The following is a 57,671-nucleotide window of genomic DNA, read 5'->3' as shown; positions in this document are numbered from 1 at the left end:
TGGGCCCAGCGTCCGTCCCGGAGGGCGGCCCCGCCGGCGTCCTCGAGGGCGGCCCAGAGGTTGGCCGCGTCGCGCAGCCGGCGAGGTCGCAGCTCGAGACCGACGAGACCGGCGAAGGTCCGCTCGGCCGCTCCGCCGACGCGACGGCGCCGGATCGTCTCGGCCAGGGCCGCCGACTGCGGCAGGTGCCGGGCCGTCGCCCGCTCCGTCACATGGTCGACCCAGCCCTCCGCGAGCGCGAGGAACGTCTCGAGCCGGCCGAGCGCGACCTGCTGCGCCGGCGTCGGCGAGGGCGTGAAGAGGTTGCCCTGCAGCGCCGCCCGGAGGGCCTCGGGGTCGCTCGGGTCGACGCTCGTCAGGGCGGACTCGATGGCGTCCGTGTCGATCGTGATGTTGCGGGCGTAGTCGGAAACAGCGGCCAGCAGCTGGGGGCCGAGCCACGGCACCTCGGAGAAGAGCCGGACCCGGGCCGCCTCGCGCACGGCGAGATAGAGCCGCACCTGGGGCTCGTCGATCTCGAGCGACTCCGACATCTCGTGGACGTTGCCCGGCAGGAGCGCGACGATCCCCGGCTCCGTGATCGGCAGCCCGACCTCGGTGCCCGTCACGACCTCGGCGGCGAGCGTGCCGACCGCCTGGCCGAGCTGGGCCGCGAACATCTGGCGGCTGAGGTTGCCGAGCATCGGCGCCCACTGCTCGAGCATCTGCGCGGGGTCGAAGCCCGGGGGGAGGCCGGGAGGTGCGGCGTCGCCGAAGGCGCCCGGGCCGAGCTCGCCCATCTGCTTGCGCAGGGCTGCCGAGGTCGCGGCGGTGACACCCTCGGACACCGGCTCGACGAGGTCGAACCACCGCGGCATGGTCGCCTCGACCCACTCCGCCCGGCTCAGCCCGACGGCCCGCCACGACGGGGCGGACAGCGTCGTCTGTTCGTCGAGCCACAGCGTCGCGACCTGCACGGCATCGGCGATGGCGCGGTCGGCGCCGGCGTCGTGGACGTCGTTGCCCTCGGTCGTCATCACGTGCCGGCGGGCGGTCTCGACGGCCAGCTCCTGGGCCCCGGTGGGGGACTGCTGGGCCTGCATGAAGGTCCGCAGCTGCGCCTGCATGGCGGCTTTGGTGTTGGGGTCGTCCGGATCGACGCCCATCGAGCGCATCAGGTCGGCCAGCTCGGGGTTCCTGGCCGTCTCACCGAGCACGTGCTCGAGCATGGCGCCGAGGTCGCTCGGGTCGAACCCGGGCGGAAAGCGGAAGGGCTCGTCGTTGTCGTCGTCGCCGGCGTCCCACGGGGCGGGGTCGCGGTCGTCTGCCATGGTGCTCCTCGGTGGATTCGGTCCTGCTCCAAGACAACCACGGATCCGCGCGCAGAGTTCCCTCGGGAGGGCCGCCGCAGCGAGGAAGGATCCCCGCGCGCGGCGAGCGCGGTCAGCGGGGCGCGAGCACGCCGCATACGATGGCTTCTGTGAGCGTCGCCCTGGCCGAGATCCGCGAGACGGAGTTGTCCGTCGACGAGGTGCTCCGTAGCGTTTCGGACCCACGGGCGGGCGGCATCTGCCTGTTCGTCGGCACGGTGCGTGACGCCGACGGTGGCAAGGGCGTCGAGCGGCTCGACTACTCCGCCCACCCTCAGGCCGCGCAGCTGACGAGGGCGCTCGCCGAGCGCCTCGACGGCGCCGGGCAGACCGTGCGGATCGCCGTCGTGCACCGCGTCGGCCGCCTCGAGATCGGTGATCTGGCGGTTGTCGTCGGGGTGAGCGCCGAGCACCGCGCCGAGGCCTTCGAGGTGTGCCGTGCCCTCATCGACGAGCTCAAGGCGACGGTGCCGATCTGGAAGCACCAGCGCTTCAGCGACGGCGTCGACGAGTGGGTCGGCCTGCCGTGACGACACCCGCCGGGCCCCCTGACGCAGAGGGGCCGGGGGCGCAGGACGAGTCCTCCGGGCCGCCGACGCGAACCGCTCGCCGGGCGCGCCTCAGCGGCTGGAACATCGCCGTCCTCGTCACCTTCTTCGTCGTGCTCATCGCGGTCGTGGCCGGCTCCCTCATCCGGCTGCCCTACGCCATCGTGAGCCCGGGACCCACGTTCAACGCCTTGGGCACGGAGAGCCTCGGCGGCACCGACAAGCCGGTTATCGTCGTCGATGGCCTGCCGACCTATCCCACCGAGGGGAGCTTGCGCTTCCTCACCGTCGTCATCAAGGGCGGCCCGGGCCACCCCGTCGACGCCTGGGACCTGCTCGGCGCCTGGCTCGACCCGGCCCGCGCCATCTACCCGGTGGACCAGATGTTCGACCCGAATGCCAGCGAGCAGCAGGTCGCCGAGGAAAGCGCCATCCAGATGGAGGGCTCCCAGGAGGAGGCGAAGGCGGTCGCCTTGCGGGCCATCGGTGAGAAGGTGCCCACGCACGTCGTCGTCGCGCAGGTGCTCGACACGTCCAAGGCGAAGGGGCTGCTCAAGGCGGGCGACCGGTTCGTCAGCGTGGACGGCGAGGCGGCGAGTGACCCGGATGCCATCCGCGCGGCCGTGCAACGGGTCAAGCCCGGGGAACCGGTGTCGATGGTGGTCACCCGCTCCGGCAAGAACGAGACGGTTGCCGTCCCGACGATCAGCGGTGCAGGCGGGCGGACGGCGATCGGCGTGCTGCTCGGGGTCGAGCACGACTTCCCCGTCAAGGTCACGATCAACGCCGGCGACGTCGGCGGGCCCTCAGCGGGGCTGATGTTCGCGCTCGCCATCTACGACAAGCTGACGCCGGGCTCGCTGACCGGCAACCACGCCATCGCGGGCACCGGCACCATCGACGACCAGGAGAACGTCGGCCCCATCGGCGGGATCCGGCAGAAGCTCGAGGGCGCCCGGAGCGCCGGGTCGAACTACTTCCTTGCTCCGGCCGCGAACTGTCCGGAGGTCGTCGGGCACGTGCCGGACGGGCTGCAGGTGGTCAAGGTCAGCACCTTCGATGGCGCCCTCTCCGCCGTGGAGGCCATTGCCCAAGGACAGGCGAGCGGTCTGCCCCGCTGCTGAGGCAGCGATCGGGCCGTGCGGTTCAGGGCTCGAGGGTCGCCTTGAGGGCGGCGACGAGGCCGGGCGCGATGTCCGGGCCGGTTGCCACCGCGTCGTCGGAGTCGTGGGCGCGCTGCCGGAGCAGGCAGATCGACCGCCCGTCGCGCAGCACCGCCGCGACGAGGCGGACGTCCTGCCGGTCGGGATGGGCGGCGAGGGCGTCGACCGCGTCCTCGGCTCGCGCGGGCAGGTCCCGCTCCGCGTCCGGCGGGACCACCATCCGCTCGATGGCGAAGGCACACCCGTCGACCTCGTCCGGCCAGGCGATCCGGCCGATGAGGGTCTCGATCGAGTTCGTCGTGGGCAGGCCCTCCTGCTCGATCGCCGTGAAGGCGCCCGGCACGAGGTCCGGCTCCCGCATCTGCTCGCGAAGGTGCGGCTCCCTGGCGAGCAGGTCATCGGTGCGGACCAGCGCGAAGAGCCGCGCCGGCTGGTCCCAGCCCCGAGCCGCGACGTGGCGCTCCGTGTCGAGGGCGACGAGGGCGAGGGGATCGGTCACGGGTGTCGACTGCACTCGCCCATCGTGCCCCATGGCATCGAGCCAGCGGCAACCGCTCGTCGGCACGGCTCTCGGAGCCGCCCGGTCGTGCGCAGCCGGGCGGTCGGGCCCGGTGAGGGTCGGGTTATCGTTGCCGCGTACCGTCAGCGCGAACCCTAGGCAGCCACCGTGAGTGACAGCGACTTCAGCCCCGGTCGGGGTTCCTTCGGCGACGGCGGATCGGCGGGTCCGCCGCCTGCTGCGACGGCTCGCCGGCCCTCGCGCAGCCCCCTCGTCACGGCGCTCGTCGTCGCGGCGGCGCTCATCATCCTGCTGACGATTGTCGCGCAGTTCTGGACCGAGGTGCTCTGGTACCAGTCGGTCGACTTCGTCGGGGTCTTCCGGACCCAGATCGTGACCCGTCTGCTGCTCGGCCTCGCCGGCGGCCTCGTCATGGCCGCTGTCGCCTGGTCGAGCATCCACTTCGCCTACCGGGGCCGGCCGATCTACGCGCCGTCCCCGGAAACCCAGGCGATGGAGCACTACCGCCAGCTCGTCGAGCCGATGCGACGCACCGCGACGATCGCAGCGCCGCTCGCCCTCGGCCTCTTCGCCGGGCTCTCGGCCGCGACCCAGTGGGACACGTTCCAGCTGTGGATCAACGGGCAGCCGTTCGGCACGACGGATCCCGAGTTCGGGCTCGACATCGGCTTCTTCGTCTTCACGCTGCCATGGATCAACTTCGTCATCGCGTTCCTGACGATGGTCCTCATCGTGGGCATCATCGCGGCCGCCTTCACGCACTACCTCTACGGCGGCATCGTGATCGGCAGCCACACCCGGACCACCCAGGCCGCTCGGGTGCACCTGTCGATCCTGCTCGCCGTGCTCGTGCTCGTGCGGGCGGTGGCCTTCTGGATCGACCGCTACAACCTCGCGACGGCGCAGTCCACCCGGATGACCGGTATCCAGTACACCGAGGCGCATGCGGTGATCCCGACCAAGGCGATCCTGGCGGTGGCGGCGGTGATGTGCGCGATCCTCTTCGTCAGCACGATCTGGACCCGGTCGTGGCGGCTGCCGATCGTGGGCGTTGCCGTTCTCGTCGTCTGTGTCGTCGCGGTCGGCGGGATCTACCCGGCGCTCGTCCAGTCGCTCAAGGTCAAGCCCTCCGAGAAGTCCCTCGAGGTGCCCTACATCGATCGCAACATCAAGGCGACCCGAGCCGCATACGGCTTCAACGACATCAAGGTCGAGTCCTACAACACCAAGACGGTCGCCGCGCCCGGGCAGCTGCGCGGTGACGCCGCGACCGTGCCCGGCATCCGGCTCATCGACCCCAACATCGTCAGCCCGACCTTCAAGCAGCTCGAGGCCAGCAAGGGCTACTACCAGTTCCCCGACGTCCTCGACGTCGACCGCTACATGGTCGACGGGAAGCTGACCGACACGGTCATCGCTGCACGCGAGCTGGACCTGAACGGAATCCCGGACGGGCAGCGCAACTGGCTCAATGACCACACGGTCTACACCCATGGGTACGGCGTCGTCGCCGCGAAGGGAAACACCCGTGACGCCGACGGGCGCCCCACGTTCTTCGAGTCGCAGATCGGGCAGAAGGGTTCGCTCGACCCCTACGAGCCGCGGATCTACTTCGGCGAGAACTCGACGGAGTACTCCATCGTGGGCGGGGGGAAGAAGGAGTTCGACTACCCGGACCCGAACGGCACCGGCCAGATCACGAACACGTATGCCGGCAAGGGCGGAGTCTCGCTCGCCGGGATGAACCGGCTCGCCTACGCGCTCAAGTACAAGGAGATGAACTTCATCCTGTCTGACGCGGTGACGGGCGACTCGAAGATCCTCGACTACCGCACGCCGCGCGAGCGCGTCCAGCGCGTCGCGCCGTGGCTCACCCTCGACGGCAACGCCTACCCGGCCGTCGTCGACGGCCGGGTGCTGTGGATCCTCGACGGTTACACGACCTCGGCGTCCTACCCGTACTCGCAGATGACGACCCTCAACGTCGTCACCCAGGACTCGGTCACCCGCACGAAGGACTCGGTCCGGGCCGTCCAGGCCGGCCAGGTCAACTACGTGCGGAACTCGGTCAAGGCCACTGTCGACGCCTACGACGGGACCGTGACGCTCTACCAGTGGGACGAGCAGGATCCGGTTCTCAAGGCCTGGATGCAGATCTTCCCCGGCACGGTGAAGCCTCTGTCGGACATCAAGGGCTCGCTCATGGCGCACCTGCGCTACCCGGAGGACCTCTTCAAGGTCCAGCGCGAGCTGTTGTCGAAGTACCACGACCAGGACCCGAACACCTTCTACACCGGCCAGAACTTCTGGAAGGTGCCGAACGACCCGGCCCAGGCGGCGGAGGGCCAGGAACTGCTCCAGCCGCCTTACTACCTGTCCCTGGCGATGCCCGGGCAGGACCAGCCGGCCTTCTCGCTCACATCCACGTTCATGCCGACCGGGGACCGGCAGGTGCTCTCCGGCTTCCTCGCGGCTGACGGTGACGCCGGCACCGAGACGGGCAAGAAGTCGCCGCAGTACGGGACGTTGCGCCTGCTCGAGACGACCGGTGGCACGGTGAACGGACCCGGACAGGTCTACAACGAGATGCGGACCTCGCCCGTGAACTCGAAGGATCCCCAACTGTCGCTCACCCTGGCGCAGTTCATCACGACGACGCAGCAGCAGGGTGCCGCCACGGTGACCTTCGGCAACCAGCTGACCCTGCCGGTCGGCGGTGGCCTGCTCTACGTCCAGCCGATCTACGTCCAGGCCAAGGCGAGCGGCTCCTACCCGCGCCTCTCCGCGGTCGCGGTCGCGTTCGGCGACAAGATCGCGTGGGCAGGCTCGCTCGATGACGCGCTCAACGACCTCTTCGGCGGTGAGTCGGGCGCCAAGGCCGGCGACACCGGCACGTCGACGCCGGTGACACCGACCCCCGGTACGACGCCCACGCCGCCGTCGAGCACGCCCACGCCGAGCGAGTCCTCGTCGCCGCCGGCTCCGTCCACGACGGCGCAGCCCTCGCAGCCGAACGAGGCGGCCCTAGCGCAGGCCCTCAAGGACGCCGAGGCGGCCTATGCCGAGGGCGAGGCGGCCCTCAAGGCGGGCAACTTCGCGGCCTACGGCCAGGCCCAGGATCGGCTGAAGGAGGCGCTGAAGCGGGCGGTCGAGGCGTCGCCGCAGGGGACCGGCACGCCCTCGCCGTGAGGCCGTATGCCGCTGAGTGCCCAACCGATTTGGTCGCTCGCCGCCGCTCGGGATAAGGTGGTGTCACCGACGCGGGGTGGAGCAGCTCGGTAGCTCGCCGGGCTCATAACCCGGAGGTCGCAGGTTCAAATCCTGCCCCCGCTACCAATCGCGTCGCAGCGCCACGTGGCCCCCACACTGAGTGTGGGGGCCACGTGCGTTTCCGAGCACATCTGGGGGCACCGGCGGGGCCAAGGCGCCCACCTAGCTGCGCGAGTACATCGCGAAGCGCGGGGCCTACTCCCTGGACCCGGGGCCGCCCCTCGGGGTCGGCGCCCACCAGAGCCCCATCGGGCACCCGATGTTCGGCGTGCTCGGGGACGGCGCCCGGGACCGGTGGGGCCGAACTCTCGTCATGCGGCGCCTGGCAACTGCGAGCCAGGTGACGCTCACCGCTCAGCCCTCGGGGAACCCGGAGTCAATGCAGAGAATATTGCCTTCGCTGTCCTTGAACCAGGCCGCCTTGCCTATCGGACCCAGGTCGGCGATGCCGTCCTCCCACTCCACTCCTGGCATGTCGTACGTCTCGAGAGCGACGCCCTTGGCTTGCAGGGCGCGGGCCTCGGCCACGACGTCGTCGACGTGGAACTGGGCGATCGTGTGGCCGGCCTGTCCGGCGTACTCGGTCTGGTAGACGCTGAACTCCGTCCCGCCCTTGGTGCGGTAGATCAGCATGTCGGCGCCGCCCACCTCGGTGGCCGGGTTCAGGCCAAGCATGTCGGCATAGAACGATCGGGCCCGCGCGAGATCGGCGGCGGGGATGTTGGCGGTGACGGACGCACTCGTAAGCATCAGGTCCTCCCTGGTGAGTGTCGAACGGGATGTTGCGTGAGGCCGGAGGCGTGCTGCCGGCGCGGAGGGCCGGATCTGCGGCACGCCCGAGCTTCGGAGGACGTCAAGGACGGTCGGCGCCGGAATGTCTGCCGTCCTTGCGTCGAACTTGCGCCCCTGGGAATGCACCACCTCCCCAGGGAGGATCTAGGGCCTACGCGGCGCTTGCCCTGATTCCGCTATACACCTCCTCAGGAGATGCCGCAGGCAAACGGGCAACTTGGGTTAATGCCATCCGAACATTGGAACTTGGTGAGTGTTTGCTGTGTGGTTCCTCCACGATCTCTGTAAGCCTGCAGCAGGACCTGCAACCGGTGCGGGCCTTGCTCCCAAAGGAGATCACGTGGATCCCATCCCCAGGCGGCTTCGCAGCCGGCCGTTCGCCGTTGTTGCGCTGGCCTTCGCAGTTGTCTTCGCGTCGGCTGTTCCCACCCTCGCCGACGCCACCCCCCAAGCCCTCGAGAGCAACACCGGCCGGCTCACGTTGATGAGCACGACGGACGTCCACGCGCGAGTGCTCAACTGGGACTACCTGGCCGACAAGCCCTACGCGCCGGCCCGTGGTCTCGGCAGGATCTCGACACTCGTCAACCAGGTCCGTGCCGAGCGTGGCGCCGACTCGACCCTGCTGATCGACGTTGGCGACTCGATCCAGGGAACCGCCCTCGGCAGCTACTACGCCAACATCGACTCGGTCGTGGACGGCGCGAAGCACCCCGTCGCCACCGCGATGAACTACATGCGTTACGACACCATGACCGTGGGAAACCACGAGTTCAACTTCGGCCTCCCAGTGCTGTCGGAGTTCCAGAAGCAGCTCGACGCGACCCTGCTGGGTGCCAACGTGCTTCAGCACGGCACGAGCACCCCGGCCTTCGCCCCATACGTGATCAAGACGATCAACCTGAAGGGCAACAAGCCGATCCGCGTCGGCATCCTGGGTATCACCACCCCGGGCAGCGCCCTGTGGGACCGCACCCACGTCTCCGGCAAGCTCGACTTCGTCGGCGGCCTCGAGACCGCGCGCACCTATGTCCCCAAGATGCGGGCAGCGGGCGCCGATGTGATCGTGGCGGCCTTGCACACCGGCCTCGGAAGCGACTCCAGCTATGGTGACCAACTGCCCTACCCGGAGAACTTCGGCACCGTCGTGGCCGAAGAGGTCCCCGGCATCGACGTCGTACTGGCCGGGCACTCGCACACCAACGTCCCTCAACGGTTCGTGCAGAACAAGCAGACGGGCCGGCAGGTACTGCTGAGCCAGGCCGGCAGCCACGGGCAGGTGCTCGGCGTCATCGACGTCGGCCTGCAGAAGGTCGAGGGACAGTGGCAGGTGACCGAGACGAGGGGGAGCACCTGCAGGCCAGCAGCGTCGCGGACGACCCCGCCTTGGTTGCGCTGGTTCAGGCGCAGCACCAAGCGGTGGTCGACTACGTCAACGGGCCCGTGACCACGTCGCTGCAAGAGCTCACTCTGCGCAACTCGATGACCCAAGATGTCGCGGCCATCGACATGATGGCGCTCGTTCAGGCCGAAGCGACTCGACGTGGTCTCGTTGGCACTCCCTACGAGAAGCTGCCGATCTTGTCCGCTCGTTCGCCGTTGACGACCTCAGCGGTGACGGTGCCGGCAGGTCCGGTCAGTGTGCGCCAGCTCAGCTCGCTCTACGTGTACGACAACAACGTCCTCGTTGCGGTCAAGGTCAACGGCAAGCAGGTGGTGACCTTCCTCGAGTGGGTGGCCAGCTTCTACAACGGCGTCAGCACCCCGGGACCGCATGCACGCAACAGCCTGGTTCGGTCGGGCGTCAGCGCGCAATGGTTCCTCCAGCACATCTACGGGCTCCAGTATGACGTGGACCTGACCAAACCGGTGGGCCAGCGAATCGTCAACCCCCGTTTCGACGGCAAGCCGCTCGATCCCGCAATGGAGTTCGTGCTCGCATCGGACAACTACGTCATCGGCGGAGGGGGAAACCCACCGGTCGTGTCCACCGCCCCCGTTGTCTACGATCCGCTCGCCAGCATTCAGGAGCTGATCACCCAGTGGGCCGCCGAGCAGGACGTGCTCGACGCATCCCGCTTCCACACCGTCGACTGGCGGCTGGTGGCCGGCGGAGAGCCGATCACCTTCACCAACTGAGCTGACATCGAACCGCGGGGAGGGGCCGTCATCCGGCGGCACCGTCCCGCGGCGTCGGGCCGCGGAACCGGTTTCCGCATCTACCTGATGCGTGCTCGAGGCCGAGGTACTGGACGGGCAGTGGTTGTAAAGGAGGCGACGGAACCAGTGACACCTGGTGCTTTGAGTTGGACCAAGCCGCGATCGCGGTCCGGTGCCCTCACCTCCACCGGTCGCCTAGGCGCTCGATGCCCGGGCAGGGAAATAGTGGAGGCCGATTCCATTCCTCGCTCCTCGGTGCCACGGCGGACAACGGCCCTGTCGACTGCTGCTCGAAGCCAGTGAGCCGAAGTCGAGTTGTACGCTGCCAAGTCGCTGCTAGTGGACCTGGCGGGTCCGGCCCTGCCAGTACGGTTCACGGAGCTTGAACTTCTGCAGCTTGCCGGTGGCTGTCCGGGACAACTCGTCGCGAAACTCCACGGTGGTCGGCGCCTTGTAACCGGCAGCCTTCTCCTTGCACCAAGCGATCAGCTCTTCTTCCGTCGCCTGGTGCCCGGACGCCAGCACGACCAGCGCCAAGATCGTCTCACCCCACTTCTCGTGAGGCACCCCGATGACCGCAGCCTCCGCCACCGCAGGGTGGGAGAAGAGCACGTCCTCCACCTCGATCGACGAGACGTTCTCACCTCCGGTGATGATCACGTCCTTCTTGCGGTCGCTGATGGTCAGGTAGCCCTCCTCATCGAGGGTGCCGCCATCACCGGTACGGAACCAGTCGTCGACCAAAGCGCGATCGGTCTCCTCAGGCTGATCCCAGTAGCCGTCGAGAACGACGTTGGAGCGAGCGAGGACCTCCCCTTGCTGATCGACTCGCAGCGAGACGCCGAGGGCCGGGGCTCCCGCGCGAACCAACTTGGCCGCCCGGTGCTCGGGCGAGAGGGCGTCCCACTCGGCCCGAGTCCGGTTGATGGTCAAGAGTGGAGAGGTCTCGGTCAGACCGTAGATCTGGATGAACTCCCAGCCGAGCTCCTCCTGCACCCGCACGATGGTCCTGGTCGGCGGTGGCGCGCCGGCAACAATGATCCGGACCCGATCCCGGCCTGGGATATCCCCGTCCCAGCTCTGTGCCGCTTCGAGCACCGCGTTCACCACGGCAGGCGCGGCGCACATCACTGTGACTCCGTAGAGGTTCACACGGCGCAGGATCTCGGCCCCATCGACCTTGCGCAGAACCACCTGCGGCACGCCCAACCCGGTCATCGCGAACGGCATGCCCCAACCGTTCGCGTGGAACATCGGAAGAGTATGGAGATAGACGTCGCGGTCACTGACGCCGGCGTGCAAAGCGAAGGTCACAGCGTTGGTCCAGATGTTGCGGTGGGTGATCTTCACCCCCTTGGGTCGAGCCGTGGTCCCACTGGTGTAGTTGATCGTCGCGATGGCGTTCTCGTCAGGCTCCCACGCACGTGGCACGGCACCAGCTGCTGCGAACATGTCCGCGTCTGCGCCCAGAGTGAACACATGCTCCACGTCGATGCCACGCAGCGCGTCGACCAGCTCCGGGTCGACGTAGAGGACGCGAGTACCGGAGTGCGCGGCAATGTATGCGACTTCGTCGGGCCGGAGCCGGAAGTTGATCGGCACCAGGACCCGGCCCGACCCGCACACCCCGAAGAACGAAGTGAGCAGTCGGCTGCTGTTCTGGGAGATGATCCCGACACGGTCTCCGACCCCTAGCCCCAGCTCGTCAAGGCGAGCCGCCTGACGGCCAGCCAGGTCGGCCACCTCGGCATACGTCGTCTCGCCAAGCGAGGCCGCTGGTTGGTTGGGTTCGTCGACAAAACCGACGCGGTCCCCATAGACCAGGCTGCCCCGGTCGAGAAAGTCATTGACGGTGAAGGGAACGAGCATGGAGGGGTCCTTCGATCTAGTCGTGGCGCCCGAGGACGGATCAGTCCGGGTGCATGCAGCAGGTACGTCAGGCCAGTGCGGATCCGTCCTGGCCCGCCGCCCTCGACGGCACTGGGCCGACGCCTGCTCCACAGCTGGAGGTCAGACGCCGACCCAGTGACATGGGCCTGTCAGGCGACGGGCGCGTCCTCGAGCGGGTGGTCCCCACGCCTGCTGGCGGGGCGGGTCAACTCGTCGAACAAGTGGCTGACCCTTCGCTGCTCAGTGGCAGAAGCCGGCTTCCCGTAGGCGAAGCCGAGGTAGATCAGCGCGTTGACCGCGAGCCCGACCATGCCCGACGTGAGGCCCCACGCCCACGGGATGGATACCGGGTAGGCGAGCTGCAAGATGGCCGCGACGACGAACCCAACCACCATGCCTGCCAGTGCTCCCGCTGCGTTTCCGCGGCGCCAGAAGACACCGAAGTACAGCGACGGCGCCAACTGGACCACGCCTTGGTACGACGTCATGGCCAGCGTGACGAGTCCCGCCGTGGAGTTGACCGTGAAGATGGCGCCGATGACGGCGAGGATTGTCACCACCACGATCGACAGCTTTGCAGTCCGGGTGATCCGGGCGTCAGTAGCTCCCTTGACGTGGATGACGTCCTGCGCGAGGTGCGTGCCAATCGCGGCTCCGAGCGCGTTCGCGTTGCCCATAGTCGCGGCGAGCACGGCGACACCTGCGAGGGCCAGGACGAACGATCCGCCCTTCGCCGCGGTCAGGAACCACACGTTGTCCGGCGCCGCCGCGACCTCGGGCAGCTCGTGCGCCATCATCGACATCGTCATCAATGTGGCCGCGAAGATGAACAGTATGGGGGCCGCCTTGACCGCTGACCGCTTCACCGTCAGCGCGCTCTTCGCCGTGAACAGACGCACGAAGATATCCGGCCAGCACCAGGCGCCGAGCGCGCCGGTCGCCACGATCGACAGGAAGTACAACGGGCCGAGCTCGCTACCGATGCCCGGCAGACTGGCGAACTCCCTTGGCAGGGCTCCGAGCCCGAAACCTTGCGCAGCGAGCCAGACCATGAGCCCGAGCGCGATGAGGAAACCGACGCCGTACGCGAAGATTCCCTGCACCATGTCGCTGATGACGATGCCGCGCATGCCCATCCGGACGGTCCAGACCTGGCGCAGGCCGAGAACGGCGATGCCGACGAAGATCGCGGCCACGTTCGAGACGGCGCCGAACGAGAGGTAGGAGAAGACGAGGCCGAGTGACTGGAAGCCCAGCACGAGCCACGGGAAGACCGAGACCACTCCGATCAGGGCTGAGACGACCCGTACGGGCGTGGAGTTGTAGCGCATCCCGACGAAGTCGGCTTGGGTGCGAAGGTCGAAGTGCTGACCCCAGGCGTGGACCTTCTCCGCCATGAAGAACATGAAGAAGATCGCCAGCAGTGAGTAGGAGATCATGTAGAAGCCGATGACTCCGGACCCTGCGGCGAGACCGGCGAACGAGATGAACACCGTGCCGGGGAGCCACGTGTTCAGGAAGGCCATGGTCTGGAACCAGGACCCGAAGGAACGGCCGGCCACTGCGTAACCGGTGAAGTCGTTCGTCCCGCGGTGCGTCCGCTCGAGGACGAACACGACGATGATGAAGAAGACGGCGACGGTGCCGTATCCGATGAGCATGTCCATGTGTCAGGCCTCCTCTGCGCGGCGGTAGTTGGGGTCGAGTCTGGTGAGCAGCAGCATGCTGGCGATCAGGACCAGCGGTGAGCCGATGAAGTAGACCAGGGCGAGGTTCATGCTCCCGCCGGCCATGAGCAGGTGGATCGGTGGGAAGAGCATGATTGCGAGGTTGACCCACACGGTGGCCGCGTAGATCCCTCTTGTCTTGAGTGGTGATAGCGGAGTTGCTGAAGTGGACATGACTCTCCTAGGCACCGGTGGACAGAGTTGAGGTGGCGGGGGAGGGGACCTCGTCGACGAGTGTTGCGACACGGTCCACTAGTGCCTTCTGGGCGGGGGCGAGTGCCTGGTCTGGAAGCGCATCCCAAGTGGCGGCATACGGGTCGTTGATCCCGGAGCGTTGACCGCTGAGCGTCTCGAGGACCGCTAGACCGCAGAAAGGCACGTAGACGGGGGAGTAGCCGCCTTCATGGCTGATGACGAGCTTGCCCTCGCACAGTTCCTCTGCCAGTTCCATCATCGTGTTCGTCATTGCCGAGTACGAGGTGGAGGTCAGGAGCATCTTGCCGAGCGGGTCGGCGTTGGAGGAGTCGAAGCCGCAGGCGACGATGATCAGGTCCGGGGCGAACCGTCGAAGGGCCGGCGCGACGACGTGCTCGAGGGCGTACTGGTAGGCGCCGTCGCCAGAGCCGGCGGGCAGGGGGATGTTGATCGCGGCGCCGAAGCCGTCCCCGGTGCCGCGGTGTTCGACCTTGCCGGTGTCTGCGGGGAAGTTGCCGTTCTGGTGCAGTGAGATCGTCAGGACCTCTGGGTCGTTCTCGAAGCAGGCCTCGGTGCCGTTGCCGTGGTGCACGTCCCAGTCGACGACCGCCACGCGCCCGACGCCGAGGTTCTGGCGTGCGTACTCGATGCCGATGGCGATGTTCGCGAACATGCAGAACCCCATGCCGGTGTCGGGTCGTGCGTGGTGTCCCGGGGGCCGCACGAGCGCGTAGGCGTTGTCCACTTCGCCGGTGACGACGGCCTTGATGGCGCTGATCGTGCCGCCGGCGGCCCACCGGGCGATGTCGTACCCGCCTTGGGCGAACGGCGAGAGGCCGTCGCCCATGTCGCCGCCGCGTGGATCCTCGCTCTGGCGGCGCATGCTTTCGACGTGCTCGTCCGTGTGGACCCGGAGCAGGTCCTGTTCGGAGGCGGGGGTGGCCGTGACGCGGGTCAGGTGCTCGAGCATCCCCGACACCTCGACGAGCGACGCGAGTCGCGCCTTGGACTCAGGGGACTCGAAGTGTCGGAACGGTTGCAGCCCGGGACCGCTGAGGTACCCGGCGGCGTTGCCGGTGTCATGCCAGGCGTAGATCTCGTGCCAGAGCCATCCGGTTCGCATGATCACTCTCCGTATTCGTTGTAGGTGTCGCGCCACGGCTGGGCGCCCTCAAGCTGTGCGGCGACGGCCAGGACTCCGCGGTCATCGCCCATCCGGCCGATGAGCTGCACGCCGATGGGCAGGCCTTCCGCGCTGCGCCCGCCGGGGAGCGAGATGGCCGGCTGTCCGGTGCAGTTGATGGGGTAGGTGAACGCGAGCCAGTCGAGGTAGGCGCGCCATCTTTCCTCGTGCGTCTGCTGGTCCAGGTCGTCGTCCACGAGCGGTGCCGTATGGGTCAGCGTGGGCGTGAGAACAACGTCGAACCGATCGAGGGCGGCCATGATCTCGCCGCTTCGGTTGCGCATCGAATGGATCGCCCAGGCGTAGTCAGCAGCGGAGCGCTGCTTGCCCCGCAGGGCCAGTGCCAGCGTGTTCGCCTCGAGCGCGGCGAGCCCGGTGTCGCCGACCGACCGCTCGACGGTCATCGCCGTGCTCGCTTCGACGACGACCAGCCAGGGGTCCTGCAGGCCCGTCAGGTCCAGGTCGAACTCCGCGACGTCGTGGCCCAGCTCGGCGAGGGCTGCTGCTGCCCCCCGGACGGCGGCAGCGACCTCCACATCGACCTCGCCGTGTGGTGGCCGGATGCTCCAGCCGATGCGTAGCGGCTCGTCACGGCGAGCGGCGGAGACTCGCGGGGTCGACACGCCATAGGGCTCGCCGAGGACAGGGCCAGCCATCACGTCCAGCATCGTTGTGGCGTCCGCGACGCTCCGGGCGAGGGGGCCGTTGGTCGCCAGTCCGCCCCAGTACTCCTGCGCCACGGGCTCCCATGGAACCAAGCCCCGAGAGGGCTTGAAGCCGACCACGCCGCAGCAGGAGGCCGGGATGCGGCATGAACCGCCTCCATCGCCACCGAGCGCGATCGGCACCATGCCGGATGCCAGCGCGGCGGCTGCGCCGCCGGACGAGCCTCCTGCATGACGCGACAGGTCGAAGGGGTTGCGGGTCGGGCCGAAGAGCGCGTTCTCCGTCGTCGGTCGCAGCCCGAACTCGGGAGTGTTGGTCTTGCCGACCACGATGGCGCCAGCGCGACGCAGCCGCGTGACGACCGTCGCCTCGAATGGTGCCGTCACGCCGGCGAACGCGCGAGATCCGAAGGTGGTCGGCAGATCGGTGAGCTCGTTCAGGTCCTTGATGAGGATCGGCAGCCCGTGAAGGGGCCCTCGCTGCTCCGGTGGCACACGGTCGGCCGCGCGGGCTTCCTCGCGTGCCGCCTCGGTCCGCAATGCCACGACGGCATTGATCTTCTCGTTGTGCCGGTCGATTTGAGCCAGGGAGGCCTCGACGAGATCCACGCTCGTCAAGTGGCTGTCCGCCATCGCTGCATGCAACTCGTCAACCGTCTGCAAGTGGATCGCGTGCTCCATGACCACTCCTTTGTGTCGGGGATGCGTCACTGTGCCTCCCCGCGCCCATCGTCGGCATCGGTCATCTGACCGATCTGCCGGCGCTCGCCTCCGGGCACCCGACTGTGGGCACGAGATGGGTCTTGCGCTCGGCTCGTGACGGCTGTCACAGTGCCTTCCGTGACTGGCGATCACCGTGGATCGCTACCCCTCTTGGCCGGCCCCTGGAACCTCGGTGGGCGGCTCGACTGGTGGCGGCAGACGGCGAAGGTGCTCCAGGCCGCCGCGCGCGGCGACGAGAGCCGCGAGTCTGCCGTGCGCCACCTCAGCACGGGTCTTCGGTTCGATGCCGCACTCTTGACCGTCAGTGACCCGGCGGACCCATCCCGTCACCGGATCGTCGCGAACACTGACTACCCTGCGCCCGTTGTGCAGTACTTGGCCAGCGACTACGTGGCGGCCTGTCCCGGGTTCGCCTTCGCACGGGACGCCATGGTCGCCGCCCGAGTGTGCGACACGCCATTTGACTTCCGGCAGACCCGTACCTTCGTGGAGCACCTGGGCCCGCAAGGTTTCAATGAAGGGGTCACCCTGGTGGTGGAAACCCCTTGGCAGGGCAGCACCGGCATGCTGGCGATGTCGTCCACGTCCCGCGATCCGATGGATGAAACCACGCGTTTGGGGCTGACCCTCCTCGCCTCCGACCTGGCCGGCCTGCTCGCGGCCCCCGTACCGGAAGTCGCTGATGAGTGCGGGCCGGACGATCTGGTTCTCGAGGTGGATCCGCATGGTCGGCTCACCTGGCATCAGGGCCAGCCGGCGAACTGTGAGCTGCCGCTCGAGGCGGTGCTGTCGCTCGCACGGCATGTGCGGGTATCCCGGCGACGCCGGGTCAGCACCTTCCAGAAGGACAGCGCCAACGGGTGGTGGCGGCTGCGTGCCGTCGCCCGGGGGGCAGGATCAGGGTTGGGCAGCGTCGTCGTCCACCTGAGCCGTCGTGAGCCAACCGGCGGCCTCACAGCGCGGGAACTTGAGGTCTTGACCCTCGTCACTCAAGGAATGACGAACAACGAGATCGCCGAGGAGCTGCACCTCTCACTCCGCACGGTCAAGGCGCATCTCGAAGCCCTGCTGCTCAAGCTGGGACAATCAAGCCGCGCCGGACTCGTGCGGGTGGCGGTGGAAGAGGGCCTTCACAGCGCAGCCCATCTGTACCGAGGCAGGTAGGAGCGCGCCCCGCAAGCTCGTGCTGAATATCTCGACGATGCGTGGGGAGCGGAGCGTTGCCGAGGGCTGGCTATTCGATCGCGTCGAGCCGCTTGAGGACGGCCTGCATCCGCTCCTCGACGATGCCGAAGTAGTCGCTCATCCGGGTGAGGTTCGTCTCGCCCATCTCGTTCCCCTTCGGTAACGCGGCCCGGGCCTTCTCGGCAACGCGCCGGTACCGTCGGACGGTTTGGAGCCCGTCTTCCTCCATGACCCTCCAGGCGCTGGGAGGGACCTTCATGTACGTGCGGCGGTCTCCAGGGCGGGTGACCTTCTGCACCAAGCCTTTTGAGATGAGCAGCCGGGTCGCGGCTGAGACGGCCCCGCCGCTGGCCTGGAGTGCCTCGCACAGGTCCGCCTGGGACTGCGGCTCCGGGGCGAGCAGGAGCCACCCAAGGGCGCGCCCGGCGATCCGCGGCATCCAGCCCTCGCTCTCGACAAGCAGCCCCAGCTCTTCGGTGAAGTCGAGTACCGCTTTGTCGTCTCGCATCGCGGTCATGGGTTCGTGGACCTTCCCTCGTCGAGTGCAGTGGCGGAAGCCTACGGAAAAAGTGCTCGTTTCACTATTGACTGAAATCACTGAGATGACAAGACTGACCGCGAGCCGATCCAGCGAGGGAGACATCATGGCCGAAACGGCAACCCAGCCGCCCGTCCGGGGCATCGACGACGGGCTCGGGCGTTACGACTGGCTCGAGCACCAGGGCGCGCCCGAGGTCCAGGAGTGGGCTGACCGTCACGACGCCACCTGCCGCGCCTACCTCGACGCAGTGCCGAGCTATGAGCCGACCCGCTCCCGGCTCCGCCGGATCCTGTCCGTGGACAAGCGATGGCTGCCGGAGAGCCGCGGTGGCGTCCGGGTCGACTATCGGCAGGCCGCCGGCGAGCAGCGCCCGTCGCTCTGGATCAGCGACGCCAACGGTGAGCGGTGCATCGTCGAGGCCACCGACATCGACGAGGACGGGCTGTCAGCCGTCGCCGCCGCTTCCCTCTCGCCCGACGGGTCCCTCCTCGCCTGGGGCACCGCGCGCGCCGGGGCCGACTGGGTCACGATCCGCTTCCGCGACACGCGCACCGGCGCGGACCTGCCCGACGTGCTCACCGGGATCAAATGGGCCCAGTTCGCCTGGCTGGGCGCCGACGCAATCGCCTACCTCGCCCTGGCAGATCCTGCGGCTGGCGAGGACCTCCTGGCCGTGAACTCCGAGCCCCGGATCAAGCTGCACCGGTTCGGCAGTGCCCAGACCGAGGACGAGGTGATCTTCGAGCCGACAGACGCGATCTGGGCGCTGCCCCACACCTCGGTGGACGGGCGCTGGCTCATTGTCGAGGAGCAGGTCGGCATCGTCCCGGCTCGCCTGCACGTGCGCCCCGTCGGCCTCAAGGGCCCATGGCAGACCGTCGTCGACGGTCTTGGCCCGATCCACTTCCTCGGGATGATCGGCGAGGAGCTGGTCTGCCTGGACTTCCGCCACAGCCCCAATGGGCAGGTCGTCGCCATTGACCGCCGGGACGGCACCGAGCGTCTCGTCGTCCCCGAGGAGACGACGGCGATTGACCGGTATGGCGCTGAGCTTGCTGGCGATGATGTGGTGACCGTCCGTCATGGGGTGGCGGGCAGCCGCGTCGAGGCGACGTCGCTGGTCGGCGGCGCTACCCGCCTCGTCCTGCACACCGACCAGGCGGTCGTCCACGACATCGCCGCGGTTGAAGGGCAGCCGATCCTCTACCTGTACGTCGAGCGTTGCGACTCCCGGCCGGGTGTCGAGATCATCCAGCACGACCTCGCAGACGGCAGCAGCGAGGTGGTCCACGAGACCCCCGTGCCTGGGTCGGGCGACGCTGTGGTGGAGACGGTGTTCGCGACGAGTGCCGACGGCACACAGGTCCCCATGAGGATCATCCGCCCGGCCGGACCTGCCCCGCGAGGCACCGCGAAGGTTCTGCTCTCGGTCTACGGCGGCTACTCGGTCCCGTTCCTCGTCACCGGATACGCACCATGGCACCGGCCGTGGCTGGAAGCAGGCGGGGTGCTGGCCTATGCCGGCATCCGCGGTGGCGGGGAGTTCGGCGAGGAGTGGCACCTGGCCGCGACCAAGACCGACAAGCAGCGCGGCATCGACGACCTCATCGCCTGCGCCGCCTGGTTCGAGGAGCAGGGCTGGAGCGGCCCCGCCTCGGTGGCACTCAACGGCATGTCCAACGGTGGGCTCATGGTCGGCACTGTCCTGACGCAACGGCCCGACCTGCTCGGTGCGGCAGTGCCGGAGGTGGGCGTGTTCGACATGCTGCGCTTCCACCTCTTCACTGCGGGACACGGCTGGGTTCGCGAGTTCGGCAGCGTCGACGTGCCGGAGGAGCGCGCCGCGCTCGAGGCGTACTCGCCGCTGCATCGCATCACCGGGCGCGGCTACCCGCCCACGCTGGTGCTCACCGCAGACCGCGACGACCGTGTCCCGCCCGGCCCTCACTCCTACCGATTCTTCGCCGCCCTCGCCGACGCACAATGCGGCGAGGGACCAGTCCTCATGCGTGTGGCGCACAACGCCGGACACGCGGCCGGCCGCACCCTGGCCGAGCAGATCGACGAGCGCGCGGCAGTCCTCGCGTTCGCCGCCGAGGCACTCGGACTGCCCGTGCCGCCGAGCACGCCCGAAGCGACCACAGCAGCACTTCACACGCACTGACAAGGACCCAGCATGACTCGTATGACCAAGCCCGGCCTGCGCCTGGCCATCGGCGCCACGGCGGCGGCGTTACTGCTTGCCTCCTGTGGCGGCGGTGCCGGTGGCACCAATACCGCCTCGCCCGGGAGCACCAGCACGGCGGCGTCCGGGGGCTCCTTCTCCGTCGCCAGCAGCGAACCCGACCACCTCACCCCCGGCAACTCCTGGTCGTTCTACCTCGAGTCCCTTATGTTCGTCGGCCCGCTGACGATCGACGCCCAGTCCGGCGAGACCAAGCCGGGCGCCGCCGAGTCCGTCACCTCGAGCGACCAGAAGGTCTGGACGATCAAGCTCAAGCAGGGGCAGACGTTCTCCAACGGCGAGCCGGTCACCGCTCAGAGCTTCGTCTCCGCATGGAACGCCACGGCTCTGGGATCGAACGCCTGGGCTCAGAACTCGAACTTCGCGCTGTTCCAGGGCTATTCCGACCTCAACCCGGCGGAGGGCGAACCGAAGTCCAAGTCCCTCTCGGGCGTCAAGATCGTCGACGAGCACACCATCGAGGTGACGCTCACGAAGCCGTTCGGGCTGTTCCCCTACGTCATCGCGAGCTACGCGTTCGCGCCGCTGCCAAAGGCCGCGTTCGACGACCCGAAGGCGTTCGACTCGGCCCCGATCGGCAACGGCCCCTACCAGATCGAGGGCAAGCACGAGCCGAACAAGCCGATCACCCTGGTGCGAAACAAGTCCTACCAGGGAAACACGGGCAAGGCCGACTCGATCATCTTCAAGCCGTACACGTCCTACAGCACGGCGTACAACGACCTGCTCGCCGGCAACACCGACGTCGTCTACCCCGTTCCGGCCGACCGGCTGGGGGACGCGGAGACGCGACTCAAGGGCCGCACCGCCGTCGCGACGATCCCCAACCTCAACTACTTCGCCTTCCCCTCATGGGACAAGCGGTTCGACGACGTCCGCGTGCGCCAGGCCTTCTCCATGGCCATCGACCGGGACGCTCTGACGAAGTCCATCCTCAAGGGCTCCGGCGAGCCGGCCCGCAGCATCGCGCCCAGCTCGGCCGTCGGCGCCACCGACAACGCCTGCACCGCTTGCGCCTACGACGCGGCCAAGGCCAAGCAGCTGCTCGACGAGGCAGGCGGCTGGAACGGACCAGTCAAGCTCTACGCGACCCAGTACGAGACGAACGACCAGATCCTGCAGGCCGTCGCGAACCAGCTTCGCACCAACCTCGGCATCCAGGACATCTCCTTTGAGACTCCGCCCTACGCCCAGCTCGACGAGAAGGTCAAGGGCAAGAAGGTCGACGGCCCGTTCCTCTACTACTGGGGCGCCTACTTCCCGCACGTCGGCAACTTCCTGCAGCCCTTGCTGACCAAGGACGGCATCGCCAACGACACCGGCTACACCAACACCGAGTTCGAAAAGCTCATCAACCAGGCCGACGGCTCGCCCATCGAGCAGGGCCTGCCGCTCTATGCAGAGGCGGAAAAGCTCGCCTGGCAGGACATGCCCATCGCACCGCTCTACTACGGGCGCTTCACGGCGGCCTGGACCAAGAACGTGACGAACGTCCCCGTCGGCGTCAACGGCCTCGGCGACCTGGGCCAGGTCTCCGTCATCAAGAAGTAACCGCATAGTTCCTGCCCGGTTACAGCCCGGGCGGGACCCAGACCGGTGGGACGGGGCCGCCCCCCCAGCCCCGTCCCACCCCTTCAGGGAGCCGGTGTGAGCCGATACATCCTCAGACGTGTCCTACTGGCGATCCCGGTCGCCCTCGGAGCCACGTTCCTCATCTTCCTCGTCGTCTTCGCGCTGCCGGGCGATCCGATCAAGGCTCTCGCCGGTGGTCAACACGTCCTGTCACCCTCGGTCGAGCAAGCCCTTCGCGCCAGGTACCACCTCGACGACAGCCTCCCGATCCAGTACCTCAAGTACATGAGTGGCCTCCTCCGCGGTGACCTCGGGGAGGACTTCAACGGCCGGTCCGTCTCCACAATCATCGCCGAGAGCTGGCCCGCCACAGCCAAGCTCGGCGTCACCGCCTTCCTCATCGAGATCGTCGTCGGCATCCCCATCGGCATCTGGGCCGGGCTGCGCAAGGGCAAGCCGGTCGACTACCTCGTCCTCGGCGCGACGATCCTCGCGTTCGCGGTGCCGATCTTCGTGATCGGCTACACGACCCAGATCCTCTTCGGAATCAACCTCGGATGGTTCCCGGTCGCCGGGATCGACGACGGATGGCCCACCTCCTACCTGCTGCCCGCGATCGTCCTGGGCATCCTCGGCCTCGCCACCACGGCGCGCCTCATGCGCACCAGCCTCGTCGAAACGCTCTCCGCCGACTTCATCCGCACGGCGGTCGCCAAGGGTCTCCCACGCCGGCGGATCATCGTCAACCACGCGCTGCGCAACTCCCTGATCCCGGTTGTCACCTACCTCGCGATCGACCTCGGAGGCCTTCTCGGCGGCGCGGTCATCATCGAGGGGATCTTCAATATCCCCGGCCTCGGCTTCCAGATCTTCGAGGGCATCAAGGCACAGAACGGCCCCGTCGTCGTCGGCATCTCCACCCTGCTCGTGCTGATCTTCCTCGCCGCCAACCTGCTCGTCGACGTCATCTACGCCGTGCTCGACCCGAGGATCCGCTATGACTGAACCAGCCGCCGTCATCGCCGCCGAAATGGCACCCGAGACAAGTGCGGGCCCTGACGATCGCTCCACGTCCCCGACCCGGCAGATGCTGCGCGACCTCATCACCCGCCCGCGCTTCGCCATACCCGGCTTCCTGGTCCTGGCCCTCATCCTCATGGCCGCCTTCCCAGGACCGATCGCGGGGCTGTTCGGTCACGGCGACCCCTACGACTGCGACCTCAACCGCAGCGGCATCCAGAACGCGCCCGGCCACCCGTTCGGCTTCGACATCCAAGGGTGCGACCTCTACACCCAGGTCGTCCACGGCGCCCGGCCCTCGATCACCATCGCCATCGTCGTCACCGCCTCATCAACCGCCATCGCCATCGCCCTGGGCCTGGTCGCCGGCTACTACGGCGGCATCGTCGACCTCGCCCTCGGCCGAGTCATCGACGTCTTCTACGGCTTCCCCTTCATGGTCGCCGCTATCGTCATCCTCACCGCGCTCGGCTCCCACGGCATCTGGGCCGTCTCCGCAACCCTCGCCGCCTTCTCCTGGCCGACCATGACCCGCCTCATGCGCTCAACAGTCATCGCGACAAAGAACCTCGACTACATCAAGGCCGCCCGCGCCCTCGGCGCCTCCAACGTGCGAATCATGTTCCGCCACATCCTCCCGAACGCATTCGCCCCCGTCCTCGTCCTCGCCAGCCTCACCGTCGGCGGGATCATCGCAGGCGAGGCGAGCCTGACCTATCTCGGCGTGGGCCTGAAAGCCCCCTCGATCTCCTGGGGGGTGCAGCTGAACACCGCACAGAACTACTTCAACAGCAACCCCAACCTGCTGATCTACCCCTCCCTGTTCCTCTGCGTCACAGTCCTCAGCTTCGTGCTGGTCGGCGACGCGGTGCGCGACATCCTCGACCCCAAGAGCCGGTGACGCCATGACCACAGCACCCCAGGGGCCCACCACAGCGCCCGCCCTTCTCGAGATCGACGACCTTGCAGTCGAGTTCCGTGCCCGCGGCGGCAGACGCGTCCCCGCGGTCGACGGCCTCACCCTCAGCGTGAACCCCGGCGAATGCGTCGTCGTACTCGGCGAGTCCGGCTCGGGCAAGAGCGTCACGGCCAAGGCCGCCATGGGCCTGCTCGAACCGACCGCCCACATCACCTCAGGGACGATCCGCCTCTCCGGGCTCAGCCTGCTCGGCAACAACGCCGCGATGCGGCGCGCCCGGGGCGAGCAGATGGCAATGGTCTTCCAGGACTCACTCAGCGCGCTCAACCCCGTCCAGCGAGTGGGAGCTCAGATCGCAGAGATGTTCCGCGTCCACCGTGGGCTCGGCCGCCACCAAGCCTGGGCCCGAGCGGTTGAACTCATGCGCGACGTTGCGATCCCCGACCCAGAGAGACGAGCCAGGGATTACCCGCACCAGATCTCCGGTGGCATGCGCCAGCGCATCGTCATCGCCATGGCGCTCGCCCTCGACCCCCAACTGCTCATCGCCGACGAGCCGACCACCGCGCTCGACGTCACCGTCCAGTCCGGGATCCTCCAGCTGTTCCGGCGACTGACGGACGCCGGCACCGGCCTGCTATTCATCACCCATGACGTTGGTGTCGCAGCCGAGATCGCCGACCACATCGTCGTCATGTACGCCGGCTCAGTCATGGAGAGCGGACCCGCCGAGGACGTGCTCACCTCGCCGAACCACCCCTACACGCGGGCCCTGCTCGCCTCAGTACCTCGCATCGACCAGGCCGGTGCCCGTACGCCCATCCCCGGCGGGCTGCCCGACCCTGCCCACCGACCGGCCGGCTGCCTCTTCGCCCCACGCTGCCCGGTCGTGGTGCCCGAGTGTCGAAACACCCGTCCAGTGCTCGAGCACCAGACCCCCGACCGGCAGGCCGCCTGCCTCAGAGTGGAGGAGCTGCTTCATGTCGACGCCAACTGACGTGCTCGTGAAGGGCACCGGCCTCGTCAAGCACTACCCCGCCCGCGAACCGGGCATCCGCGGCCGCAGACTCGCCATCAAGGCCGTCGACGGCGTCGACATCGAGCTGCGAACGGGGGAGTGCCTCGCCCTCGTCGGCGAGTCCGGCTGCGGAAAGAGCACCCTCGCCTCGCTCCTGACCAACCTCGAGCCCCTCACGAGCGGCATCATCTCGGTCGGCCACGCCCAATGGGGAACCGGCTCCAAGGCAGACCGGCGGCTCCGTCGACGGATCCAGATCGTGCTGCAAGACCCCTACTCGGCCCTCAACCCCCGGATGACGGTCGATGCGATCCTGCGGGAACCGCTCCAGATCCACAGCGACCTCGTGCCAACTTCACACCGCACCGAGCGGGTCGTCGAGCTCCTCGAGATGGTCGGGCTGAACGCGTCCCACCGCCACCGCTACCCCCACGAGTTCTCCGGCGGGCAGCGCCAACGAATCTGCATCGCCCGCGCCCTCGCCGTCGAGCCCGAAGTGCTTGTCTGCGACGAGCCGCTCTCCGCCCTCGACGTCTCGGTCCAGGGCCAGATCCTCGAACTGTTCCGCGACCTACGCGAACGGCTCGGGCTCTCATACGTCTTCATCTCGCACGACCTCGCCGTGGTCCGCAGCATCGCCGACCGCGTCGCCGTCATGTACCTCGGACGCGTCGTCGAGCAGGGACCGACCGAGGCGGTCTACGAGAACCCGAAGCACCCCTACACGCAGGCGTTACTGTCCTCCGCCCCGGTCGCCGACCCCAGCCGCCGGGACGAATCGCGCCGCATCGTCCTGGCCGGCGAGGTACCGAGCCCCGCGAACCCGCCGACCGGGTGCACCTTCCGCACCCGGTGTTGGCGTGCCGTCGAGGCATGCGCCTCGTCCCGGCCACCGCTAGAACCCGTCGGGCCCAGCCACCGCGCCGCCTGCATCCGCGTCCACCTGGCCGGGTCCGAGGAATGAGCGCCGACTCTCGTGGACTCGCCATCATCAACGCGGGAATCTTCGACGGCGAGTCCGCCGAGCTGCTCGACGGGCCGGTCGTCATCCGGGACGGCCACATCGAGAGCATCGGCGCTGCGGCCAGGCCAACTGACAAGATCGTCGACGCCCACGGCGGCATGGTTCTTCCCGGACTCATCGACGCTCACTGCCACCCCTACGGCATCAGCCTCGACATGCTCGACACGGAGGCCAACCACCTCAGCTACGTCGCACTCGTAGCCGGCACCAGGCTGCGCAGCGCCCTGCGGCGAGGCTTCACAACGATCCGCGACGTCGCCGGCGGAGACGCCGGCATCGCCCGCGCGATCCGTGAGGGCTGGCTCACCTCACCGCGCTACCTGTTCACGGGCGCCGCACTGAGCCAGACCGGTGGGCACGGAGACGGCCGTCCCCAGCACTGGCACAGCTGTCCCTGCGACGGACGCAACGTCGAGGTCGTCGACGGCATCGACCCCCTGAGGGTCGCGGTCCGCGAGCGGTTCCGGCAGGGTGCCCACGCGATCAAGATCATGGCCTCCGGAGGCGTGATCTCGCTGACCGACCCCATCCGGATCCCGCAGTACTCAGCGGAGGAGATCCGCGCGGTCACCGACGAGGCGACCCGTCGCGGCAGCTACGTCGCGGCACACGCGTACTCGCCCGAGGCGATCATGCACTCCGTCCGCAACGGGGTGCGCTCGATCGAGCACGGCAACCTGCTGGACGCGTCGTCGGCCGCAGCGATGGTCGAGCATGACGCGTTCCTGGTGCCGACGCTCGCCTGCTACGAGGCGATGAACCGGCGTGGCGAGGAGCTGGGGATGGCCAAGGTTTCCCGGGAGAAGAACCAGGAGGTGCTCGAGGCCGGGCGCGAGGCGATCGAGATCGCGGCCGCGGCAGGCGTGCCGATCGGGTTCGGCACCGACCTGATGGGTGTGCTGGAGGCAGAGCAGCTCAACGGGCTGCGGCTGCAGGCGGAGGTGACCGGAATGCTCGAACTGCTGCGCTCGGCCACCTCCCGCAACGCACGCCTCATCGGCCGGCCCGACCTCGGCCGGGTCATGGCAGGTGGTGTCGCGGATCTGCTGGTCCTACAAGGCAACCCGTTCGAGGACGGCGAGTGCCTGTGGTCGCCGTGCGCGGAACGGACGGTCATCCAGGCCGGACGAGTAGTCCACCACGGAGGCGCAGCCTCTCCTGAGTTGGGTTGAACAGAAGTCACCCGCTCATCAGCGTGAGGCGTTGTACGTCAAGGGGACCGGGGTGCCGGTGGCCCGTCGTCGTCCCTGCATAGCGGTAATGGAGCTTGGTGGCTCGACAGCGTGTGATCGGGTTTGGTGACGACGGGCCGGGGCGGCCCGTGATGAGCGACGAGATACCGGTGGTGGTTCTCAATGCCGCGGAAGGCTCGCCCCGGCCCTGCTGGTGACGCGCGCATGCCTCGCGCGAGGAGCGGTGTCAGGCAACCATGAGCGGCCCCTGGCTCGTGGTGTGCCCGGTGGCCAGGGCCGCGTCCCAGGCTTGGCGGTGCACGACGACGGCGTGCAGCTGACGCAGGATCGCGGCGGCGATGATGGTCTGTGCCTGGGTCGGCTTGAGTTTGTTCTTCTCCCGGGTGGTCAGGTGCCGGTAGCGGGCGGCGTAGACCTTGTTCGTTTGCAGGCATCCCCATACCGCCCGCCAGGCCGCGGTGCGCAGCGGCGGACGACCCGCGCCGGTGAGCCGGGCCTTGCCGGTGAACGTGCCGGACATCCGCTCGCGGGGGGCGAGGCCGGCGTGCTTGACCACGGCACGGGCGGAGGTGAACCGGGACAGGTCTCCGGTCTGGGCCAGGATCGCCGCGGCGCCGACCGCGGATAGGCCGGGGATGGTGGTGACCAGGTCGGTCAGCTCCAGCTCGTTCAGCACGGCCACCATCCGGGCCTCGACCTCGGCCTGCTGGGCGCGGGCGGTGTCACAGTCGTCCAGGACCCACTCGGCGCGTTCCAGCGCGCCGCGCCGGTGCTCGAGGACGCCCGCGCTACTGGAGGCGGCCGCGAACACCTGCCGCACGATCCGCAGGCACGGCCGGGCCTTGCCGCGCCGGGTCACTTCGGCGTGGACCCGGCGCTCGAACCGGGCCGCCCCGAGGCGCCGGGTGCGAGACAGGTCGCCACCGTCGCGGCGCAGCACCACGGTCAGCGCCGCGACCCAGGTGACGGACTTGAACGGGTGCGCGGCCGCGGACAGGACGGCGGGCCAGACACATTCGAGCAGGTCGCGCAGCTGCTGCACGCACGCCACATGCTCGTCCAGCAGCTGTTCCCGGCGGGCACCCAGGTGCCGCAGCCGGCCCCACGTCTCGTCGACCGGTTCGGGCAGGTAGCAGCGCAGCTGCGCCGTCAGCCGGGCGATCAGGACCGCGTCCTTGTCGTCGGTCTTGTCGAACGTCAGGTCCTCGCTCTTGCGTGCCCACGAGGAGAGCGTCGGCTGCACGCACACGAAGCTCATCGCGCGGTCGGCCGCCAGCTGGCCCAGGATGCGCCACCGGTGCCCGGTCGGCTCGCACGCGACCGTCACCCCAGCGAACCCGTTGCCGCTGGCACGCCCGACGGCCCAGTCCAGCGCGGCCCCCAGGTCCCAGGCCTTGCACCGGAACGTGCGCCGGGCCAGCACCCGCGAGTCGTGGTCGCACACCACGAGCATCTGCTTGCGATCGGCCAGATCGATCCCGACGATCGCGTTCGTGACCGGCACCGCCGCGCGCAGCCGAGCCAGCCGTGCGTTCCGGTTCCGATCTCCCCGCGAGACCCCACTACCGTGAGACATGGACGTCCTCCTTCTGCGATGGGAAACCAAGCCCGACAAGCGCATCAGGAGGACGTTCCCAACGCCAGACCCCAACGCTTAAAGACGTTCCTATGCAGGTGGTGAACTTCTTGAATGGGGGGCCCCGAGCACGGCACAGCCGCCATGGTGACCGGCGGGTCCAGTGGCAGGGTTACGCACCAACCTCCCACCCGTGAGCGAATCCCCCGCATTTACATGGGCTCCGCCCACCGTAGGTCCGGGCGGATACGCGGTCACATGCGCAGACGGCTCCCTCTCCCGTGCGGGCGGCAAGCAGGGAGCCTGCTCACACCACGGTGGAGTTCGGTAGGCACGGGCGAGGCGTCGCAGGCTCGCCTTCGACCCGGCCAGCGAGTCGAGCGGTGGTAGCTGGCCGCCTTCAGGCGCGCGCCGACCTGATCCGCGACGATGCGACAGCAGCGCGCGGCCGCCCAGCAGAGTCACGACCCCCACCGGTGCGCCGATCCGTTTCCGCACCCGCGCGATAGGGCGATAGGGCGAGCAACTCGACGGGCTGCGGCTCCAGGAGGAGGTAACGGGGGGTAGCGATTGTGCATGATGAAAGCTGAATGAGCCCCGTGACGCCGAAGTTCAAGGGTTCAAACAGTGCCCCCGCTACCAATCGCGTCGCAGCGCCACGCGGCCCCCCCACACTCAGTGTGGGGGCCACGTGCGTTTCCGGACGGGGGAGGCGCGACCAGCCGATCAGTGCCCCTGCGCGGCGCCGCTCCGGACCACGTCGGCGTAGCCGGTTGGGTCCCAACCGGCGACGACCTTGTGTCTGAGGCCCGCGCCCAAGCGCTGGTAGAACCGTTGCGCGGCCAGGTTGTCGGGCTCCACGCCCCAGGTGATCTTGAGCCGGTCGGGTTCGGCATGACGCGAAGCCAGGGTGGCCATGAGGGCCCGCCCGACCCCCGCGTTGCGGGCCTCCTCGCGGACGTAGAGGTCGTCGAGGGCGATGACGTCCCGGTCGCTCCACAGGTGCAGGCGACGGATCGCCGACACGTACCCGAGGTCTCGACCATCCCGGCTCGCGAGGAGGACGATGACGTCGGGTCGGGCGAGCACGTCCGCCCACCGCGCGCTGGTGACGGTCACGTGCTCCGACTGCCCCTCGTGGGCCGCGATCTCGCGGACCATCTCCATCACGCTCTCGGCATCGGTGGGCGCGGCGCGTCGGACGACGACCTCGAGGGTCGGTGCTGTTGCTGGGGTCATGGCTGGTCTCCTGGTCCTTTTGATCGCAACGGTCACTGTGCGGCGGGGCACAGCGGTTGGGTGCACCGCGCGTCGACGGTGAACGGGACGGTGATGACTTCGCCGGAGTCGAGTCGGAACTGGCCCCAGACCTGGTAGAGCCCAGGCGTCGGGAAGCCCGCGTGCACCGTCAGGTCGGGCCCGAAGCGCTGGCCGGGCAGGGCGAAGACGGGGGTGCCGTCCTGGTCCCGGACGTCGGCGTGCGCGTGGGTGAAGATCTGCCCGTCGGCTCGCATGATCACGACATGGCCGGCGGCGGCCAGGTAAGGCTGCAACGACGTGATCGGCGCACCGGTTGCAGCGTCGCGGAGGTGGAAGTGCAGGTCGCTCGTTCCGCCCGCGTGGATCTCACCGTCCAGAGTGACCTGCACCCCGGCCACGACGCGGGTGCGGGTGCTCGCGCTCAGGACGGTCCGGGCGGGGGAGGGGCCGGCGACGTGAACGACGGCGCGGTCGTGCAGGTCACCCATCTCGCCACGCCGGCGGAACTCGGTGTTGACGACATAGTCACCACTGGTCGGGAACACGATGGTCGTCGCGAGCTCGCCCGGACGTCCGGTGGGCTCGGGGTGGACGTGCGCGAAGGTGCCAAGATCGGCGCGGGTCGCGATGAGGTGCATCCAGACCTCATGGCTCCGGGAGAGGTCGGTGACCCTGCCGCCGGTGCCGTCCGTCAGGATGACAGTGACGGGGACCGGCACGCCGGGCCTGGCCGTGGCAGGGATGGTGACGGCGACGTCGACGCCCGCCTCCGACGCCTCGATCGGCTCGATGTCGGCGGTCATCATCGTGCTCATGGCCGGACGCATCGGCATCCCCGCACGCTGCGTCCACGCGAGCACGCCGTTCATGCCCCGCTCGGCGGTCTCGGTCCGGCTCGCCCACGTGAACGCGGTACCGACCGCGAGCGCCGTGACGGCCACGCCGGCCAGGTAGGCGTACTGCCCGAGCCGGCGCCGGAGCGGTGGGTGCAAGATCTCGCCCGTACTCGAGGGCCTGCGGAACGAGCGCAGCCGCAGCGCGTTCGTGACGACGCTGACGGAGCTCATCGCCATCGCGGCCGAGGCGAGGACGGGGTCCAGCAGGATGCCGTGGCCGGGCCACAGGGCTCCGGCCGCGACCGGGATGAGCAGGGCGTTGTAGAGGAACGCCCACGCCAGCCCCTGCTTGATCGTGGTGACCGTGCGGCGTGACAGGGCGATGGCGGCGACGATGCCGCGCAGGTCGCCGCTGATGAGCGTCACGTCGGAGGCGGCGATGGCGACGTCCGTGCCCGTCCCGACGGCGATGCCGAGGTCGGCCTGGGCCAGGGCGGGCGCGTCGTTGATGCCATCACCGCACATCGCGACGACCTGGCCTGCGGCCTGCAGGGCCTGCACTGCCTCGGCCTTCTGGGAAGGGAGCACGTCGGCGATCACGTGGTCGATGCCGACCTGGCGGGCGACCGCGCGGGCGGTCGCCTCCGTGTCCCCGGTGAGCATCCAGACGTCCAGCCCGAGCGCGGTGAGCTGTCGGACCGCCTCCACCGACTCGGGTCGCACCGTGTCTGCGATGGTCACCAGGCCGGCCGGCTCGCCGTCCACCGCGACGAAGACCGGGGTCTGTCCCTGGCCGGAGGCTTCCTCGGCCGCGGCCGACAGGGCCGAGATGTCAACGTCCGCGGCGGCCATGCAGGCCCGGTTGCCGACGCGGACGCGGCGGGCCCCCACGGTGGCGTCGATGCCGTGGCCAGGGACGGCGACGAACCGGTCCGGTTGCGGCACTGGGAGGTTCCGTTCGCGTGCCGCGGCCACGATCGCCGTGCCGACCGGGTGCTCGCTGCCGATCTCGGCGGCTGCGACCAGCGCGAGCAGCTCATCCGGCTCCCAACCGCCGACGGGGATGAGGCCGGCCATAGCGGGTCGGCCGGTGGTGATGGTGCCGGTCTTGTCGAGCACGATGGCGGTGAGCCGCTGTGCCTGTTCCAGTGCCTCGCCGTTACCGATGAGGATGCCGTGCTCTGCGGCCTTGCCCGTGCCGACCATGACGGCCGTCGGAGTGGCGAGGCCGAGGGCGCAGGGGCACGCGATGATCAACACCGCGATCGTCGTGCTGATGGCCATCGTCATGCGGGTGTCGGCGGGTCCGAACAGGGCCCAGGCCGTGAAGGTCAGTGCGGCCGCCACGAGGACGGCGGGAATGAAGATCGCCGAGATCCGGTCGGCGAGCCGCTGCATCGGCACCTTCGACCCCTGGGCGTCCTCGACCATGCGGACGATCTGGGCGAGGGTGCTGTCGGCCCCCACGGCGGTGACGCGGACGAGCAGCGATCCCGTGCCGTTCAGGGTCGCCCCGATCACCACGTCCCCGGGAGCCTTGCCGACGGGCATCGGCTCACCGGTCAGCATCGACTCGTCGATGCTGGACCTGCCCTCGACGACGACGCCGTCGAGAGGCACCTTCTCGCCCGGACGCACCCGGACCACGTCACCGACCGTCACCTCGGAGAGGGGAACGTCACGCTCGTCGCCGTCCACGACGACGCGGGCGGTGGCTGGCGCGAGCCCCAGCAGGGCGGTGACCGCCGCGGCGGTCCGCTTCTTGGCGCGGGCCTCGAGCCAGCGGCCGAGCAGGACGAGCGCGATGATCACCAGGGAGGTCTCGAAGTACACGTGCAGCGGTAGGCCCCAGGACTCTGCCGCGCCCGGCCACAGTGTGACGAACGCGCTGTACCCGTAGGCAATCCCGGTGCCCAGGGCGACGAGGGTGTTCATGTTGGTGGCCCGGTGCCGCGCGGCTGCCCACGCTGCCGCGTAGAACTGGCGGCCGGCCCAGAACTGCACGACCGTGGCGACCACGAGGATTGCCGGCATCAGCCAGTCCATGGCGTCGATCGGCACCGGAAGGTACATGACCGCCATCAGGGCGAGCCCGGTGGTCAGGGCCACCTGCCACTTGCGTTTCAGGTCAGCGAGGTGGGAGTCCCCTTCCGGTGCCGCGTCGGTGAGAGGTCCCGGCCGCTCGGGTGAGGGGCCCTGCCCGGACGTCTCCGGGGTGGCTCGCACGGAGCCGGTGTAGCCGGCCCGCTCGACGGCGTCGATCAGCTGGGAGACGTCGACCGCAACGGGGTCGTAGCTGACGGTAGCGACCTCCGTGGCGAGGTTGACCTCCGCGGACGTGATCCCGGGGACCCGCCGCAGCGCCTTCTCGACACGACCGACGCACGATGCACAGGTCATGCCGCCGATGTCGAGGGCGCAGGAGACCGCGGGGGTCGAGGACGAGGTGATGGTCATGATGTGCTCCTGGACGGGTGAGCGGAGGGGCTACTGCTGGAGGTCGTGGCCGGCGTCGTAGATGGCGGCGCGGATCGCTTTGTGATCGACCGGGACGGTGGCGTCGACGGCCAGACGCCCGGTGGTGAGGTCGACGGCGACGGCCTGGACCCCGTCGACCTTGCCGACTTCGCTGAACAAGGCGCCGCGGCACCGATCGCAGGCGTGGCCGGTGATCCGGTAGTGGACGGTCGTGACACCGGCTGCCGGGTGGGCTGCGCTCATGGCGTGCTCCTTGGTCGACTCGGGGGAGTTCGGGTGGGTGAGGACCACGGTGGCGGCCCGGAGGGGTCGCTCACACCGGCGGAACCGCCGGGTTGCGCCGGCCCGGGCGCGCGGGCCGGCGCTCCCTCACTACTGGGTTGCGATCGCGGTCAGGACGTCGAGCCGCGCGGCGCGACGGGCAGGCAGCAGGCCCGCGGTCAGGCCCCCGAGGACGGCCACGGCGGCCACCCCGAGGAGCTGAGCGACAGGCACCTGCACCACCGCTGTGGTGTCCGCGGCGAGGCCGACGAGCACCGAGGCGGCGAGGACGAGCCCGAGGGCGACGCCACCGACGGCGGCCACGGCGGCAACGAGGACCGCCTCGGCACGGACCATGCCGCGCAGCTGCCGACGGGTCATCCCCACCGCTCGCAACAGGCCGATCTCACGGGTGCGCTCGACGATCGACAACGCCAGCGTGTTGGTGATGCCGAGCAACGCGATGAGAACCGCGAACCCGAGGAGCAGGGTGATCAGGCCAAGAACCTGCTCGATGGCTGCGGCCCGCCCGGCGGCCGCTTCGGCCTGGTCGCGGATCTGCGCATTGGGAAAGTCCGCCACCGCGGCCCGCAGCGCCGCTCGGGCAGGGGCCGGGTTGACGCCGTCAGCGAGCGAGACGTACACCGTCGCATCCACGTTCTCGTTGTAGTGAGCCGCGTAGCTGCGGAGCGAGATGACGTAGTTGGTGGACAGCGCCTGGGCGGACTCGTCGGCCATCACCCCGACGACCCGGAGCCGCTGGTCGCCGTCACGAGGGAAGGTCATGGTGAGGGAGTCGCCCACTGCCAGACCGCGTTCCTTGGCGGTCTTCTCTGCCAGCACGAGACCGCCCTCATCGAGCGCGGCGAAGGTCCCGGAGATCATCCGGACGTTGGCGACCTTCGGCAGCGTTGCGGGGTCGACGGCCGTCAGGGCGCTGGTCATGCCGCGGTCGAGCCAGTGCCCGAAACGGGTGCGTGACGTCGTGGCGACCTCCGGAACGCCCGCGACGCGCCTGGCGACCTCGGGGGAGAGGCCTCCCAACATCTCGTCGCGGCTGCTCTGCACGAGCAGGTCCGCGGTGATCGTCTCGGTGCCGGCTGCGCTGATCGCCTTGACCGAGCTGCCCAGCACCGCCACGAAACCGATCAGGGCCAGGCTGAGGGCCAGGGCCAGAGTGGTGGCAGCCGTTCGTCTCGGGTTGCGGACGATGGACTCCCTGGCCAGCTGGGCGGGCACCCCGAGTCTGCCGAGGGGGTGGCCGACCCAATGGGCCAGCCGGGGCACCAGCACCGGACCCAGGGCGCCGAGCCCGGCCAGCAGGAGAGCCGCCCCGGACCCGACCACGGCGACACTGCGTACCACGACACCGGCGAGCAGGAGCGCGACGGCGACAGCGAGCAGGACCCAGCCGGTGAGGCGGCGTCCCCGACGGTCACTCATCGGCCTCGGGCCGGCGGAGCGCATCGCCTCGACGGGTGCGACCCGGGCGGCACGGCGCGCGGGGCCGAGTGCGGCCAGCAGCGTGACCCCGGCGCCGGCTCCGAGGGCGATGGCCACGGTCTGACCGGTGACCGCCAAGGGGCCGCCCGGCAGCGCCACGCCCGCGCTCTGCGCCAGGCCGCGCAGGCCGTAGGCGGCCCCGATGCCGAGAAGTGTCCCGCCGCCGGCGCCGGTGAGGCCGACGAGGAGGGCCTCGCCGAGCACCGAGCCGAGCACCTGGCGGCCCGTCGCTCCGGCGGCGCGGAGCAGGGCGAGCTCACCGGCTCGTTGGGTGAGCACGATCCCGAAGGTGTTGGCGATGAGGAACGCGCCGACCAAGAGGCCGGCGGCCGCCAGGGCGAGGAGCACGATCCGCAGGTAGCCGATGCTGCGCTTCGCCGCGTCGGCGCTGGCGGCCGCGGCGTCCTGGCCGCTGGTGACCGCGTACTTCGGGCCCAGCTCGGCGGCCAGGCGGCCCCGAACGTCGGGGACGCTGGCGTCGTCCGCAGTGAGGACCTCGAGGGAGCTGAGTCGGGAACCGAGCCCGAGCAGCGCCTGGGCGGTCGGGAGGTTGACGAGGACGACGGCCGTGTTGGGAAGGCCGTCCCGGTCGCCGATGCCGGCCAGCCCGACGACGCGGAGCCTGCGGCTCTCGGTGGCGGACACGGTGACGGCGTCCCCGAGACCGATGTTGTGGTCCCGGGCGGTCGCGGCGTCGATGACGACCTCGTCCGCGCCACGGGGGTCCCGGCCCAGCCGGAGGGAGTAGGCGGTGAAGGGTGCGGTGCCCCAGGAGGCGAGCAGCGTGGGCCCGTTCGGCTCGACGGGCTGATCGCGGACCTGCAGCTGGGCGGAGCCCGAGGCGACCGCCCGCACCCGCTGGACGCCGGCCACGTGGTCGACCCGGTCGGCGAGGGAGGCCGGCAGCGGGTCGCGCTGCACCTCGACGCCCATCGCGGCGTCGAAGGCCGCCGTTGACCGGACCGTGAGGTCCACCCCGGCAGCCGCGGTGCGGAACTGGGCATCGAGCATTCGGGTGCTGGTGTCGGTGAGGACCAGGCTCCCCGCGACGAACGCGACGCCGAGCACGACCGCGACCCACGTCAGAACCAGGCGCGAGCGGTGTGCCAGCAGGTTGGACAGCGTCAGGTGCCACATCGTCATCACGCCCCGTCTGGGCCGTCGAGCCGAGCCATGCTCGCGAGCACGGTCTCGGGCGTCGGGTCGATCAGCTCGCTGACGATCCGGCCGTCGGCGAGGAAGACCACGCGGTCGGCGTAGGACGCGGCGACCGGGTCGTGGGTGACCATGACGATCGTCTGGGCCAGCGAGCGGGTCGCGTCCCGCATGAAGGCCAGCAAGGCGGCACCCGCGCGCGAGTCGAGGTTTCCGGTCGGCTCGTCGGCGAACACGAGCTCGGGCCGGGCGATGAGCGCGCGACCCACGGCAACCCGTTGCTGCTGCCCACCGGAGAGCTGCGCCGGGCGGTGACCCAGGCGTGAGCCGAGGCCCAGCATGTCGACCAGCGCAGCCTCCCAGGCCGGGTCGGGGCGCTTCCCGGCCAACGTCAGTGGCAGGGCGATGTTCTCGCGGGCCGTCAAGGCCGGCAGGAGGTTGAATGCCTGGAACACGAAGCCGACGCGCTCGCGGCGCAGGATGGTGCGCTCGCGCTCGGTCAGCGTGCTGAGATCGGTCTCGCCGAGCAGGACGCGGCCCGAGTCGATCTGGTCCAGTCCCGCGAGGGCGTGGACCAGGGTGGACTTGCCGGAGCCGGACGGGCCCATCACTGCGGTGAACCGACCCCTGGGGATGGACACCGTGGCGCAGTCGAGGGCGCGGACGGCGGCCTCGCCGGCCCCGTAGGTCTTGACCACGTCGACGGCGCGGGCCGCGATCGACGTGCTGGACGTGGCCGCCGGCTGCATCCGGGGCGGAGCGGTTGGAGTGGAAGTCATGATCTCTCCTTGAGTTCGGGTCGGGCCGCGGCGGGGGCTCCGCAGCGGCCCGACCCCGGGGGTGGGTGGTCAGGTCGTCGGGCGGGTGCGCCGGAGGCGCCGGGAGAGGGGGCGGTGTGTCTGGGTCGGCCGGTCACGGCGGTGCCGACGAGCCTTGTGGGCCGCCCGTAGCAGCTCCTGCTGCCGGGCCCGCATCTCGTACTCGCGCAAGGTGGTCATGACGGTCTGTCCTTTCAAGGGCTGGGATGGTGTGGGGTGGTGGGCGTGGCGGCGGCGCAAGGTGTCGGCCGCGGCCGGGTGCGAGGGTCAGGGGAGCAGGGTGTAGCCGGCCTCGGCGACCGCAGCCGCGACATCGGCGCGGTCGACGGGTTCGGTGGCGGTGACGGTGACTGCCCCGGTGGCCAGGTCGACGATCACGGATCCGACGCCGGTGACGGCGCCGATCTCCTCCGTGACCGCTCGCTCGCAGTGGCCGCAGGTCATGCCGCTGACGGTGAACGTGGTGGAGCCGATGAAGGTGTGGGGGGTGCCGGAGAGCATGTGAACTCCTTGTGAGAGATGGTGGTTGCTGTTTGGTGGGATCAGCGTCGCCGGGGAGGGCGGTGCATCACGCCGGGGAAATCGCCAGTTCCTTGCGGCACTGGGGTCAGTGGCCGTGCGCGCGTACGTGTGTCGTCCCGGGCTTGGCGGCGGGGACGGCGAGCACGGTCAGCAGGAACAGGCCGGCAAGGACGCCGGCGGTCGCGGTGAAGGCACGGGCGTAGCCGTCGATCAACCCGGCGGAGGTTGCAAGGTCCCCGGCCACGGCGGTCAGCGCGGCAACGCCCAGGGCGGCGCCGATCTCGTGGCCGGTCATCATGAGGCCGGAGGCGAGCCCGGACTTCTCTCGGGATACGTCGCTCATCGCGGCGACCGCGATGGCCACGAACATCGGTCCGACGCCCGCGCCGACGAGCAGGAACCCGGGAAGTACATCCGTGACGTAGGAGGTGCCGCCTGCCCTCGATGCGAGCAGCAGGACGCCTGCGGCCATCACGACGAGGCCGCCGAGGATGAGGGTGCGGGCGCCGAGCGGCCCGACGAGCTTGGACGCGACCGAGGCGGCCACGGTGATCGCGGCGGCGAGCGGCAGGAACTGCAGGCCGGCGACGAGCGCGGAGGAGCCGACGACCGTCTGCAGGTAGAGGGAGGTCAGGAAGATCGCGCCGACCACGACGCCGGTGACACCGGCCATCACGGCCGAGGCGGAGACGAGCGACCGGATGCGCCACGTGCTCGGCGGCACGAGCGGGTTGTCCGCACGCTTCTCACGCAGCGCGAAGCCGGCGAGCAGGACCGCCGCCAGGATGAGGCAGACCCACGTGCGCGGAGCGGCCCACCCGGCAGTGCCGGTGGCCTCGATACCGAACACGAGCAGCAGCAGCCCGCCCACCAACGTCGCCGCTCCCGGGGCGTCGAGCCGGCGGATCGCGCGCGGTTGCGCCTCGCCCTGTGGCACCAGGCGCAGCGTGCCGGCGGCGACGGCGATCCCGATGGGGACGTTGATGAAGAACACCGCTCGCCAGCCGAGAGCGCTAGTGAGCGCTCCACCGAGGAGGACACCCGCGGCGATGCCGAGACTGCCGACGGTGCCCCAGACGGCCAGGGCGGTCTGACGCTGCCGGCCGGCATACGTCGTCATGATGATGGAGAGCGCGGCCGGCGTGAGCAGGGCGGCCCCGGCGCCCTGGCCGGCCCGAGAGAGGATCAGGGCGAGCGGGCCCTGGGCAAGGCCGCTGGTCAGGGATGCCGCCGTGAACAGGCCCAGGCCAGCCAGGAAGGCGCCGCGGCGCTCGAGCAGGTCGGCGATCCGGCCGCCAAGCAGGAGCAGGCCTCCGGAAAGCAGGACGTAGGCGCTCACGGCCCACTGGTACTGGTCCGCGGACAGGTGCAGACCGCGGCTGATCGAGGGCAGCGCGACGTTCACCACGGAGACGTCGAGGATGACCATGAACTGGGCGGCGATCATCAGGCCGAAGACGCTCCACGAGCGTCGTGGTCCGTCCGCCGCCTCAAGGTGTGGGACAGGGGTGTGGGCGGCGCCGTGGTGAGTGGCCGTCGGGCCCTCGTTGGTGTGAGGTGTCATTGCTTCTCCTTCAGCTGGTTCGGACGACTGTCAGGTTGGCCGGAGGAGGGACACGCTCACGCCGGTGATTTCGCCGGGTTCGGCTCCGCCCGGGTCAGCCGTCGGTACCATCGGCCCGTGCTGACGGGCCGGGACCGCGAACGGGCGGCGATCGCGAGGCTCCTGGAGGCTGCTCGCGCAGGGAACGGTGGCGCCGTGGTCGTCCGGGGCGTAGCGGGGTCCGGCAAGTCGACCCTGCTTGCCGAGACGGTGGCCGACCTGGCCGGTGTCACTGTGCTGCGGACGTCAGGTGTGGAGTCGGAGTCGCCGTTGGCGTTCGCGGCGTTGCAGCGACTGCTGTGGCCGCTGCGTGTCGGTCTCGATGCACTCCCGGCTCCGCAACAGGCCGCGCTGCGCGCCGCTCTGGGGGAGGTGTCCGGCGACGGCGACCGGTTCCTGACCTTCCTCGGGACACTGAGCCTGCTGGCGGACGCCGCCGAGGGCGCCCCGGTGCTGGTCGTGGTCGACGACGCCCAGTGGCTCGATGACGCCTCGGCGGCCGCCCTCTTGTTCGTCGCGCGTCGGCTCCAGACCGAACGGGTCGCGATGCTGCTGGCGGCACGTGAGGGCGACGTCCGCCGGTTCGAGGCACCCGACCTGCACTCCGTGACACTCGGTGCCGTCTCCGGACGGGACGCCGAGCTGCTCCTCGCGGCCGGTGGTACGCGCGAGGTCGACCCCGGGGTGCGTGACCAGCTGGTCGCGGCCACGGGTGGCAACCCCCTGGCGCTCGTCGAGCTGTCCCAGTCACTGACCGGCGAGCAGCTGACCGGTCTGGCTCCGCTGCCCACGCCCCTGCCACTGACCGACGGTGTCGAGCGAGCGTTCCTGGACCGTTACCGGCGCCTGCCCCAGCCCGCGCAACGCCTCCTGCTGGTGGCCGTTGCCGATGACACCGGACGAGTCACGGTCGTCCGGGACGCCGCCGAACGGCTCGTAGCGGGGGAGGACGCCCTCGACGTGGTCGAGCGGAGCGGCCTGCTGAGCCTCGCCGGCGAGGAGATCCACCTCTACCACCCCCTCGTGCGCTCCAGCGTCTACGGCGCGGCGACCAGCGCGGAGCGCCGAGCTGCCCACCGTTCGCTCGCCGACGCGCTGCATGACGACCCCGATCGACGGGCCTGGCACCTGGCTGCGGCCGTCGACCGGCCCGACGAGCAGGTCTGCCTCGAGCTGGACGGCGTCGCCGAGCGGGCCGCCTCCCGAGGTGGTCACGAGGCCGCCGCGGCCGCCTGGGCACGAGCCGCCGAGCTCACCGCCGGGGGAGACGCACGCGCCCGTCGCCTCTACCTGGCCGCATCCTCGGCCTGGCTGGGAGCCCACCCCTCTCGGGCCACGGCGCTCGCGACCGCAGCCGCGGCTCATGCGGCTGATCCGCAGCTGCGCACGCGCCTGCTGACCCTCCAGGGGCAGATCGCCTGGAACACGCGCTCCCTGAACGACGGCTACGACCTCATCCTCCAGGCCGCCGAGGTCGCCCGGGGCGTGGATCCGGCCATGGCCACGCAGCTGGCGATGCTGGCCTCTTCGCTGGCCGCCTTCGGGGCGCGCTCAGCACGGCAGGTCGAGCCCGTGGACCTCGTGGCGCCGCCCGACGCGGCAGCCCCGCTTGAGGCCCATGCGGCCCACGAGCTGCTCCAGGGGTTCGTCGCGGTCGCCCGCGCAGAGTGGGCAGCGGCCTCGGCGTCCTTCCGGCGCGCCTTCGAGCTCACCGACGCGGCTCCCGTCGACGATCACGTGCTGCAGCCCAACCTGGCGGTTGCCGCGCTGCTGATCGACGACGACGACCACGCCCTGCGCCTGCACGAGGAGCAGCTGACGGCTGCCCAGCGCGCGGGCGCGCTGACGATGATCGAGCACGCCCTCACCCGCGGTTTCCACACGCAGGTCGCCACCGGCTCCTGGTCGAGGGCCGCCTCGGCCGCCGCCGAAGCCCTGCCGCTCGCCGCCAGCACCGGGCATCTCGGTATGACCGCACTCCCGACAGCTGAGCTGGCACTCGTCGCGGCCCTGCGCGGGGACGACACGGCCGAGCAGCACCTCACCGAGGTCGCAGAGATCCGTGCCCAGCACCGGATCGGCATCACCGACGGCCTCGTCGTCGACCTCACCCACTGGACGGCGGGGCTTCGGGCGGCGGCCCAGCCGGCGACGGCACTGCTCAGCCTCGAGCAGCTCCGTGAGCCGTCGGTGCGCCGGATGGCGGCCCTGGACCTCTTCGACACCGCGGTGCGTGCTGGCCGTCTCGACATGGTCCGCACCTGGCTAGACGAGCTGGTCCCGTTCGCGGAGGGCGTGCGGACCCCGGCCTCGATCGCCGTCGTAGAGCACGGCAACGCCCTGCTCGCGGAGGGGGCGGAGGCCGAGCCGCATTTCGCGCTCGCCCTCGCCGCCCATGCCGACTCCCCACGGCTGCCGGACCGCGCCCGCACCGAGCTGGCGTTCGGTGAGTGGCTGCGCCGGGCGCGGCGACGGGTCGACGCGCGCGAGCACCTGCGGACCGCCCTGGCGCTCTTCGAGGAGCTGGGCGCGAGGCCCTGGGCCGAACGCGCCGCCCAGGAGCTGCGCGCATCCGGGGAGACGGCCCGGCGCCGGGACGTGTCGACCGCGACCGACCTGACCGCCCAGGAGCGACAGGTCGCCGGCCTCGTGCGCCAGGGCCTGTCCAACCGGGACGCGGCAGCGCGCCTCTTCGTGAGCCCGCGCACCATCGACTTCCACCTGCGCAACGTGTTCAGCAAGCTCGGTGTGTCATCGCGTGCCGAGCTGACTGCACTCGCTCTCGACGTCTGACGCCCACGTCGAGCCCGAACCCGGCGGTTTTCCCGGCGTGACCGGGACCGTCCGCCTCCTAGCGTCCGATCAGACCGATCCGGACGAAGGAGACCTCCATGGAACCCACCCCGGCCACCGCGCCCGTAGTGACCCCCTCGACTGCTCGCCCGCGCCTGCTCGAGCGACTGGCCCGGCGCTGGCCGACGGCTCTCGGCGTCGCCGCCACCGGCGCCAGCCTGGCCGTCGTCGCCCCGATACCGACGAGCGCTCGCACCTGGCTCGGCGCCGCGTGCCTCCTGGCCGCCGCAGTCATCTATCTCGTGTGGGGCGCTGCCCGCGGCGAGCTCGGTGAGCGCCGCTGGCGCACTGCACAGACCATCGGCGTCGTCGGGTTCGGCGCGGTCGCGCTCGCCGTCGTCGTGGCGGACCCGGCTGCGGCGCGCTATGTCCTGGCTGCGGGATGGATCGCCCACGCGGCGTGGGACGTGGTCCACCACCACGCCGGCCGCGTGGTGCCCCGCTGGTACGCCGAGACCTGCATGGCGTGCGACCTCACCGTCGCCGCGGTGCTCCTCACCGTCGGCCTCGGCTGACTGCCCCGATCTTCTCCCAACCGACACACCCACTTCAAAGGAGACCCCCCATGTCACTCCACCCATCCGCAGACCAGCAGGTCCGCGACGTCATCGTGATCGGCGCGGGCCAGGCCGGGCTCGCCCTCGGTCACTACCTCGCCCGCCGAGACGCCGACTTCCTGCTGCTCGAGGCGGGCCCTGAGGTCGGGCACTCCTGGCGCACCCGCTGGGACTCGCTGCGGCTCTTCAGCCCCGCTCAGTACGACTCCCTTCCCGGCCTGCCCTTTCCCGCGCCGCGCGACACCCACCCGAGCAAGGACGAGGTCGCGGACTACCTGGCCGGCTATGCCGAACGCTTCGCGCTGCCCGTGGAGGTCAACGCTCCGGTCCAGGCGTTGCACCGCAGCGACGACGGCTTCGTCCTCACGACGCCGACCGGTCAGCTGCGCGCCAGGCAGGTGGTGGTGGCGACCGGACCCTTCCAGCGCCCGCACACCCCCGCCCTCGCTGGGCAGCTGGACCCGGAGGTGCGACAGCTGCACAGTGCCGACTACCGCAACCCGGAGTCGCTGGGAGAGCACGGCCACGTCCTGGTCGTCGGCGGTGGCAACTCGGGTCTGCAGATCGCGGGAGAGCTCGCCGAACGCGCTCCTGTGACCGTCGCCGTGGGTTCCCGGTCCCTGGAGCTGCCCCAGCGGGTCGCCGGTCGCGACCTGTTCTTCTGGCTGACGAGGTCCGGATTCTTCACCGTCCCGACGGAAAGCCGCATCGCGCGCCGCCTGCGCTCCCGCGGCGACATCGTCATCGGCACGAGGACCTCCACGCTGCGTCGCCGGGGCATCGACCTCCGGCCCCGCCTGACCGGCTTCAGCGAGCGGGTCGCGCGCTTCGCGGACGGCACGAGCACGCCCGTGGACGCGGTCGTCTGGGCCACCGGGTACCGGCCGGACTACTCCTGGCTGGACGTGCCGGGCGTCGTCGTCGACGGGCAGGTCCAGCACGACCGCGGGGTGAGCGACGCCCCCGGGCTGTACTTCCTCGGCCTGCCCTGGCAGACCTGCCGTGGCTCCGCGCTCCTCGGCTTCGTCGGCGCCGACGCCGAGACGCTCGACGTGAGGATGGCCCAGGACGCGGTGGCCCGCCGGCACGAGACCGTGCTGCTCCCGCAGGGCGGCTGACGGCAGGGCCGCGACCCACCCAGCGCCGGCACCCGCTCGCAGCGGCGAGGGCCGGTGGCCGGGGGAGGGCACGCTACGATCCCGTCCGGCTCCAGCGAGCTTGTGGAGCCGAGGACGACGACCGGAGAGGGGGAACCAGCCGTGGACGTCAGTGCCGTGCGTGCGGAGTTCACCCTCGACTGGGGCGTCGCCCACCTCAACCACGGCTCGTTCGGTGCCGTGCCGCGCCGCGTGCAGGAGGCCGTCACCCAGGCACGGGCGGCCGCCGAGCGGGACTTCGACGCCTTCTTCGAGGACCGGCTCTTCGCGGACCTGGAGCGCTCCCGGACCGCCCTTGCCGCCTGGCTCGGCTGGGACCCTGCCGGGACGGTCTTCACCGCCAACGCGACGACGGCGCTGCAGACGGCGCTCGCCCACCTCGCCCCTGGCCCCGACGACGAGGTCGTCACGACGACCCACGAGTATGACGCGACCGGCCTCGCCCTCGAGGTGTTGGCCGGCCGGGGGGTGCGGATCCGCAGGGTTCCGGTTGCCGGACTGTCCGCGACGGCCGCCGTCAGCGCAGTGCTCGACGCGGTCGGCCCCCGTACGCGTGCCGTCCTGCTGAGCCACGTGACTTCTCCCTGGGCCGAGCTCCTCCCCGTGGAGGAGGCGGCGGCCGCGCTCGCGGGCTCCTCGACAGCGCTCGTCGTCGACGGTGCCCACGGTCCGGGGCTCGTCGATACGAGCCGGGTCACCGGTCAGGGAGCCTGGTACGCCGCCACCCTGCACAAGTGGGGTCACTTCCCGCGTGGGACCGGTGCGCTGTTCATCCCACCGGGGGACCGGGCGGGGGTGCGACCCCTCGTGACGAGCTGGCACGCCCACGCGCCCACTGCACCCGAGCGGTTCTCGTGGGTGGGCACGACAGACATCGCGCCGTTCCTCGTCACCGACGCCGTCCGTGAGGTGCACCGCACGCTGGCGGCGGCCGGTGCCCGGCAGCGCATGCGCGCGCTCACGGAGACGGTCCGGCGGGCCCTGCACAAGCTGCCGGGCGCGGAGCAGATCCCGGGGAACTCCCAGACGCCCGCCATGGCGGCGGTCCGGCTCGCCACCAGCGACGGCGCCGGCTTGAAACGGGCCCTCGCCGCTCGCGGGGTCCATCTCTGGGCGGGAGCGACGGCCGAGGGCACGGTCGTGCGGGCGTCGCTCGCGTCCTACGTCAGCGACGACGACGTGTACAGGGCGCTCCACGCACTGCGCGAGCTCCTCTAAGGGGTGCCACTCGGCCTCTGCTGGGAGACCGGCGCGATGGCTGTCGCTCGGAGCGCGTCAGGGACGCGTCAGTGCCGGGTCGAGTCATCGTCCCATCTGAGGATGGCAGCCACCCCGTCCCGCAGCTGCACGCCGTCGTCGACGAGGCCCACGCTGCCACCGGTGGCGGCGAGGGACCAGACGAGCGCCGCGTCGACCCGGTCGGGCGTCGGGGCCGTCGCACCGGCCTGCCGGGCGTCGGCCTCGGTGAGGCCGATCATCGACGCGTCCTCACCGACGAAGAGCGTCCGGTCGGCGGCAGGATCGTCGCGCAGGAGCAGGGTGTCGACCTGCGCCTTGCGGACCGCCTCGACGACGGCGTCGAGGCCCTCGGCACCGCGGCCGGTCGTGCCCCGCGCGGCCTCGAAGTCGTCGCGCAGCTTCTGCTGCCGGCCGGCTCGGCGGCGCGCGAGCTCGTCCTGGATCGCCTCGGCCTCGGCCTCCTTGGAGACCCCCCGGGCCCGGCCACCGGTCGCGAGCGGGACGAGACGCTCGCGGACGTCCGGTGAGGCCTGGTCCCCGAGCAACGACATGGCCCGCTCGTCGCCCATCACGAAGACGACGGCGGGCTTGCCGCGACGGACCACGCTGTCGACGGCACGGGCGACCTCGCCCGCGTTGTGCTTCCAGGAGTCCTCCGCCCGGGTCTGGATCCGGCGCTCACCCATCCCACCCGCGGAGACCTTGTGGATGACGTCGTGGTCACCCGTCACGTCACTGTCCTCGAGGACGGTCCCGGTGATGCCGACCATCTCGAGGTCCGCACCCGTCCGGTCGACCCGCACCACGGCATACGGCTCGTGGGCGTCGAGGCCGCGGATGAGTGGCATGAGGTGCGGCGCCGACGAGAACGACGTCTTCTGCCGGACGGGGCGGCCGGGGAACGTCAGGTCGAGGAGGAGCTGGCCGGAGGCGCCACAGACGACGCGGGTCAGCTCACCGCCGCGCCCCGACGGCTCGAGCGCCGACTTCTCCATCGCGTCGAGGGTGTCAGCTGCGGCGCCGAGCTGTTCGAGGTGGCGGCGACCGTTGGCCCAGATCTCTTCCGGACGGTCGGATGTCGCCGGGGCGATGTGCGTCGCGTCGAGCGTCGCGGTGGCGTAAGGGCCCTGCACGCGAGTGAGGGGCCGAAGCCAGTCGAGTTGCACGGGAACCTCCTCGGATCGAGCGTCCCAAGCCCGCTACCCGAGTGCATCCCGGACAAACCACCCCTCTCCCTATGGCGCGCCGGCCTCGACGGGGGACACCTCGACCCGCTCGGCCAGGGCGTCGATGGCGGAGCGGCCACCGGTGGCGACGCCGTGCCGCGTGACGTTGAGCGCGCCGGCGGCTGCCCCGAGCCGCAGCGCGTCGGCCCACCCCAGACCCCGCGCCACCCCCGCGGCGAGCCCGGCCGTCATCGAGTCGCCCGCGCCCCGGTGGTCGACCCGCTGCATCACCGGCCCGTGGACGCTGACGAGTCGCCCCTCGAGCAGCGCGAGAGCGGGTTCGTGCGCGCGGGAGACGACGACCGACTCGGCACCCGCCCCATGCAGCCGATCCATCCCCGCCCGCAGGGCCGTGACGGACTCGTCCGGGGCCCAGCCGTCGTCGACCAGCTCCTCGTGGCTGACCTTGAGCACGTCGAGGCCACCGCCGAGGGCGTCCCGGAGGGCGTCGCCGGAGAGGTCCGCGACGGTGGGCGTGCCGAGCGCGTGGACGTCGGCGGGCAGCCGTCGATACGTCCCCTCGGGCAGGACCCCCTCGGTCGCCGGGCCGCAGATGACGCACACATCGGCCCGGGCCGCGGCCTCGAGCGTTGCTGTGTAGAGCTCGTCCGCCTCGTGCCGTCCCAGGGGGGCCGGGTCGGTCGTCGCGATGACGTGCCGCTCGCCGCCCCTCCGGTCGTGGACGTATGCCGCTGTCTGACCGGCGCTCTGCACGGTCCGGACGGCCAGGGACTCGGCCTCGAGGAGCGGCCCGAGCAGGCGGCCGGTCTCGCCGCCGCACGGCAGGCAGAGCACGGGGCTCACGCCGAGCTCGCGCAGCATCCGCCCGACCCAGATGCCCTGTCCGCCCGCGTGGATGTGGATGTCGGGGGAGCCGGAGACGTCCTCCACGGTCACCGTGACGAACGGCGTCGGGCAGAACACGGCCGCCCGCAGCCGCGTGGGCATGCGCGGGTCGTGGATCGTCTCGGCGGCCATGCTCGGGCACTACCCGGCGGGGCGGCCGCCACGCCCGGGGTACCGGCCCCGGCTCGTGGGTAGGGGCCGAGGATGCGGACACTGGTGACGAACGACGACGGCGTGCGCAGCCTCGGCCTCCACTGGCTCGCGCGGGCCGCCCGCAAGCACGGACTCGACGCATATGTCGCTGCGCCCAGCGAGGAGCGCAGCGGCGCGAGCGCCTCCCTCACCGGACTGGAGACCGACAAGGGCCCGGTCGCCAAGCCCTACGAGGCGGCGAGCCTCGACGGGATCGAGGCGTGGGCCGTCGAGGGCGCGCCGGCCTTCATCGTGCGGGGCTGCGCCAACGGCGAGCTCTGCCAGGTGCCCGGTCTCGTCCTCTCCGGCATCAACCGGGGCCCGAACACCGGCAGCATGATCCTGCATTCGGGCACGGTCGGGGCAGCCTTCACGGCGGCCGCGCACGGCATCCCGGCCATCGCGTTCTCGTCCTCGATGACCGACCCCCGACACGAGCAGACCCATGTCGAGGTGGTGACGCGGGTGCTCGACTGGTTCTGTGAGCGCCAGTGGCCGGACGACGCGGCCCCGGTCCTCAACATCAACATCCCCGACGTCCCGCTGGACGATCTCCGAGGCCTCACACGGGCCCGGCTGGCCACCTTCGGCACCGTCGAGGCCGAGCGTGGACGCGTCGGCGAGGGCTTCGTCAGCGTGTCGATCCAGCAGGTCGACGAGGAAGACTCCGAGCACACCGACGAGGCGCTGCTCGCGTCGGGCTGGGCCACCGTGACCGCTCTGCAGGCGCCGTGCGAGAGCCGCACCCCGGGGCTGCGCGGGCTGCCGTTCCGGACGGCGGCGCGGTGACGCGCCATACATCCGTATGCAGCCCACCCGGCTCGCGCGTCTGCGCCCGGAGGGGCTGCGCGGCGGGCGATCGCTTAGGGTCGGTCAGGTGACGAGAAACGCCTATCCGCTTGCCCGGACGATGCTCGACAACGGCTTGCAGGTCGTCGTCTCGGAGGACCACGCCGTGCCGAACGTCGCCGTCAACCTGTGGGTCGGCGTCGGTTCTCGCCACGAGAGCCCCGGGGGGACCGGGCTGGCCCACCTCTTCGAGCACCTCATGTTCCAGGGCAGCCGCAGTGTCGCCTCGGGGGAGCACTTCTCGCTGCTGATGGACCAGGGCGCCCGGCTCAACGCGACGACGTGGTTCGACCGCACCAACTACTTCGAGACGGTCCCGACCGGGGCCCTCGAGCTCGCCCTGTGGCTCGAGGCGGACCGGCACGGTCACCTGCTCGATGCGGTGAACCAGGAGAACCTCGACAACCAGCGGGACGTCGTCAAGGAGGAGAAGCGCCAGCGGTACGACAACCAGCCCTACGGCACGGCCCTCATCGACGTCTACGCGACCGTCTTCCCGCCCGAGCACCCCTACCACCACCCGACGATCGGGTCGATGGAGGACCTCGATGCCGCGACGCTCGAGGACGTGCACGCGTTCTTCCGGGCCCACTACGGCCCGAACAACACGGTGCTGACCCTCGCGGGCGACCTCACCCCGGAGCACGGGTTCGCCATGGCCGAGCGCTACTTCGGCGACCTGCCGCCGATCGACGTGCACCAGCGGCCGCTCCTGCCCCAGCTTCCGCCGCTGGACGAGGCAGTGCGCCTGGACCGCGTCAGGGACGTGCCCAACGACCGTGTCTACGTGACCTTCCGGCTCCCCGTCGACGCCACGCCCCAGTACCACGCGTGCGCGATCGCCATCGACGTGCTGGGCGGTCTCGCGAGCTCCCGGCTGATGCGCCGGCTGGTCCGGGTCGACGAGACGGCGACCTCGGTGGGCGGCTGGACCATGGGCCTCGTCGACGGGGTCGGGCTCGGGGCCCTCACCATCGACGTCGCGCCCGGCGCCGACGCGGAGGCGGCCGAGGCGGCCCTCTGCGAGGAGGCGGCGCGGTTCATCGAGGAGGGGCCCGACGAGGCCGAGATGGAGTCGGTCCTCGCCGACACCGAGCGGGCCTGGCTCAGCTCGCTGGCCGGCCTCGACGAGCGCGCCGACCACATCAGCCAGTACACCCTCCTGCACGACGATCCCGACTACGTCAACCGATTCATCGACGAGGTCCGGGCCGTGACGGCCGACGACGTCCGGGCCGCCGCGGCCCAGTGGCTCCATCCCGACAGCCGGGCCGTGGTCCGGTTCCTCGCCGAGACCGACGCGGAGGCGGCCGCATGAGCACCGTGAGCCGCCCCGAGGTCGCCCCGCCCGAGCCATGGAGCTTCCCGGCCGCCTCGACGACGACCCTGCCGAACGGCGTGACCCTGCTGACCTACGACGTGCCGGGGCAGTACGTGCTGTCGATCCGCGTCGGCCTGCCGATCTCGCTCACCGACGAGCCGCGTGAGCTGGAGGGGGTCGCCACGATCATGGCGCGCACCCTCGACGAGGGGACCGCGCGCCACAGTGCCGAGGAGTTCGCGCGCCTCCTCGAGCGCAAGGGCGTCAGCTTCGGAGCCGGCATCGGCGACGCGGGCCTCACCATGGACCTCGATGTCGTCAAGGGCAACGTCGAGGACGCGCTGGACCTGCTGCGCCAGATCCTCACCGAGCCGGTCTTCCCCGACCCCGAAGTGGCCCGCCAGGTCCGCACCCGGCTGGCGGAGATCGACCAGGAACGGGCGGTCGCGGCGAACCGGGGCGTGATCGAGTTCGTCAAGACGCTCTTCGCCGAGGACGAGCGGGCGTCGCGCCCCGTCGGCGGCACCCGCGAGACGGTCACGGCGATCAGCCGGGACGACGTCGCAGCCTTCCACGCCCGGCACGTCGTCGCGAGCGGGTCGACCGTCGTCGTCGCCGGCGACCTGTCGGGCCTCGACGTGCCCACCCTCGTCGAGGCGGCGCTCGGCGGTTGGGACGCCGGTCCCACCGAGCGCCCCTCCGCCATCACGCGCTCCGCAAAGCTCGCCGAGGACCGCTGCCGCATCGTCTTCGTCGACCGGCCCGGGTCGGTGCAGACCGAGTTCGTCATCGGCGCGCCGGGGCCCGACCGCTCGGTCGAGGGAGGGTGGGCTCCATACCCCGTCATCGGGTTCGTCGTCGGCGGCTCCCCGAACGCGCGCATCGACGCCGTCCTGCGGGAGGAGAAGGGCTACACCTACGGCATCCGGTCGAGCTTCCGCCCGCGGCGTTCCGGGGGGCTGTTCCTCACCGCCGGATCGGTCCGCGGCGACGCGACCGTCGAGTCCCTGCGGCTGCTCATGGAACTGCTGACCTCGGGGTGCGAGGGCTTCTCGGACAAGGAGGTTCGCTCCGGCGTCGACTTCATCGCCAAGACGGCGCCCGGGCGTTACGCCACCGCGGACGAGGTCGCCGACGAGGCCGTGACGATGGCCCTCGACGGGCGCACGACCCAGTTCACGACGGACAACCTGCGCGACCTCGTGACCGTCGACGCGGAACGGCTCGACGCGGCGTTCAGCCGGTTCGCCGCGGCGGCGGGCATCGACCCGGACCAGCCGGGGTCCGGCTGGACGATCGTGCTCGTGGGTGACGCCGCCGAGCACATGTCCGGGATCCAGGGCCTCGGCCTCGGGACGGTCACCGTGGTGCACGACCGCTGACCGGTGCTCGGTCGCGCTGGAGGGTGCGCCTGGGGCGGCGGCTCGGCAGTGCGGCGGCTCGGCAGGGTGGCCGCTCGTCAGAGCGGCTGCTCCATGACGAAGTCCTCCTCCTGGGCCCCGCCGACGTTGAACCGCTTCGTCCCCACGATGCGGAACCCGTTCTTGCCATAGAACTTCTGCGCCCGGGCGTTCTGCTGGTTGACGCCGAGCCAGATGCCGGCCGCGCCCCGGTCCTTTGCCCAGGCACGCCCGGCCTCGAGCAGCTGGCCCGATGCGCCGGTGCCGTGCGAGCTCGGCAGGACGTAGATCTTGCTCAGCTCGACGGCGGGCCGGTGGTGGATCGCTCCACGCGCGTCCTCGTCCGCGGGCTCACCGGCGACCAGCATCGCGTAGCCGACGGCCCGGCCGTTCTCCTCGGCGATGAGGACGACCCGGTCCGGGTCGGCCATGTAGTCGCCGAAGCGTTCGGGGGAGAGGAACTGCGTGATGAACGCGCTGACCCGCTGGGGGCTGATCGTGGGGGGACAGGCCAGCCCGAACGTCGCTGCGGCCACCTGGGCGACCCGGTCGACGTCGGCCGGCTCTGCGCGCCGGACGGTCGCCGGGGCGGCTCCCACCTGGTCGGCGGCGGCGAGGCGACGCAGCACCTGCAGGTGGAGGTGGCCGTTCGTCGCGACCGCGTTGCCGCTCCAGCAGCCGAGCCGGCCGTCGAGGCCGGTGAAGCTGCCACCTGCCTCCTCGACGATCGGCACGAGGGCGGCCATGTCGTGGACGGCGAGCTCCGGCTCCGCGGCGGCGTCGACCGCGCCCTCGGCGACGAGCATGTATGACCAGAAGTCGCCGTAGGCGCGAGTCCGCCAGCAGGCGTCCATCAGTTCGAGGAACGTGTCGCGCAGGCCGAGGTCGTGCCAGCCGGACAGGGACGAGTAGGACAGGGACGCGTCGGCGAGGCGGGACACACCGGAGACCGAGATCCGGCGCGCCGAGGTGATCGACCGTCCGGTCCAGGCGCCCGACCCCGTCGCCGCCCACCAGCGGCGCTGCAGGGCGGGGGCGGAGACGAGCCCGACCACCGGCTGGCCGTCGTCGACGAGCGCGATGAGGGTGGCCCACACCGGGACACCCCGGACGAAGTTCTTGGTCCCGTCGATGGGGTCGATGATCCAGCGGCGTGGACCGTGCCCGGTCCGCTCGAACTCCTCGCCCTCGACGGCGTCGCGCGGGCGGGACCGCTTGAGCTGGCCGCGGATCAGCTCCTCCGCGGCCCGGTCGGCGTCGGTGACGGGGGTGAGGTCGGGCTTCGACTCGACGACGAGGTCGGCGGCCCGGAACCGCTCCATGGTGAGCCGGTCGACGGCGTCGGCCAGGACGTGCGCGAGCCGGAGGTCGTCGTCGTAGGTCGTCACGTCGCGGAGCCTAGTGGCTCACCACTCCTCGGCAGCGGACCGGCTCTCGAGGAGGCGGCGGAGCGACTCGAGACGAGCCGGTCCGGCCGGCCCGGCGTGACCGCCCGCCACCCAGGCGTCGAGCGCGCAGTCGGGCTCGTCATGGGTGCATCCGCGGGGGCAGTCGTCTGTGCCTTGCGCCAGGTCCGGGAAGTGGTCGACGATCCGGTCAGGGTCGATGTGGGCCAGCCCGAAGGACCGCACTCCCGGCGTGTCGATGACCCAGCCCGACTCGGGCAGCCGGAGCGCAACGGCGTTGGTCGACGTGTGGCGGCCGCGGCCCGTCACGTCGTTGACCTCGCCGGTGCTGCGGCCGGCGCCCGGCACCAGGGCATTGACCAGCGTGCTCTTGCCGACTCCGGAGTGGCCGACGAGAACAGAGATCCGTCCGGTGAGTCGCTTGCGCAGCTCGTCGATGCCGCGGATGTCGTGACCGTCCTGCGCGGTCACGACATAGTCCACGTCGAGCGGTGCATAGGTGGAGACGAACGCCTGCGCGTCGACGATGTCGGCCTTGGTCAGGGCGAGCAGCGGCTCGAGGCCGGCGTCGTACGCGGCGACGAGGCAGCGGTCGATCATCCTGGGCCGGGGCTCGGGGTCGGCGAGCGCCGTGACGATGACGAGCTGGTCCGCGTTCGCGACGATGACCCGCTCGATCGGGTCGGAGTCGTCGGCAGTGCGGCGCAGCACCGACGTGCGTTCCTCGACGCGGACGATCCGGGCGAGCGAGTCGGGCCGGCCGGTCGTGTCACCGACGAGTGCGACGCGGTCGCCCACGACGACCCGGCTCCGCCCGAGTTCGCGAGCCTTCATGGCCAGGACCGTGCGCTCGCCGTCGCCCTCGGCGGCCGAGCCCGGGCTTTCACGGGTGACCAGACAGGTGTAGCGGCCCCGGTCCACCCCGACGACGAGACCGATGACGGCATCGGCGTGGGCCGGCCGTTCCTTCGTCCGGGGGCGGGACCCACGCCGGTTGGGCCGGACCCGGATGTCGCCCTCGTCGAGGTCGCGCCAGCTCATCGACGGGGCCCGAGCATCCGGTCCCAGAGTCCGACGAAGTCGGGCAGCGTCTTGCTCGTCGTCCCGATGTCCTGGACGGAGACGCCGGGCACCCGCAGGCCGATGATCGCCCCGGCGGTCGCCATGCGGTGGTCGTGGTAGCTGTGGAAGCGCCCGCCGTGCAGCGGGGCGGGGGTGATCCGCAGGCCGTCCTCGGTCTCGACCACGTGCCCGCCGAGCGCGTTCAGCTCGGTGGACAGGGCCGCCAGGCGGTCGGTTTCGTGTCCGCGGATGTGGGCGACCCCGCGGATGCGGGACGGGGTGGAGGCGAGGGCTGCGAGGGCCGCGACCGTGGGCGTCAGCTCGGCCGCGTCGTGGAGGTCGATGTCGATCCCGACGAGCTCGCCGCTGCCGGCGACGGTCAGGCCCGGCCGGTCCAGGCGGACGTCGCCGCCCATCCCGTCGAGGATCTCGCGCATCATGTCGCCGGCTTGCGTCGTGTGCTGCGGCCACCCGGGCACGTGGACGCTGCCCCCGGCGACGAGCGCCGCGGCCAGGAAGGGCGCGGCATTGGACAGGTCGGGCTCGACGACGACGTCGAGACCGTTGACCTCGGATGGCTCGACCCGCCACGTGTTCGGCTCGGAGTCGTCGACGACGACGCCGGTGTCGCGGAGGGTCTCGACCGTCATGAGGATGTGTGGTTCGCTCGGGACCGGCTCGCCGGTGTGCCGGACGGTGACGCCGGCGTCGTAGCGGGCCCCGGCGAGCAGGAGCGCCGAGATGAACTGGGACGAGGCCGAGGCGTCCATCATCACGTCGCCGCCCGGGATGCGGCCGGTCCCGTGGACGGTGAGCGGGAGGTGACCGGTACCCCCGTCCTCGATGCTGCCGCCGAGCCGACGGAGCGCCTCGACGAGGGTGCCCATCGGCCGGACCCGGGCCTGCGGGTCACCGTCGAAGCGGACCGGACCATCAGCCAGCACGGCGACGGCCGGAAGGAAGCGCATCACCGTCCCGGCCAGGCCGCAGTCGATCGTCGTGTCCCCGCTGAGGCGCGCGGGCGGGGTGACGAGCCAGTCGGCCACGGCGTCCGGCCCCTGGTCGGTCTCGGTCGGGATGTCGTCGATGCCGACGCCGAGGTGCCGCAGGGCCTCCGCCATGAGGAGGGTGTCCCGAGACCGCAGCGGGGCGCGCAGCCGGGAGCGCTCACAGGCGAGGGCGGACAGGACGAGGTAACGGTTGGTCAGCGACTTGCTGCCCGGCAGTGTGACGGTCGCCTCCAGGGGCCCGTCGGCGACTGGAGCGACCCAGTCACCGACGGAGAGGAGGGAGGCTGTGCCGGGTTCATGCTCGGGGTTCGACACGTCAGCTCACGACGTCCTGTGCCTTGAGTGCCATGAGCTTCGCCTCGCGCCTGGCCGTCTTCGTGGCGTGCTTCGCCTCGTGCCGGGTCCGCTGGGTCGCGTGCTTGGCACGCCAGGCCAGCCCGGGACGGCCCTCGGTGTCGACGGCGGCGAGGAGGAGACCGCCGAGCAGGCCGACGTTCTTGAGGAACAGGCTGCGGCTCTGCGCCTTGCGCTGGGGATCGCTCTCCTCCCAGAAGGCGTGCTCGACGGCGGTCGTCGGCACGAGCGAGGCGGCGAGCAGCGTCGAGGCGAGCCGGGGGAAGCGGCCGGACGCCAGCAGCGCGCCCCCAGCCACGAGCACGCCACCGTTGACGCGGACCAGCAGGTCTGGGTCGTCGGGGATGGAGTTCGGCGTCGGCACCTGGTCGAGCAGGTGAGCGGCCTGGGCCGTGCGGGCGCCGGGGTTGCGCAGGGCATCGAGCCCCGCGACGACGAACACCGACGCGAGCAGCGGCCGGGCTATGCGACGGACGAGCATGGGGGTCCTCCTCCGGTCCCGGCAGCGACCGGGACCTCGACGATCCGTGAACACCTACCGTAGCCAAATACCCCCGCGGCGAGTGCTCATGTCCAGCTCGTTTCCCGCGCTCCTTACGCTGGGCGCATGTGTGGGAGGTATGCCGCGAGCGCCCGGCCGGATGAGCTCGTCGAGGAGTTCGACGTCGACGAGGACCACACGGGTGACCCGACCCGGTCGATCCTGCGGACTCCGCAGGACCCCCCACCCGGCCAGCCGGACTGGAACATGGCGCCCTCCAAGCAGGCCCCCGTGGTGCTGACGAGGCGCCCGCGGGGCGAGGAGGGGGCGGAGCCGAGCCGACAGCTGCGCCTGCTGACCTGGGGCCTGGTCCCGTCCTGGGCGAAAGACACGAAGACCGGCCTGCGGATGATCAACGCCCGCGCCGAGTCGGTCCTCGGCAAGGGGGCCTTCGCGAAGGCCGCGCTCGCGCGCCGGTGCATCGTGCCCGCCGACGGGTGGTACGAGTGGCAGAAGTCGCCGACGGCGCTCGACCCGAAGGGCAAGCCCCGCAAGCAGCCCTTCTTCGTCCACCGGACCGACGGCAGCCCCGTCGCCTTCGCCGGCCTCTACGAGTTCTGGCGGGACCGCTCCGTCCCCGAGGGTGACCCGGAGGCGTGGCTCACGACGTTCACCATCATCACCACCGACGCGGAGCCCGGTCTCGACCGGATCCACGACCGCCAGCCGCTCGTCCTCGAACCGGACCAGTGGCAGCAGTGGCTCGACCCCGACGAGCATGACCCGGACGTCGTGCGGCGCTTCCTCGAGTTCGCCAAGCCGGGCCGGTTCGAGGCCCACCCCGTCGGTCGCGCAGTCGGCTCGAGCAGCGCCAACGGACCGCTCCTCGTCGAGCCCGCCGGGCCCGAGGAGCTCCAGGGTGTCGTCGACCCCATGACCGGCGAGGTGATCGGCGGGTGAGCACGGAGCGGGTGCGGGAGGTCGCCACACCGCAGGGCCCCGGACGCGTCCACGTATGGCGGCCCCCTCGGCCCCGCGGAACCGTGGCGCTGGGGCACGGGGCCGGCGGAGGCCTGGGCGCGCTCGACCTCACGGTCGCCCGTGAGGTGCTGCTCGGGCACGGGTGGGTCGTCGCGCTCGTCGAGCAGCCCTGGCTGGTGGCGGGCCGGCGCATCGCCGGCAGGCCGCCCACGCTCGACGAGGCGTGGGTCCCCATCGTCGAGGCGCTCCTTGCCGGCCGTGGCCGCCTGCCGCGGCCGCGCGTCGTCGGTGGCCGCAGCGCGGGCGCCCGGGTCGCCTGCCGGACGGCGGCGCAGCTGAACGCGGCTGCGGGCCTGCTCCTCAGCTTCCCGCTGCACCCGCCCGGCCGGCCGGACCGGCTGCGCGCCGACGAGCTCGCCCTCGCACCCAACCCGTCGTGGGTCGTCCAGGGCACGAAGGACCCGTTCGGGACGGGGGCCGAGCTCACGCCATACCTGCCGGCCGGCACGTCCGTGCTCGAGGTCACCGGCTCGCACAGCTTCCCGAAGTCGTCCGGTGCCGCGCTCCGCGCCGCCATCGAGACCGTGGCGGGAATGCTCCCCGACTGACCCGCGTTGGACCCGGCATGGTCACCTGTCTGAGCCGCCCATCGTCGACGGCGAGCCCAGCGGTCTCCCACACGGGCGGGCTAGGCTGGATGGCGATGACCGAGCAGAGCCACGACAAGCAGCCAGACCAGGCCACGCCGGTCGGGCTGATCGAGACCGAGGAGACGCGCGCCGCGCAGGCGCGCGCGGACGCGGCGGTCGACGTCGCCAAGGAGGCACCCGACGAGCGCCGCGCCCGCTTCGAGCGAGAGGCCATGCCGCTGCTGGACCAGCTCTACAGCGCGGCCCTGCGCACGACGCGCAACGCGAGCGATGCCGAGGACCTCGTCCAGGAGACCTACGCGAAGGCCTATGCGGCCTTCCACCAGTACCGTCCCGGCACGAACCTCAAGGCGTGGATGTACCGCATCCTCACCAACACCTACATCAACAGCTACCGCAAGAAGCAGCGCCAGCCCCAGGAGTCCGACGCCTCGAGCGTCGAGGACTACCAGCTGCACCGGGCCGAGTCCCACATGTCCAGCGGCCTGCGCTCCGCAGAGGCCGAGGCCCTCGACCACCTGCCCGACAGCGACGTCAAGCGCGCCCTGCAGCAGATCCCCGAGGACTTCCGCCTCGCCGTCTACTTCGCCGATGTCGAGGGCTACTCCTACAAGGAGATCGCCGAGATCATGGACACGCCCATCGGCACGGTGATGAGCCGGCTGCACCGCGGGCGGCGCCAGCTGCGCGAGCTGCTCTCGGAGTACGCGAGCGACCGGGGCTTCGTGGCCGCAGGCGCGAAGGGGGCCGAGTGATGAGCGACGAGCGCACGGACTGCTCGGAGGCCCTGCTGCGCCTCTACGAGTACCTCGACGGCGAGATGTCGCCCGAGGACTGCGTGAGGATCCGCGCCCACCTCGACGAGTGCGGGCCGTGCCTGAAGGAGTACGACCTCGACACGACGATGAAGGCCCTCATCAAGCGGGCCTGCTCGCGGGAGCCGGCTCCCGACTCGCTGCGCATGACGATCATGTCGCGCATCTCGATGACCGTCATCCGGATCGAGCAGCAGCGCTAGCCGCCGCGCTGGCACGCGCTCAGGACGACGAAGGCCCCCCACCCCGGGGGGGCGGGGCAAGCCAAAATCACCCCGAAATCACACATAGGGGAAGGCGCCCAGGGTGAAGAGGATAACCAAGAATGAGCACCCCAATGAGGACCGCTATCTAATAC

At 70.6% G+C, this 57,671-nt stretch carries 48 protein-coding genes, 1 tRNA gene and 1 pseudogene (1 of these 50 running past the window's edge); 25 read left to right on the top strand and 25 right to left on the bottom strand.

From position 1 onward, the window contains the following. On the bottom strand, positions 1–1,310 hold the 5' portion of the coding sequence (locus ACTHJJ_RS14965; protein ID WP_440303737.1) for a zinc-dependent metalloprotease. The gene continues 265 nt to the left of window position 1, outside the view; the window shows 1,310 of its 1,575 coding nt (coding positions 1–1,310); its start codon is at positions 1,308–1,310; its stop codon lies beyond the left edge, outside the window. 140 nt (positions 1,311–1,450) lie between these two features. Between ACTHJJ_RS14965 and ACTHJJ_RS14960 the strand changes: the two genes are divergently transcribed. Together ACTHJJ_RS14960 and ACTHJJ_RS14955 are read left to right on the top strand one after the other, a co-directional pair. Further along, on the top strand, positions 1,451–1,879 hold the full coding sequence (locus ACTHJJ_RS14960; protein ID WP_440303736.1) for a molybdenum cofactor biosynthesis protein MoaE: 429 nt from the start codon (positions 1,451–1,453) through the stop codon (positions 1,877–1,879). Further along, positions 1,876–3,021 carry a YlbL family protein gene (locus ACTHJJ_RS14955; protein WP_440303735.1) on the top strand — a complete coding sequence of 382 codons (1,146 nt, stop codon included), beginning with the start codon at positions 1,876–1,878 and terminating at the stop codon, positions 3,019–3,021. The genes ACTHJJ_RS14960 and ACTHJJ_RS14955 overlap by 4 nt, the downstream gene beginning before the upstream one ends. A gap of 22 nt (positions 3,022–3,043) precedes the next feature. Here ACTHJJ_RS14955 and ACTHJJ_RS14950 read toward each other — a convergent pair whose 3' ends face one another. Beyond that, positions 3,044–3,592: a PPA1309 family protein gene (locus ACTHJJ_RS14950; RefSeq protein ID WP_440303734.1), complete on the bottom strand. Its 549-nt coding sequence runs from the start codon at positions 3,590–3,592 to the stop codon at positions 3,044–3,046. A gap of 135 nt (positions 3,593–3,727) precedes the next feature. On the opposite strand from ACTHJJ_RS14950, the gene ACTHJJ_RS14945 reads away from it, so the two are divergent. Beyond that, the gene (locus ACTHJJ_RS14945) at positions 3,728–6,769 is read left to right on the top strand and encodes a UPF0182 family membrane protein (protein ID WP_440303733.1); all 3,042 of its coding nucleotides are present in this window, start codon (positions 3,728–3,730) and stop codon (positions 6,767–6,769) included. 70 nt (positions 6,770–6,839) lie between these two features. Then, positions 6,840–6,916 (top strand) — tRNA-Met (locus ACTHJJ_RS14940). 288 nt (positions 6,917–7,204) lie between these two features. On the opposite strand, the gene ACTHJJ_RS14935 is transcribed toward ACTHJJ_RS14940, so the two are convergent. After that, positions 7,205–7,600, bottom strand: coding sequence for a VOC family protein (locus ACTHJJ_RS14935; RefSeq protein ID WP_440303732.1), 396 nt, complete (start codon positions 7,598–7,600; stop codon positions 7,205–7,207). A gap of 382 nt (positions 7,601–7,982) precedes the next feature. On the opposite strand from ACTHJJ_RS14935, the gene ACTHJJ_RS14930 reads away from it, so the two are divergent. Then, complete coding sequence (locus ACTHJJ_RS14930; protein WP_440303731.1) at positions 7,983–9,089, top strand: metallophosphoesterase; 1,107 nt, start codon at positions 7,983–7,985, stop codon at positions 9,087–9,089. Then, positions 9,062–9,781 carry a 5'-nucleotidase C-terminal domain-containing protein gene (locus ACTHJJ_RS14925; protein WP_440303730.1) on the top strand — a complete coding sequence of 240 codons (720 nt, stop codon included), beginning with the start codon at positions 9,062–9,064 and terminating at the stop codon, positions 9,779–9,781. Before ACTHJJ_RS14930 ends, ACTHJJ_RS14925 begins: the two co-directional genes overlap by 28 nt. Positions 9,782–10,138: 357 nt before the next feature. On the opposite strand, the gene ACTHJJ_RS14920 is transcribed toward ACTHJJ_RS14925, so the two are convergent. From ACTHJJ_RS14920 to ACTHJJ_RS14900, 5 genes are all read right to left on the bottom strand, one after another. Beyond that, positions 10,139–11,671 carry an AMP-binding protein gene (locus ACTHJJ_RS14920; RefSeq protein ID WP_440303729.1) on the bottom strand — a complete coding sequence of 511 codons (1,533 nt, stop codon included), beginning with the start codon at positions 11,669–11,671 and terminating at the stop codon, positions 10,139–10,141. Positions 11,672–11,841: 170 nt separating this feature from the next. Further along, entirely contained in the window at positions 11,842–13,359 is a 1,518-nt protein-coding gene (locus tag ACTHJJ_RS14915; RefSeq protein ID WP_440303728.1) for a sodium:solute symporter family protein, read from the bottom strand. Between the two features lie 3 nt (positions 13,360–13,362). Then, complete coding sequence (locus ACTHJJ_RS14910; protein WP_440303727.1) at positions 13,363–13,593, bottom strand: hypothetical protein; 231 nt, start codon at positions 13,591–13,593, stop codon at positions 13,363–13,365. Positions 13,594–13,600: 7 nt separating this feature from the next. Further along, entirely contained in the window at positions 13,601–14,737 is a 1,137-nt protein-coding gene (locus tag ACTHJJ_RS14905) for a class II histone deacetylase (protein ID WP_440303726.1), read from the bottom strand. 2 nt (positions 14,738–14,739) lie between these two features. Next, entirely contained in the window at positions 14,740–16,095 is a 1,356-nt protein-coding gene (locus ACTHJJ_RS14900) for an amidase (protein ID WP_440303725.1), read from the bottom strand. Between the two features lie 207 nt (positions 16,096–16,302). Between ACTHJJ_RS14900 and ACTHJJ_RS14895 the strand changes: the two genes are divergently transcribed. Further along, on the top strand, positions 16,303–17,349 hold the full coding sequence (locus ACTHJJ_RS14895; RefSeq protein ID WP_440303724.1) for a response regulator transcription factor: 1,047 nt from the start codon (positions 16,303–16,305) through the stop codon (positions 17,347–17,349). 70 nt (positions 17,350–17,419) lie between these two features. On the opposite strand, the gene ACTHJJ_RS14890 is transcribed toward ACTHJJ_RS14895, so the two are convergent. Further along, entirely contained in the window at positions 17,420–17,887 is a 468-nt protein-coding gene (locus ACTHJJ_RS14890; protein ID WP_440303723.1) for a GbsR/MarR family transcriptional regulator, read from the bottom strand. A 127-nt stretch (positions 17,888–18,014) separates the two neighbouring features. On the opposite strand from ACTHJJ_RS14890, the gene ACTHJJ_RS14885 reads away from it, so the two are divergent. From ACTHJJ_RS14885 to ACTHJJ_RS14855, 7 genes are all read left to right on the top strand, one after another. Further along, positions 18,015–20,075, top strand: a complete 2,061-nt coding sequence (locus ACTHJJ_RS14885) for a prolyl oligopeptidase family serine peptidase (RefSeq protein ID WP_440303722.1) — start codon at positions 18,015–18,017, stop codon at positions 20,073–20,075. A 12-nt stretch (positions 20,076–20,087) separates the two neighbouring features. Beyond that, positions 20,088–21,707 carry a peptide ABC transporter substrate-binding protein gene (locus tag ACTHJJ_RS14880; protein WP_440303721.1) on the top strand — a complete coding sequence of 540 codons (1,620 nt, stop codon included), beginning with the start codon at positions 20,088–20,090 and terminating at the stop codon, positions 21,705–21,707. 96 nt (positions 21,708–21,803) lie between these two features. After that, the gene (locus ACTHJJ_RS14875; RefSeq protein WP_440303720.1) at positions 21,804–22,733 is read left to right on the top strand and encodes an ABC transporter permease; all 930 of its coding nucleotides are present in this window, start codon (positions 21,804–21,806) and stop codon (positions 22,731–22,733) included. Further along, positions 22,726–23,649, top strand: coding sequence for an ABC transporter permease (locus ACTHJJ_RS14870; RefSeq protein WP_440303719.1), 924 nt, complete (start codon positions 22,726–22,728; stop codon positions 23,647–23,649). Before ACTHJJ_RS14875 ends, ACTHJJ_RS14870 begins: the two co-directional genes overlap by 8 nt. Positions 23,650–23,653: 4 nt before the next feature. Further along, positions 23,654–24,664: an ABC transporter ATP-binding protein gene (locus ACTHJJ_RS14865; RefSeq protein ID WP_440303718.1), complete on the top strand. Its 1,011-nt coding sequence runs from the start codon at positions 23,654–23,656 to the stop codon at positions 24,662–24,664. Further along, the gene (locus ACTHJJ_RS14860) at positions 24,648–25,649 is read left to right on the top strand and encodes an ABC transporter ATP-binding protein (protein WP_440303717.1); all 1,002 of its coding nucleotides are present in this window, start codon (positions 24,648–24,650) and stop codon (positions 25,647–25,649) included. The genes ACTHJJ_RS14865 and ACTHJJ_RS14860 overlap by 17 nt, the downstream gene beginning before the upstream one ends. Continuing rightward, positions 25,646–26,881 (top strand): amidohydrolase family protein, encoded by a 1,236-nt coding sequence (locus tag ACTHJJ_RS14855; protein WP_440303716.1) that lies wholly within the window; start codon positions 25,646–25,648, stop codon positions 26,879–26,881. The genes ACTHJJ_RS14860 and ACTHJJ_RS14855 overlap by 4 nt, the downstream gene beginning before the upstream one ends. 247 nt (positions 26,882–27,128) lie before the next feature. Here ACTHJJ_RS14855 and ACTHJJ_RS14850 read toward each other — a convergent pair whose 3' ends face one another. From ACTHJJ_RS14850 to ACTHJJ_RS14810, 9 genes are all read right to left on the bottom strand, one after another. Beyond that, on the bottom strand, positions 27,129–28,478 hold the full coding sequence (locus tag ACTHJJ_RS14850; RefSeq protein ID WP_440303715.1) for an IS110 family transposase: 1,350 nt from the start codon (positions 28,476–28,478) through the stop codon (positions 27,129–27,131). A 726-nt stretch (positions 28,479–29,204) separates the two neighbouring features. Further along, positions 29,205–29,717, bottom strand: coding sequence for an N-acetyltransferase family protein (locus tag ACTHJJ_RS14845; RefSeq protein WP_440303714.1), 513 nt, complete (start codon positions 29,715–29,717; stop codon positions 29,205–29,207). Positions 29,718–29,749: 32 nt separating this feature from the next. After that, entirely contained in the window at positions 29,750–33,031 is a 3,282-nt protein-coding gene (locus ACTHJJ_RS14840; RefSeq protein ID WP_440303713.1) for a heavy metal translocating P-type ATPase, read from the bottom strand. A 30-nt stretch (positions 33,032–33,061) separates the two neighbouring features. Continuing rightward, positions 33,062–33,295: a heavy-metal-associated domain-containing protein gene (locus ACTHJJ_RS14835; RefSeq protein WP_440303712.1), complete on the bottom strand. Its 234-nt coding sequence runs from the start codon at positions 33,293–33,295 to the stop codon at positions 33,062–33,064. A gap of 129 nt (positions 33,296–33,424) precedes the next feature. Continuing rightward, positions 33,425–35,959, bottom strand: coding sequence for an FtsX-like permease family protein (locus ACTHJJ_RS14830; protein ID WP_440303711.1), 2,535 nt, complete (start codon positions 35,957–35,959; stop codon positions 33,425–33,427). Next, positions 35,959–36,750, bottom strand: a complete 792-nt coding sequence (locus ACTHJJ_RS14825) for an ABC transporter ATP-binding protein (RefSeq protein ID WP_440303710.1) — start codon at positions 36,748–36,750, stop codon at positions 35,959–35,961. The genes ACTHJJ_RS14830 and ACTHJJ_RS14825 overlap by 1 nt, the downstream gene beginning before the upstream one ends. A gap of 69 nt (positions 36,751–36,819) precedes the next feature. Then, positions 36,820–36,969 carry a hypothetical protein gene (locus tag ACTHJJ_RS14820; RefSeq protein WP_440303709.1) on the bottom strand — a complete coding sequence of 50 codons (150 nt, stop codon included), beginning with the start codon at positions 36,967–36,969 and terminating at the stop codon, positions 36,820–36,822. 87 nt (positions 36,970–37,056) lie between these two features. Continuing rightward, entirely contained in the window at positions 37,057–37,290 is a 234-nt protein-coding gene (locus ACTHJJ_RS14815; protein WP_440303708.1) for a heavy-metal-associated domain-containing protein, read from the bottom strand. A 106-nt stretch (positions 37,291–37,396) separates the two neighbouring features. After that, a complete protein-coding gene (locus tag ACTHJJ_RS14810; protein WP_440303707.1) occupies positions 37,397–38,875 on the bottom strand; it encodes an MFS transporter in 1,479 nt (492 codons plus the stop codon). A gap of 117 nt (positions 38,876–38,992) precedes the next feature. Here ACTHJJ_RS14810 and ACTHJJ_RS14805 point away from each other — a divergent pair, with 117 nt between their 5' ends. The 4 genes from ACTHJJ_RS14805 (at position 38,993) to ACTHJJ_RS14790 (ending at position 44,699) form a co-directional block, all read left to right on the top strand. Further along, positions 38,993–41,707, top strand: a complete 2,715-nt coding sequence (locus tag ACTHJJ_RS14805; RefSeq protein WP_440303706.1) for an ATP-binding protein — start codon at positions 38,993–38,995, stop codon at positions 41,705–41,707. A 98-nt stretch (positions 41,708–41,805) separates the two neighbouring features. Further along, positions 41,806–42,282, top strand: coding sequence for a hypothetical protein (locus tag ACTHJJ_RS14800; protein WP_440303705.1), 477 nt, complete (start codon positions 41,806–41,808; stop codon positions 42,280–42,282). Between the two features lie 50 nt (positions 42,283–42,332). Then, complete coding sequence (locus ACTHJJ_RS14795) at positions 42,333–43,442, top strand: flavin-containing monooxygenase (protein WP_440303704.1); 1,110 nt, start codon at positions 42,333–42,335, stop codon at positions 43,440–43,442. A 141-nt stretch (positions 43,443–43,583) separates the two neighbouring features. Next, positions 43,584–44,699 (top strand): aminotransferase class V-fold PLP-dependent enzyme, encoded by a 1,116-nt coding sequence (locus ACTHJJ_RS14790; RefSeq protein ID WP_440303703.1) that lies wholly within the window; start codon positions 43,584–43,586, stop codon positions 44,697–44,699. A gap of 68 nt (positions 44,700–44,767) precedes the next feature. Here ACTHJJ_RS14790 and ACTHJJ_RS14785 read toward each other — a convergent pair whose 3' ends face one another. Next, a complete protein-coding gene (locus ACTHJJ_RS14785) occupies positions 44,768–45,886 on the bottom strand; it encodes a baeRF2 domain-containing protein (RefSeq protein ID WP_440303702.1) in 1,119 nt (372 codons plus the stop codon). Between the two features lie 69 nt (positions 45,887–45,955). Further along, entirely contained in the window at positions 45,956–46,924 is a 969-nt protein-coding gene (locus tag ACTHJJ_RS14780) for a 1-phosphofructokinase family hexose kinase (RefSeq protein ID WP_440303701.1), read from the bottom strand. An 84-nt stretch (positions 46,925–47,008) separates the two neighbouring features. Between ACTHJJ_RS14780 and surE the strand changes: the two genes are divergently transcribed. The 3 genes from surE to ACTHJJ_RS14765 all read left to right on the top strand — a co-directional run bounded on the left by surE (position 47,009) and on the right by ACTHJJ_RS14765 (position 50,536). Further along, a complete protein-coding gene (gene surE, locus ACTHJJ_RS14775; RefSeq protein ID WP_440303700.1) occupies positions 47,009–47,773 on the top strand; it encodes a 5'/3'-nucleotidase SurE in 765 nt (254 codons plus the stop codon). Between the two features lie 88 nt (positions 47,774–47,861). After that, positions 47,862–49,151: a M16 family metallopeptidase gene (locus ACTHJJ_RS14770; RefSeq protein ID WP_440303699.1), complete on the top strand. Its 1,290-nt coding sequence runs from the start codon at positions 47,862–47,864 to the stop codon at positions 49,149–49,151. Next, the gene (locus ACTHJJ_RS14765) at positions 49,148–50,536 is read left to right on the top strand and encodes a M16 family metallopeptidase (RefSeq protein WP_440303698.1); all 1,389 of its coding nucleotides are present in this window, start codon (positions 49,148–49,150) and stop codon (positions 50,534–50,536) included. Before ACTHJJ_RS14770 ends, ACTHJJ_RS14765 begins: the two co-directional genes overlap by 4 nt. 77 nt (positions 50,537–50,613) lie before the next feature. On the opposite strand, the gene ACTHJJ_RS14760 is transcribed toward ACTHJJ_RS14765, so the two are convergent. The 5 genes and pseudogenes from ACTHJJ_RS14760 to ACTHJJ_RS14740 form a co-directional block, all read right to left on the bottom strand. Then, a complete protein-coding gene (locus ACTHJJ_RS14760; protein ID WP_440303747.1) occupies positions 50,614–51,090 on the bottom strand; it encodes a GNAT family N-acetyltransferase in 477 nt (158 codons plus the stop codon). 78 nt (positions 51,091–51,168) lie between these two features. Next, positions 51,169–51,942: pseudogene (gene hisN, locus ACTHJJ_RS14755) on the bottom strand (histidinol-phosphatase); the annotation flags it as partial. 18 nt (positions 51,943–51,960) lie between these two features. Then, entirely contained in the window at positions 51,961–53,001 is a 1,041-nt protein-coding gene (gene rsgA / locus ACTHJJ_RS14750) for a ribosome small subunit-dependent GTPase A (RefSeq protein ID WP_440303697.1), read from the bottom strand. Further along, positions 52,998–54,347, bottom strand: coding sequence for a 3-phosphoshikimate 1-carboxyvinyltransferase (aroA, locus tag ACTHJJ_RS14745; RefSeq protein ID WP_440303696.1), 1,350 nt, complete (start codon positions 54,345–54,347; stop codon positions 52,998–53,000). Before aroA ends, rsgA begins: the two co-directional genes overlap by 4 nt. A gap of 1 nt (position 54,348) precedes the next feature. Then, the gene (locus tag ACTHJJ_RS14740; protein WP_440303695.1) at positions 54,349–54,867 is read right to left on the bottom strand and encodes a DoxX family protein; all 519 of its coding nucleotides are present in this window, start codon (positions 54,865–54,867) and stop codon (positions 54,349–54,351) included. Positions 54,868–54,993: 126 nt separating this feature from the next. On the opposite strand from ACTHJJ_RS14740, the gene ACTHJJ_RS14735 reads away from it, so the two are divergent. From ACTHJJ_RS14735 to rsrA, 4 genes are all read left to right on the top strand, one after another. Continuing rightward, complete coding sequence (locus ACTHJJ_RS14735; protein WP_440303694.1) at positions 54,994–55,827, top strand: SOS response-associated peptidase; 834 nt, start codon at positions 54,994–54,996, stop codon at positions 55,825–55,827. Further along, positions 55,824–56,456, top strand: a complete 633-nt coding sequence (locus ACTHJJ_RS14730) for an alpha/beta hydrolase family protein (RefSeq protein ID WP_440303693.1) — start codon at positions 55,824–55,826, stop codon at positions 56,454–56,456. The genes ACTHJJ_RS14735 and ACTHJJ_RS14730 overlap by 4 nt, the downstream gene beginning before the upstream one ends. A 95-nt stretch (positions 56,457–56,551) precedes the next feature. Next, entirely contained in the window at positions 56,552–57,253 is a 702-nt protein-coding gene (locus ACTHJJ_RS14725; RefSeq protein WP_440303692.1) for a sigma-70 family RNA polymerase sigma factor, read from the top strand. Beyond that, positions 57,253–57,516: a mycothiol system anti-sigma-R factor gene (gene rsrA, locus ACTHJJ_RS14720; RefSeq protein ID WP_440303691.1), complete on the top strand. Its 264-nt coding sequence runs from the start codon at positions 57,253–57,255 to the stop codon at positions 57,514–57,516. Before ACTHJJ_RS14725 ends, rsrA begins: the two co-directional genes overlap by 1 nt. Positions 57,517–57,671: the final 155 nt, after the last annotated feature.

The sequence above is a fragment of the Intrasporangium sp. genome, from assembly GCF_051961875.1.
Lineage (GTDB): Bacteria > Actinomycetota > Actinomycetes > Actinomycetales > Dermatophilaceae > Intrasporangium_A.
The sequence above is the reverse complement of the archived record's forward strand: the minus strand, read 5'-3'. Positions and strand labels throughout refer to the sequence as shown.

Excerpts from the sequence above, each read along its gene's own strand:
- ACTHJJ_RS14765 (WP_440303698.1), top strand. The coding sequence starts at position 49,148 with ATGAGCACCGTGAGCCGCCCCGAGGTCGCCCCGCCCGAGCCATGGAGC.
- ACTHJJ_RS14890 (WP_440303723.1), bottom strand. The coding sequence starts at position 17,887 with ATGACCGCGATGCGAGACGACAAAGCGGTACTCGACTTCACCGAAGAG.
- ACTHJJ_RS14920 (WP_440303729.1), bottom strand. The coding sequence starts at position 11,671 with ATGCTCGTTCCCTTCACCGTCAATGACTTTCTCGACCGGGGCAGCCTG.
- ACTHJJ_RS14935 (WP_440303732.1), bottom strand. The coding sequence starts at position 7,600 with ATGCTTACGAGTGCGTCCGTCACCGCCAACATCCCCGCCGCCGATCTC.
- ACTHJJ_RS14860 (WP_440303717.1), top strand. The coding sequence starts at position 24,648 with ATGTCGACGCCAACTGACGTGCTCGTGAAGGGCACCGGCCTCGTCAAG.
- ACTHJJ_RS14815 (WP_440303708.1), bottom strand. The coding sequence starts at position 37,290 with ATGCTCTCCGGCACCCCCCACACCTTCATCGGCTCCACCACGTTCACC.
- ACTHJJ_RS14865 (WP_440303718.1), top strand. The coding sequence starts at position 23,654 with ATGACCACAGCACCCCAGGGGCCCACCACAGCGCCCGCCCTTCTCGAG.
- ACTHJJ_RS14960 (WP_440303736.1), top strand. The coding sequence starts at position 1,451 with ATGGCTTCTGTGAGCGTCGCCCTGGCCGAGATCCGCGAGACGGAGTTG.
- ACTHJJ_RS14850 (WP_440303715.1), bottom strand. The coding sequence starts at position 28,478 with ATGTCTCACGGTAGTGGGGTCTCGCGGGGAGATCGGAACCGGAACGCA.
- ACTHJJ_RS14780 (WP_440303701.1), bottom strand. The coding sequence starts at position 46,924 with ATGGCCGCCGAGACGATCCACGACCCGCGCATGCCCACGCGGCTGCGG.
- ACTHJJ_RS14830 (WP_440303711.1), bottom strand. The coding sequence starts at position 35,959 with ATGACGATGTGGCACCTGACGCTGTCCAACCTGCTGGCACACCGCTCG.
- ACTHJJ_RS14910 (WP_440303727.1), bottom strand. The coding sequence starts at position 13,593 with ATGTCCACTTCAGCAACTCCGCTATCACCACTCAAGACAAGAGGGATC.
- ACTHJJ_RS14800 (WP_440303705.1), top strand. The coding sequence starts at position 41,806 with ATGGAACCCACCCCGGCCACCGCGCCCGTAGTGACCCCCTCGACTGCT.
- ACTHJJ_RS14880 (WP_440303721.1), top strand. The coding sequence starts at position 20,088 with ATGACTCGTATGACCAAGCCCGGCCTGCGCCTGGCCATCGGCGCCACG.
- ACTHJJ_RS14735 (WP_440303694.1), top strand. The coding sequence starts at position 54,994 with ATGTGTGGGAGGTATGCCGCGAGCGCCCGGCCGGATGAGCTCGTCGAG.
- ACTHJJ_RS14810 (WP_440303707.1), bottom strand. The coding sequence starts at position 38,875 with ATGACACCTCACACCAACGAGGGCCCGACGGCCACTCACCACGGCGCC.
- ACTHJJ_RS14725 (WP_440303692.1), top strand. The coding sequence starts at position 56,552 with ATGACCGAGCAGAGCCACGACAAGCAGCCAGACCAGGCCACGCCGGTC.
- rsrA (WP_440303691.1), top strand. The coding sequence starts at position 57,253 with ATGAGCGACGAGCGCACGGACTGCTCGGAGGCCCTGCTGCGCCTCTAC.
- ACTHJJ_RS14905 (WP_440303726.1), bottom strand. The coding sequence starts at position 14,737 with ATGCGAACCGGATGGCTCTGGCACGAGATCTACGCCTGGCATGACACC.
- ACTHJJ_RS14950 (WP_440303734.1), bottom strand. The coding sequence starts at position 3,592 with ATGGGGCACGATGGGCGAGTGCAGTCGACACCCGTGACCGATCCCCTC.
- ACTHJJ_RS14845 (WP_440303714.1), bottom strand. The coding sequence starts at position 29,717 with ATGACCCCAGCAACAGCACCGACCCTCGAGGTCGTCGTCCGACGCGCC.
- ACTHJJ_RS14840 (WP_440303713.1), bottom strand. The coding sequence starts at position 33,031 with ATGACCATCACCTCGTCCTCGACCCCCGCGGTCTCCTGCGCCCTCGAC.
- ACTHJJ_RS14915 (WP_440303728.1), bottom strand. The coding sequence starts at position 13,359 with ATGGACATGCTCATCGGATACGGCACCGTCGCCGTCTTCTTCATCATC.
- ACTHJJ_RS14870 (WP_440303719.1), top strand. The coding sequence starts at position 22,726 with ATGACTGAACCAGCCGCCGTCATCGCCGCCGAAATGGCACCCGAGACA.
- ACTHJJ_RS14855 (WP_440303716.1), top strand. The coding sequence starts at position 25,646 with ATGAGCGCCGACTCTCGTGGACTCGCCATCATCAACGCGGGAATCTTC.
- ACTHJJ_RS14740 (WP_440303695.1), bottom strand. The coding sequence starts at position 54,867 with ATGCTCGTCCGTCGCATAGCCCGGCCGCTGCTCGCGTCGGTGTTCGTC.
- ACTHJJ_RS14825 (WP_440303710.1), bottom strand. The coding sequence starts at position 36,750 with ATGACTTCCACTCCAACCGCTCCGCCCCGGATGCAGCCGGCGGCCACG.
- ACTHJJ_RS14820 (WP_440303709.1), bottom strand. The coding sequence starts at position 36,969 with ATGACCACCTTGCGCGAGTACGAGATGCGGGCCCGGCAGCAGGAGCTG.
- ACTHJJ_RS14795 (WP_440303704.1), top strand. The coding sequence starts at position 42,333 with ATGTCACTCCACCCATCCGCAGACCAGCAGGTCCGCGACGTCATCGTG.
- ACTHJJ_RS14885 (WP_440303722.1), top strand. The coding sequence starts at position 18,015 with ATGGCCGAAACGGCAACCCAGCCGCCCGTCCGGGGCATCGACGACGGG.
- ACTHJJ_RS14835 (WP_440303712.1), bottom strand. The coding sequence starts at position 33,295 with ATGAGCGCAGCCCACCCGGCAGCCGGTGTCACGACCGTCCACTACCGG.
- rsgA (WP_440303697.1), bottom strand. The coding sequence starts at position 53,001 with ATGAGCTGGCGCGACCTCGACGAGGGCGACATCCGGGTCCGGCCCAAC.
- ACTHJJ_RS14900 (WP_440303725.1), bottom strand. The coding sequence starts at position 16,095 with ATGGCGGACAGCCACTTGACGAGCGTGGATCTCGTCGAGGCCTCCCTG.